Here is a 57,671-nt window from a genome sequence, read left to right on the forward strand (position 1 = left end):
GAACTGGTCGAAGTGATCCGCAAATACGTCAATATCGGTAACGATGACGTGCATGTCGCCCTGGAAAACGACGGCAGCTGCTCGATTCTGGAACTCAATATCACCCTGCCTGATCGTTGATCGACAAGGCGGTCGCCACGGCGGCTCGGTTACCCTGATCCCCTCGCGGGACCGGGGTGAGCGAGCCGCCGTTGGCGTTTGCCAAGGGGCTGTTTTTAGCTACGAGGCTGTTCAATGCCGCTGTCCAATGTTCACATTCTCCATCAGGACGACGCCGTGCTGGTGGTGAACAAGCCCACCCTGCTGCTCTCGGTGCCCGGTCGCGCCGATGACAACAAGGACTGCCTGATCACGCGCCTGCAGGAAAACGGCTACCCCGAGGCGCGAATCGTCCATCGGCTGGATTGGGAAACGTCCGGGATCATTCTGCTGGCCCGCGATGCCGATACCCACCGTGAGCTGTCCCGACAGTTTCATGACCGGGAAACCGAAAAAGCCTACACCGCCCTGGCCTGGGGCCAACCAATGCTGGACAGCGGCAGCATCGATCTGCCGTTGCGTTACGACCCGCCAACCAAACCCAGGCATGTGGTCGATCACGAGTTCGGCAAGCACGCGCTGACCTTCTGGAAAGTGCTGGAGCGCTACGACACCCATTGCCGGGTAGAGCTGACGCCGATCACCGGCCGATCGCATCAGTTGCGGGTGCATATGTTGTCGATTGGTCATCCGTTGCTGGGTGACGGGTTGTATGCGCATCCCGAGGCGCTGGCCGCTTATCCGCGATTGTGCCTGCATGCGAGCATGTTGGCGTTCACCCATCCGGTGACGGGTGAGCGGGTTCGGTTCGAGTGTCCGGCGCCGTTTTGATTGCGCTGTTTTGTTGGTGGCGCTGAGGTGGGGTGTATGTCCGGCATTTAGAGTGGCGCTGGTTTAGATTCTGCCTAACGGCAGAACTATTCCGCCTTCGGCGGGTTACTTTTGAAAAGCACCAAAAGTAACCAAAAGTGCTTGCTCCTGGTTGGGCCCGACTTCGTCGGGTTCCCTCACTCCGGCGACGCTCCGTGGGCCCGCCGCCATCCGCCATCCATGGCGGGGGGCGGCTCTCGCGGCATCCATGCCGCTCGGCCCACTGCGCGCCACCTGCGTTCAGCCTGCACCCAAGTCGCGATTTGTGGTGTCTGGACTATTGCGTTAGAAAAGCGACAGCACAGCAACAGCAACAGCAACAGCAACTGGCTGACGGTGTATCTGGGGGAAACGTCAGAGGTTAAGACGTCTCCCGCAGTGGAACGGTGTATCCCGTTGCGGTCCGGCTCGTCGGCGGTGGCAACCTCGCGATCGCTACTGTCGGCAAGACGGACTGCTAGGGACGGTGTAAACCCGGCTTTTGATTTGCTTCTACATACGCGATAGCCCAGACACCACACATCGCGACTTGAGTGCAGGCCAAACGCAGGCCACGCGCAGTGGGCTGCTGGGCATGGATGCCCAGCAAGCGCCGTCAGGACATGGATGTCCGTTCGGCGCGCGCCCACGGAGCGGCGCCGGAGTGCGGGTACCCGACGCAGGAGGGCCAAACCAGGAGCAGGGCCTTTTTGGTTACTTTTTCGGCTCTTGGAAAAAGTGACCCGCCGTAAGGGCGGAACCATCATCCGCGCCACCACTACAACGGATATACACACAAATCCAAAAGCCCCCGTAACCAGACTCGCCCCCACCTTAATACGGCTGTAAACTCGCGCCATTGCTGTCTGGAGTAACTTATGCGCGAAGAGTTGAACCAAGGCCTGATCGATTTTCTCAAGGCCTCTCCCACCCCGTTTCATGCCACCGCAAGCCTGGTGCAACGTCTGGAAGGCGCCGGTTATCAGCGTCTGGACGAACGTGAGCCCTGGCACACAGAGACTGGCGGGCGCTACTACGTCACCCGCAACGACTCCTCCATCGTCGCCTTCAAGCTGGGTCGCCTGTCACCGTTGATCGGCGGCATTCGCCTGGTCGGCGCGCACACCGACAGCCCGTGCCTGCGGGTCAAGCCGCAGCCTGAACTGCAGCGCCAGGGTTTCTGGCAGCTGGGCGTCGAAGTCTATGGCGGCGCCCTGCTCGCCCCCTGGTTCGACCGCGATCTGTCGCTGGCCGGCCGTGTCACCTTCCGCCGTGACGGCAAGGTCGAAAGCCAGCTGATCGACTTCAAACTGCCGATCGCGATCATCCCCAACCTGGCCATCCACCTCAACCGCACCGCCAACGAAGGCTGGCAGATCAATCCGCAGAACGAACTGCCGCCGATCCTGGCCCAGGTGGCCGGCGACGAGCGCGCCGATTTTCGCGCCTTGCTGACCGATCAACTGGCGCGCGAGCATGGCCTGAACGCTGATGTGGTGCTCGACTACGAGCTGAGCTTCTACGACACCCAGAGCGCTGCCGTGATTGGCCTCAATGGTGACTTCATTGCCGGCGCGCGGCTGGACAACCTGCTGTCGTGCTTCGCTGGCCTGCAAGCGCTGCTCAATGCCGAGGGCGACGAAACCTGCCTGTTGATCTGCACCGACCATGAAGAAGTCGGCTCGACTTCCGCGTGTGGCGCCGACGGCCCGATGCTGGAGCAAGTGTTGCAGCGTCTGTTGCCAGAAGGCGACGACTACGTACGCACAATCCAGAAATCGCTGCTGATCTCGGCCGACAACGCCCACGGCGTGCACCCCAACTACGCCGAGAAGCATGACGGCAACCACGGCCCGAAACTCAACGCAGGCCCGGTGATCAAGGTCAACAGTAATCAGCGCTACGCCACCAACAGTGAAACCGCCGGTTTCTTCCGTCATCTGTGCATGGCCGAAGAAGTGCCGGTGCAGAGCTTCGTGGTGCGCAGCGACATGGCCTGCGGCTCGACCATCGGCCCGATCACCGCCGGGCATCTGGGCGTGCGCACCGTGGACATCGGCCTGCCAACCTTCGCCATGCACTCGATCCGTGAACTGGCGGGCAGCCAGGACCTGGCACACCTGGTGAAGGTATTGACGGCGTTTTATGCCAGTGTCGAGTTGCCTTAAGCAGCACAGTTCCCTGTAGCCGTCCGGCTTGCCGGCGGTGGCGATCTCATGAGCGCTACCGCTGGCAAGCCGGACGGCTACAGGACCTGCGGCGAATTCAAGACCTCGATCATCCAGCCCACAAAATCCGGCCTAGACTCTTTGTATCTGTCCCCAACAGAGAGCCAGCCATCATGGACGAATACTTCTCCCTCCTGATCCCGGTCGTTGTCGGCATGCTGTTGTTGTGCATCGGTTTCAGCTACCGCGAGTACCGCAGCGGGGTGATGTCGATCACCCTGGGCATGGTGCTGATGCTCGGCACGGCAGCGTTCAAGATCCTCGAAAAACTGACCTGAGCCGAACAACCGCACTGCTTGCGTGTCGCGCCACAAAAAATGCTTCTCGCCAATGCCTGGCGCCACTCGTAAACTCACCCGTCCTGCCTGAACGCCCGGCTGGCTTCGCGTGGCTGCGTCGGGTGCCTGTCGATTCGAGGTTCATTGCCTGGTGATTGTTTCTGCCCGCCTGTCCGTCCTGCCGCGTCTGTTATTGATCTGTCTGCTGGCGTTGCTTCCTGTCGCGTTGACCCAGGCCGCCGGGCTGCCCAGTCTGCTGAGCAGCCAGAAGGCCCAGCCGCAAGCCCAGGAACCCCTGGGCCAGTCGCTGGATGAGGTGATCACCTCACTGGAAAACGACCAGCAGCGCAGCAAGCTGCTCGATGACCTGAAAAAACTTCGCGACGCCAGCAAAAAAGCCCAACCCACGGCCGAGCTTGGCGTGCTGGGGCTGATCGGCGGGACGCTGTCGGAGTTCGAAAAACAGTTCACCGGCGAGGACAGCCCCCTCAGCCGCTGGGGCGACGAGCTGGCGCTGGCCGAACAGGAACTGGTCGATCTGATGCTGCCGGCCAGTCAGTGGTGGCCGATCATCTTCAGTTTTGCCGTGGTGATTGCCTTGTGGAGCCTGCTGGCCGCCGCGCTGATCTGGCTCGGTCATCGGGTGCGCGTGCGGTTCGGCTTGTCCGAGGAGCTGCCGCAGCACCCACGTCCCTGGGACATGCTGCGCTTTGCCTTGCGCAAACTCGGACCCTGGCTGATAGCGCTGGTGATCACGGTCTACCTCAGTTATTCGCTGCCGCCTTCATTGGGCCGGGATCTGGCCATGGTGCTGGCCTATGCGCTGGTGGTCGGTACGCTGTTTTCGGCGATCTGCGTGATTGCCTTCTCGCTGCTCGACGGCCCGCACCGGCATCAGGCGTTGTACATCCTGCGCCATCAGGCGTTCCGGCCGTTGTGGTGGATCGGCAGCTTTGCCGCCTTCGGCGAGGCCTTGAGCGACCCACGCCTGGTCGCAAGCCTGGGCGTGCACCTGGCCCACACCGCTGCCACGCTGGCCAATGTCATGGCAGCGGCGTCCACCGGCCTGTTCATCATTCGTTTCCGCAGGCCCATTGCCCACCTGATCCGCAATCAGCCATTGAGCCGACGCCTCAAGCGCCGTGCGCTGAGCGACACCATCGAGGTGCTCGGCAGCTTCTGGTACCTGCCCGCCCTGGTGCTGGTCGGCGTGTCGCTGTTCGCCACGTTTTTCTCGGCCGGCGACACCAGCACCGCTTTACGCCAGTCGCTGATCTGCACCGTGCTGCTGGTGCTGTGCATGGTCATCAATGGGCTGGTGCGTCGTCATTCGCAAAAGCCGCACCATGGGCACAAGCGCCATGCACTGTACTCCGAGCGTCTGAAAAGCTTTTTCTACACGGTCGCTCACCTGGTGGTGTGGCTGCTGTTCATCGAGCTGGGGTTGCGCGTCTGGGGCCTGTCGCTGATCCGCTTTTCTGAAGGTGACGGCCACGACATCAGTGTGCGCATCATCGGCCTGGCCACTACCCTGATGTTCGCCTGGCTGGTGTGGATTCTGGCCGATACCGCGATTCATCATGCCCTCACCCGTTCGCGCAAGGGCCTGGCCAACGCCCGCGCGCAGACCATGATGCCGTTGATTCGCAACGTGCTGTTCGTGACGATTTTCATCATTGCGGTGATCGTCGCCCTGGCCAACATGGGCATGAACGTCACGCCGCTGCTGGCCGGTGCCGGTGTAATCGGTCTGGCGATCGGTTTCGGTGCGCAGTCGCTGGTGGCCGACCTGATCACCGGGCTGTTCATCATCATCGAGGACTCGCTGGCCATCGACGATTACGTGGACGTCGGCGGCCATCTGGGGACGGTCGAAGGGCTGACCATTCGTACGGTGCGCCTGCGCGACATCGACGGCATCGTTCACACCATCCCGTTCAGCGAGATCAAGAGTATTCAGAACTACTCGCGGGAGTTCGGTTACGCGATCTTTCGCATTGCCATTCCATCGAACATGAACATCGACGATGCCTTGAAGATGGTCCGTGACGTCGGCCAGAAAATGCGCACTGACCCGTTGCAGCGGCGCAATATCTGGTCGCCGCTGGAGATTCAGGGTGTGGAGAGTTTCGAGTCGGGCAACGCGATTCTGCGCGCGCGTTTCAAGACCGCGCCAATCAAACAGTGGGAAGTGTCACGGGCATTCAATCTGTCGCTCAAGCGCTACCTGGATGAAGCCGGGATGGACCTGGCAACGCCGCGTCTGAATGTCCAGGTCAGCACCGGTGGCGGGAGTGTGAGCGGGGTTCGCGGCAAGAAGGATGAGTCGGCGGGTTGAGCGGGTGCGGCTGGGCAACCAGTCTTTGTAGCAGCACGGCTTGCCGGCGCGGGCGTGCGTAAACTCGCCACCGCCGGCAAGCCGGGCTGCTACAGAGGTCCAGGATTTGCGCGTCAGCTTACGGTGCGGTCGCAGCGGTCTGGTTATCTTTGAACATGCCGGCAAAACGCGCCTTGTTGGCGGCGTAGTACGCGGCGACGACCTTATCCGGCGAGCTGCCTTTCTCCCGCGCTTCAGACATCATCGTCTGCAGGTCAGCTTGCGGGATCGAATAGTGGGAAAAGAACTGCGCCACCTGCGGATACTCCGCGCTGAAGCCTTTGCGCGCCACCGCGTGGATCTGCTCGACACCGCCGAACAGGTGCTCCGGATCATCCAGGTAGCGCAGCGGGTACTTGGCAAACATCCAGTGCGGACTCCAGGCGTTGACCAGTGACCACTTGCCGCGCTTGAGGTTGCGGTCCAGCTCGCTGAGCATGCCACTCTCCGAGGAGGCGACCATTTTGTAACCCACGATCTTTTTGTCGTTGAGGACTTTCTCGGTCAGCTTGTACTGCCCGTTGCCCACTTCGGAGGTGAGGATCCTGCCCTCGAATTTCTCCGCAATCCCCGGTTTGTTCAGGTCAGCCAGACTCGACACTTCACTGGCCGGAACGATGTCCGGGACCGCCATTCCGATGCGCCCTTCATACAGCACGCCCAAGTCTTCGAGCTTATCCTTGTACTTGTCGTAGAACGCCTTGTGGGTGCCCGGTAGCCAGACCATCGGGATCAAATCGATATTGCCGTTGGCCATGGCCTGAAACTGGATGCCGATGTCTGCCATGACCAGCTTGACCGGCTGTTTGAGCTGATCCTCCAGAACCAGGGTGGCCAGCTTGACCGCGATCTCCGTGTCCGACCAGTTGACCCAGCCGATGCGCACCGGCTGCTGATCGGCGGCATGGCTGAACAGACTGACGGTCGTCAATGCGACCCCTGCCAACCAACCAATACTTTTTTTCTTATACGGCGAATGAGCATCCATCGTGCATCTCCCCTTTCGTATTTGGGTGTTTCCGGGTGTGGCAGTGAATGTGGTGAATCGCGCCAATCTCAGGCCGGCTGTTACGCCGATGGTATCCACACAACCTGTAGGGAGCAAGCGAAATGTACACCTGCGTCGTCGATGATTGACACACGTGTACATTTCACCTATTTTCGCCTCAAACCACGCCTGATGTTCGCCTCCAGGAGCGCACCAAGATGTCCAGCGACCCGCTGCTGCAGCCCTATAAAATCAAGAACCTCACCTTCAGAAACCGCATCATCACCACCTCCCACGAGCCGGCTTATCCGGTGGACGGCATGCCCAAGGATCTGTATCGGGCCTACCACGTCGAGCGGGCCAAGGCCGGGGTGGCGTTGACGATGACGGCAGGTTCGGCAGCCGTCTCCCGCGACAGCCCCCCGGTGTTCAACAACGTGCTGGCGTACAAGGACGAAGTGGTCGGCTGGCTCAAGGACCTGACTGACGAATGCCACGAACATGGCGCGGCGGTGATGATCCAGTTGACCCATCTGGGGCGCCGTACCCGCTGGGACAAGGCCGACTGGCTGCCCGTGGTGTCGCCCTCGCACAAGCGCGAGGCCTCGCATCGCTCCTTCCCCAAGAAGATGGAGGACTGGGATATCCAGCGCATCATCAAGGACTACGTCGATGCCGCCGAGCGTATGAAAGCGGCGGGCATGGACGGTTTGGAGCTGCAGGCCTACGGGCACTTGATGGATCAGTTCTGGTCGCCGCTGACCAACGAGCTCGATAGCGAATACGGTGGCTCCGTGGAAAACCGCCTGCGTTTTACCTTCGATGTGCTGCGCGGCATTCGCAAACAATGCGGCGAGGATTTCCTGCTCGGCGTGCGATATACCGGCGATGAGGACCTGCCCGGTGGTTTTGGCGCCAGCGAGGGCATGGCGGTCTCGCACATGCTCAAGGACAGCGGCCTGGTGGATTTTCTCAACGTGGTGCGCGGACACATCGACACCGATGCAGGCCTGACCGACGTGATCCCGATCCAGGGCATGCGCAATTCGCCGCATCTGGATTTTGCCGGTGAGATCCGCGCCGCGACCGGCTTCCCGACGTTCCACGCGGCGAAGATCCCGGACGTGGCCACCGCTCGCCACGCCATCGCCTCGGGCAAGATCGACATGGTCGGCATGACCCGCGCGCACATGACCGACCCGCACATCGTGCGCAAGATCATCGAGAAGCGTGAAGAGGACATCCGTCCTTGCGTAGGTGCCAATTACTGCCTGGATCGCATCTACCAGGGCGGCGCCGCGTACTGCATTCACAACCCGGCGACCGGTCGCGAGACCACCATGCCCCATGAAATCCCCAAGGCGAGCGTCAAGCGCAAATTCGTGGTGATCGGCGCCGGCCCCGGCGGGCTGGAGGCGGCGCGGGTGGCCGCCGAGCGTGGGCATGAGGTGACGGTGCTGGAAGCGGCCGATCAGCCTGGCGGGCAAATTCGCCTGACCTCGTTGAGCGAACGGCGCCGGGAGATGATCAGCATCATCGACTGGCGCATGGCGCAGTGCGAGCGGCTGGGGGTAAAGTTCCAGTTCAATACCTGGGCAGAAGCGCAGACGGTATTGGAGCAGGAGGCGGACGTGGTGATCGTCGCCACCGGCGGCCTGCCCGACACCGAAGTGCTCAAGCAGGGCAACGAGCTGGTGGTGTCGGCCTGGGACATCATTTCCGGGGACGTCAAACCCGGCAGGAACGTACTGATCTTCGACGATGCAGGCGATCATGCCGCCCTGCAAGCGGCCGAAGTGATTGCCCAGAGCGGCGCACGGCTTGAGATCGTCACCCCGGACCGGGCCTTTTCCCCCGAAGTCATGGCGATGAATCTGGTGCCCTACATGCGCAGCCTGCAGGACCTGGATGTGGTCTTCACCGTGACCTATCGCGTGGAGTCGGTGCACAGGCGCGACGGCAAGCTGGTGGCGGTGTTCGGCAGCGATTACGGCAAGGTCAACAAGGAGCGGATCGTCGATCAGGTGGTGATCAATCACGGCACGCTGCCGCTCGATGAGCTGTATTTCGAACTGCGCCCGCACTCCAGCAATGGCGGCGCAGTCGAGCAGCATGACTTGATCGCCGGCAAGGTGCAGAGCCTGGTGACCCACCCGGACGGGCGCTTCCAGCTGTTCCGCATTGGCGATGCGGTGGCGGCGCGCAACACGCATGCGGCCATTTATGATGCGCTGCGGCTGGTGAAAGATCTCTAGGCACGTCTTGTGCGTGGTTCGATGTGGCAGCCATTACGGTAGGAGTGAGCTTGCTCGCGATAGCTTTGGGTCGGTGAAACTGTCGCTCCCTGGTACACCGCGATCGCGAGCAAGCTCACTCCTACCGTAGGCAATGTCGACTGTCCCACCGCATTCGCCAGCAAGCCGGCTCCCACGACCTTCGGCCAGAATCAAAAGCGGGCGGCGTAACAGAGGTCGACTGCTTCTGCCCGCAGGGCGTGGGAGTCCGGTTTGGACCGCTTACATCCCTCGCCGTGCGACCTGGGCACCTGCCTCAAGGGCATCGCCGATCCGGCGTTCAAAGCCAGCATCGAGCAGGCTCTGCAACGTCGCGGCCGTCACGCCTTGATAAGCGACCAGCGAATCGATCATCGCTTGCGGCTCATGGGTGGCGAGCAACTGGCTTGCGGACACCACCACGCCTCTGGCAGCGCGACAGGCGATGTCCTCGGGGATGCCCGCAGCCACGGCCTGACGCGCCAAGGCCGTCATCAACAGCGCCGGCAACGCAGGCCCGGTGCCCGACAACGCGCTCAGATAGTCGATGTTATCTTCGCTCGGCACGCGGCTGGCGCTGCCGACGCATTCGAGCAGGCGCTGGACAACATCCTGCTCGGCTGCCGACAGATTGTTCGCGCAATGCCACGGCGTGAAGGACTGGCGGATTTCGACGGCCGCGTTGGGCATCGCCCGGATGACGGTGGTGGCGCCAGTGGCGTCGCGGATGGCCTGCGAGGTGACACCGGCCATCAGGGAAATCACCCGCTTGCCCGATGCCTCGACGTGCAGCGCCTTGAATTGCTCCGGGCGCACGGCAATTACCAGCGTGTCACTGGCCTCCACCAGCGCCTGATTGTCCGTCAGCAGATGCGCACCGCTCGCGGCCAGCGGATGGTCGCCGCTGCGGTTGGACAGATACAGTCGATCCGCATCGATGAACCTGCTGTCCAGCACCGCCCGGGCCAGCGCCCCGCCCAGCCAGCCGCTGCCTCCGATGATGCCGAGGGTGTCAGCTGGCATCGGCTGCGGGCTCAAAGGTGTCTGCCAGCGGGACGAATTCACCGGGCTCTTTTTCGGCATAGCCAAACTTGCCGTAAAAGCGGTCCAGCTCGCGCTTTTTCGGCGCCTTGCCGGTAAATATCGCAACGTAGTGAGGGATGCGCCGGAAACGCTCGGTGATGTCTTCGCTGGTCTTCATCGAGATATAGCCGATCTGCGTCAGATAGATCGTCCGGGCCCGCGTGTCGGCACCGTCGTGCTCGTAGCCAAAGCGCCTGAACATGGCGGTCAGTGCACTGATGCGCGCCTCATCGGCGGCGGCGATTTCCACCGACACTTCCTCGGACTGCAGGGCCCAGCTGCGCACGGCAAACTCGAACTGCGAATCGAACAGATCCGGGTTCAGCCAGCACTCGAAAACATTGAGGATTGCCTCGGTGATGTTCTCCGCGTAGCTCTCGCATTGCCGGGTCATGCCGCCGCTGTTTTTGTCCTTCCACCTGGCCAGCAGCGCCGCCAGCAGTTGTTCGCGGTCCTGAAAAAACCAGTAGAAGCTGGTCCGCGATAGATTGAGACGCTTGGCCAGCGGCATGACACGGACGGCATCAACCCCGGACTCTTTCAGGGCATCGTACGCGGCTTCAAGCCATCCCTCCGGCGATCCGCGCCAGCCGGAGTCCTGGGTCTTGCCTCGTTCCTTGCCTGATACCGACATTGCCTGTTGCCTGCGTTCAAAAATAGTGAACGGACTGTACGCCGCTGATCTTTTGAAGTACATCCCTGTACATTCGATTGACGACCAACGTTGCACGAGGGTTTTCGCCTGCCAGCGGCGCTATCGGGCACCCCACCTTATCGCTCAGATATCCCCCACCACCGCGCTCACATGGATCGCGTCGTGGCGCCAATATTCCAGGTCGCAGTCAATCAGGCGGCCGCTCTGGTCGTGGTTGACCCTGGCGATACGCAGACCGGGGCTGCCGATGGACACCTTCAATGCGGCTGCGGCTTCCATCGGCAGGGCGGTGGGCACCATCTCGAAGCGAACCTGGCCGTAACGAATGGCGTAATGGCTGGCATACAGCTCGGTCAGCGACTGATTGAGGTCGAAATCGAGGATCTGCGGAAAAAATTCAGGGTTCAGATAATGCTCGACATACAGCACCAGGCGCTCGTCGATGCGCCGTGCGCGACAGATCTGGATCACGCTGGACAAGGCCGGCAGCTGCAGCAATCCGCAGATCGCCGCCGAAGCCGGTTGCAGTCGCGCCGAAAGGACCTGGGTGGCCGGCACGCGCCCTTGCGCCTGGACCATGGCATGGAAGTGGCTGCGGCGCATCAGGTCGTAGGCCAGCCTGGGCGGTGAGATGAACCAGCCGCGGCGCTCCTCGCGATAAATCAGACCCTGGGCTTCGAGCTGCACCAATGCTTCGCGCAAGGTAATGCGCGTGGTGTCGAATACTTCACTAAGCTTGCGTTCAGCGGGCAGTTTGCCACCAGGCGGTAACAGACCGTGCTCGATCTGCTCCTGCAGGGCATTGCAGATGGTCGTCACCGCTCGAGGCACTTCTTGGCGCATTACGTTACCTATCTGGACTAGACCAGCGCTATTGGGGGGCAAGGTCTACAGCTCAATGGCTCGCTTCAGTGCTCTGGAGCCTAGGCAGCCTAGATGACTGTTACGTGACAAGCCAGCGCCATCCACTTGATAAATCGGACGATAAAAAGACATTAGCCTTTTCATATCAGTTAGTTGGCCATGGTCTACGCTTACCCGACAGCACCGACCTGGAACCGGGATTCCCCCAGCAAAAGTCGGTCCAGACACGAAAGTGTCATAAGACTGGCCTAACTTGGCTCAGGTATTGCTGACCTAGACCAACCATCAGACCCACTCACCCGCAACGCGCATTTCCCACCACTTCCCACATAACGTCGAGAAGTGCACAAAGGAGCTTCGAATGAAACACCTTTTGCTGGCATCACTCCTGGGTTCGGCCATCGCGCTGAGCACATCGGCCATGGCCGCGGACACCGATCTCAAGACCCTGGAAGCCGCGGCCAAGGCCGAAGGCGCGGTCAACAGCGTGGGCATGCCCGACGACTGGGCGAACTGGAAAGGCACCTGGACTGACCTGACCGCCAAATACGGCTTGGTGCACATGGACACCGACATGAGCTCGGCGCAGGAAGTGTCCAAGTTCGACGCGGAAAAAGACAACGCCAGCGCCGACATCGGTGACGTCGGTGCCGCCTTCGGCCCGATCGCCACGGCCAAGGGCGTGACCCAGCCTTACAAACCGAGCACCTGGGATCAGGTCCCGAACTGGGCGAAGGACAAAGACGGTCACTGGGCACTGGCCTACACCGGCACCATCGCGTTCATCGTCAACAAGAAACTGCTGCACGGCTCTGACATACCGACCAAATGGGCTGATCTCAAAGACGGCAAATACAAGGTCACCATCGGTGACGTCAGCACCGCGGCGCAAGCGGCCAACGGCGTACTGGCAGCGGCGATCGCCATGAAGGGCGACGAAACCAACCTCGCACCGGGTCTTGCACTGTTTACCGAACTGGCCAAGCAGAAGCGTCTGGGCATCAACAACCCGACCATCCAGACCATGGAGAAGGGTGAAGTGGAAGTCGGCGTGGTCTGGGACTTCAACGGCCTGAGCTACAAAGCCAAGATGGTCAACCCCGACGACTACGTGGTGCTGATCCCCTCCGACGGCTCGGTCATCTCCGGATACACCACCATCATCAACAAATACGCCAAACACCCGAACGCCGCCAAGCTTGCGCGCGAATACATCTTCAGCGACGCCGGTCAAATCAACCTGGCCAACGGCAACGCCCGTCCGATCCGCGCCGATCACCTGAAACTGCCACCCGAAGTGCAAGCCAAGCTGCTGCCCAACGAGCAGTACAAGGGCGTGACGCCGATCCACGACGCAGCGGCATGGGAGAAGACCTCCAAGGCCCTGCCACAGCAATGGAACGAGCAAGTCATCGTCGAAATGCAGTAAACCCATGGCGCTTCAAGGATGAAGCACCATTTTTTGTGGGACGACCCGAACTACGGCTTCTGCCCGCAGGGCGTGGGAGTCCAGCTTGCTGACGATCTGCCGGGAACCGGCAGCCAAGCCTGAGCGCACCGTGTGTCCGTCACACGGAGTTATCAGAGCCCGCCGCCGGTTCCCGGCAGATCGCTGGCAAGCCGAGCTCCCACGCCTTCGGACAGAATCAAAAGCAGATCGAGTCGCACACCCGGAGAGGCCATGAAACACAACGTCATCCTGATCCTGCTGGACGGCCTGAGTTACAGCGTGGCGCAGCATGCGATGGGGCATCTGCTGGCTTACCGCAATGCTGGCCGGGCCGCGTTGTACAAGCTCGAATGCGAGCTGCCCGCGCTTTCCCGACCGCTGTACGAGTGCATCCTCACCGGTGTCGCACCGATCGACAGCGGTATCGTGCACAACCACGTGTCACGCCTTTCCAATCAACGCAGCGTGTTTCATTACGCCGCCCAAGCCGGCTTGAGCACCGCCGCCGCCGCGTACCACTGGGTCAGCGAGCTGTACAACCGCAGCCCGTTCATCGCTGCCCGCGACCGCCACACCGATGACGCTGACCTGCCGATCCAGCACGGTCATTTCTATTACGTCGACCACTACCCCGATTCCCATCTGTTCGACGATGCCGAGCATCTGCGCCTGGCTCATCAGCCGAATTTTTTGTTCATCCACCCGATGAACATCGACGACGCCGGCCACAAGCACGGCCTGGACACCCCGCAATACCGCAACAGTGCACGCTCGGCCGACATCATCCTGGCCGAATACCTGCAGCGCTGGCTGGACGCCGGGTATCAGGTGTTGGTGACCGCCGACCACGGCATGAACAACGACCGCTCGCACAACGGCATCCTGCCTGAAGAGCGCGAAGTGCCGCTGTTCGTCATCGGTGACGCCTTCAGCCTCGACCCCGGCGCACAACCGAAACAGACCCAGATCTGCGGCATCGTCTGCGAGCTGCTCGGCGTGCCCCACGACAAACCCGTCTGCCCAGAGGTGCTCAAGTGAATTCACAAAGTCGCGGCAAATGGCTGGGGCTGTTGTGCCTGGTGCCTTTTGCGGTTTTCTTCATCGCCTTCCAGATCGCGCCGCTGGCGTGGGTGGCGATCAACAGCCTGTACACCGATGCCGGCTGGGGCCTGGATAACTTCGTCAAGGCGTTCAACTCGCGCTTCTATCGCCAGGCCATGCAGTACAGCCTGGAGATCAGTTTCTGGTCGAGCCTGATCGGCATCGTCATCGCCATCCTGGGCAGCTACTCGTTGCGCAAGGTGCCGTCACGGTTGCGTGATTTCGTCAGCGCCTTCGCCAACATGACCAGCAACTTTTCCGGAGTGCCGCTGGCGTTTGCCTTCATTATCCTGCTGGGTTTCAACGGCGCGCTGACGCTGATTCTGAAACAGGCGGGCATCATCGATGACTTCAACCTGTATTCGAAAACCGGGCTGATCATCCTCTACACCTATTTTCAGATTCCCCTTGGCGTGCTGCTGCTCTACCCGGCCTTCGACGCCCTGCGCGAAGACTGGCGCGAATCGGCGTCGCTGCTGGGCGCCAGCACCTGGGATTTCTGGCGGCACATCGGCGTTCCGGTGCTGACCCCTGCCCTGCTCGGCACCTTCGTCATCCTGCTGGCCAACGCGCTGGGCGCCTACGCCACGGTGTATGCGCTGACTACCGGCAACTTCAACGTGCTGCCGATCCGCATCGCGGCCATGGTCGCCGGTGACATCACCCTGGACCCGAACCTGGCCAGCGCCCTGGCGATGATTCTGGTGGGCATGATGACCCTGGTGACCATCGTCCATCAGTGGCTGTTGAAGAGGAGCTACCATGTCTCGCGCTGAACGCGGCCCGGCCGGGCTCTACCACCGAACCGTGGTGTACATCCTGTTCCTGATTCTGCTGGCGCCGTTGCTGGGTACCTTCGTCTATTCGATCTCCACCAGTTGGTCGGCGACCATCCTGCCAAGCGGCCTGACCTACAAATGGTACGTGGCGCTGTGGAGCGATCCGCGTTTTCTGATCGCGTTCGGCCAGTCGCTGCTGGTGTGCGTGGGGGCACTGCTGCTGTCGGTGGTGCTGGTGCTGCCGCTGCTGTTCGTGGTGCATTACCACTTCCCCAAACTCGACGCGCTGATGAACATCCTGATCCTGCTGCCGTTCGCCGTGCCGCCGGTGGTGTCCTCGGTGGGCCTGTTGCAGCTGTACGGTTCCGGCCCGCTGGCGATGGTCGGCACGCCATGGATTCTGATCGGCTGCTACTTCACGGTCGCTTTGCCGTTCATGTACCGGGCCATTACCAACAACTTGCAGGCGATCAATCTGGTCGACCTGATGGACGCCGCCCAGCTGCTGGGCGCCAACACCTTTCAGGCCGCGTTTCTGATAGTCCTGCCCAACCTGCGCAAGGGCCTGATGATCGCCCTGCTGCTGTCGTTCTCCTTCCTGTTCGGCGAGTTCGTGTTCGCCAACCTGCTGGTGGGCACGCGCTACGAAACCCTGCAGGTGTACCTGAACAACATGCGCAACAGCAGCGGTCACTTCAACAGCGCGCTGGTGATCTCCTATTTCTTCTTCGTACTGCTGCTGACATGGGCGGCCAACCGACTGAACAAGGACAAAGACTGATATGAGCTTCGTCAGTGTCGAAAACCTGCAAAAAAACTACGGCAGCACCGCGGTCTTCAGCGACATCAATTGCGTGATCCACAAGGGCGAGTTCGTCACCCTGCTCGGCCCGTCCGGCTGCGGCAAGTCCACGCTGCTGCGCTGCATCGCCGGGTTGACCTCGGTCACCAGCGGCAGGATCTTTCTCGATGGCAAGGACCTGGTACCGGTGTCGCCGCAAAAACGCGGCATCGGCATGGTGTTCCAGAGTTACGCGCTGTTCCCCAACATGAACGTGGAGCAAAACGTCGCCTTTGGCCTGCGCATGCAGAAGGTCAGCGGTGACGAGTCGAAACAACGGGTGGCCGAGGTACTGAAGCTGGTGGAGCTGGGCGAACTGGCCAAGCGTTATCCGCACCAGATGTCCGGTGGTCAGTGCCAGCGCGTGGCGTTGGCTCGCTCGCTGGTGACCCGTCCGCGCCTGCTGTTGCTCGACGAACCGCTGTCGGCACTCGACGCGCGGATTCGCAAACACTTGCGTGAGCAGATCCGCGCGATTCAGCAGGAGCTGGGCCTGACCACGATTTTCGTGACCCACGATCAGGAAGAAGCGCTGACCATGTCCGACCGGATCTTCCTGATGAATCAGGGCCGGATCGTCCAGAGCGGCGACGCTGAAACCCTGTACACCGCCCCGGTGGACGCGTTTGCCGCAGGCTTCATCGGCAATTACAACCTGTTGGAAGCCGACGCCGCCAGCCGCCTGATGCAGCGCCCGATCAACAGCCGCGTGGCGATTCGTCCGGAAGCGATTCAACTGAGCCTGACCGGTTCCCTGGAAGGCGAAGTGCGCAGCCATAGCCTGTTGGGGAACGTGATTCGCTACCGGATCGAGGCGCGCGGGGTGGAACTGGTGGTCGATGTGCTCAACCGTTCGGCAAACGACTTGCACCCCAACGGCCGCCGCGTCACCCTGAACATCGAAGCGTCGGCACTCTGCGAAGTGGCTTGAAACCAACGCCACACACGGACTGCTACAGTATCGCGCGCTGGCAGAACACATTTTCAGAGGACAGCGGTAATGGCTTTAGCAATTTTCGACCTGGACGAAACCCTGATTCACGGCGACTGCGCCAGCCTCTGGAGCGAGCAAATGGGCCGTCTGGGCTGGGTCGATCACAAGTCGTTCATCACCAAAGACCATGAGCTGATGGAGGCCTACAGCAAAGGCGAGCTGGCGATGGAGGACTACATGGCCTTCAGCCTGGAGCCAATGATCGGCCGCACGCCCGAGGAACTGGATTTCCTCGTGGGTCCGTGGGTCGAGGACTTTATCGAGCCGATCATCTTCAGCGACGCCACCAAGGCGATTGCCGAACACCGAGCGGCAGGCGATCGCATCCTGATCATCTCTGCCTCCGGCGTGCATCTGGTCAAGGCCATTGCCGAGCGTATCGGCGTAGACGAAGTGCTGGCCATCGATCTGGACATCGCCCATGGCGTCTACAGCGGCAAGACCAGCGGTGTGCTGACCTACCGCGAAGGCAAGATCACCCGCCTGATGCAGTGGCTGGATCAGGAGGGCGAAAACCTCGAGGGCGCGAGCTTCTATTCGGATTCACGCAACGACCTGCCACTGCTGGAAAAGGTCGACTTCCCCCATGCAGTCAACCCGGATCCGGTGCTGCGGGCGGCCGCGGAAAAGGCCGGGTGGCCGATCCATAGCTGGAAATGAACCCTCAGGGCCGTCGCAGAATCAGCCTGACGGCCCGACCAACGGTGGGAATACCTGTCATTTTTGACAGTAGTCAACGCTCGCATTCCAGCGCCCAATGACTTCTGGATTAAACCGACAGGAGTCAACTCACATGCCCAACTCACACTGTGGATCTTCGTCTGCTGCCAAACTGCAAGACTCCCGCGCTGCGCTTGAAGTAGAGGTCCTTGATAACGGCACCTTCGTAGGCAAAGCGCTGATCGACAGCAATGGTCAATGGAGCTTGCCAATCAGCGGTCTGAATGTCGAAGACCATACCCTGATTGCACGAATACTCTCTGGGGATAATCCGGTTTCTGCTGAATGGCGTTTCACCATCAACGCACTGGCAGCGCCAACGCTTGTAAGCGTTCGCGACTCCCAAGGCGAGGTTGCAAACGCAGGCTCCACAACCGATACGGCTGTCACAGTGTCCGGCAAAGCTGCCTCGAACGAACAGGTAGAAGTGTTTGACGGAGCCACCTCAAGCGGCATTGCCGCTGTCGATGCCGCCGGAGACTGGAGCAAGCCGGTCAACGCATTGTCATTGGGCGCCCACTCCATAAAGGCCGTCGCCAAGTACGGCAATGAGGCGCCCTCGAACATTCGCACGTTTACCGTCGAATTGCCTGTGCCCGAGTTCGTTCTCGATCCATCGAGCGTGGCGCTCAACGGCAGGCTTTATGTTCCCGCCGGCAGACTAGACATTCTTCCAACCACCTGGCCCACGGGCACCACCGCAACCCGGACGCCGAGTAGCGGCGTGCCACCTTACGTGTACTCTTCCAGCAACACGGCAGTAGCGACCGTTGATACAAATGGGATGATCGCCGCCAGGCAGAACGGCAACGCCTCGATCACCGTTAGAGACAGCCAGGGACGCACAGGCAGTTATCCGGTGATCGTTACCGGGGTGACTGTCTGCGTCGGCTTCACAGCCAGTCGATATCCACAGGCGGTCACTGCCTTGAGCCGCGAAGGATGCAGAATGCCTAGCCTTGATGAGCTGCGGGCAATCTATGCCCAATACGGGTCTCGATGGCCGCAAGGCAACAACTATTACTGGTCTGTTAGCAGCTCTGGACTCAATCGCAATTGGGTAAAAAACCTGGTGACGGAAGCAGAAGGCACCGCAGGCAACACCACGATTGGTGGTTCACTTTGTCTATCAACAGGACTGCGGTAACTGAATAATTCGCCCCTGCCACTGCGCGGGGCCGGCTTGCGAGCGGTGGCGATCTCTAGGCCCTCACCGTTGGCAAGCCGGACTGCTACAGGTGTGTACAGCTTATCGACTGAAAGCTGGCCTCAGACCAGACGCTCATCAATCACCAGAACCACCTTGCCCGACAGCTGATTAATCGCCTGCTCCGCGTAGGCTTGTTCCGCTTGGCTGATCGCAAAGCCACCGCCGGGCACGGCATCGTAGTGCGACCTGATTACCTCAGCTTGCGGGTGCTCCCGGCTTCACCTTCTAACCTGCGCTGAGTCCGACCAACGGCAGCAAAACCTGTCATTTATGACAGTAGTCAACGCTCGCATTCCGGCGCTCAATGACTCCTGGATCAACGGACAGGATTCATTGATATGAAAATCGCCAAGGCCGGCCACAACCCTTCTGCGAATGCCGGGACGCCCCATGCGCTGCTCGAAGTGGAAATCTTTGATGGCCAGACGTTCAAGGAAAAAGTCCCGGTCAATGATGACGGGAGCTGGTCGGCGACTCTTTCATCATTGTCCCTGGGAAGCCATTCATTAACGGCCAGAAGCGCGTCGATCATCTCGACTCCTCCTCGAACCTTCGCAGTCGAAGCGCCCCTGCCGCCGCTGGTTCTGGATGAATCGCCGGTCAGCTTGCAAGAAACACTCTACATACTTGCGATGACAAACCAACCTGATGCATTGCCGACATTTCCCGCTAATTCGACCGTTACTCGCACTGCATCCGGTGGACGCCCGCCTTATACCTATACGTCCTCCAATAGCGCAATCGTCAACGTCACCAGCACGGGTCTTGCCAGTCCCCGTGCCAATGGTTCCGCCACAGTTACAGTCCGCGACAGCGCAGAGCAGGCGAAAAGTTATTCCATAACCGTGAGCAATGTCTGGACTGCTCATTACATGGGCGACTACTACCAGAGTGGTGTGGAGTACCAGCAGCCAGGGGGTATACCCGCTACCCGTGTACACCTGAGGGCTATAGGCGTGCAGCACAGGAACCACTGGCCGTCATACATACCGGATAACTATTACTGGACGAATGAATGGAGCCACAACACCATCATTGGGGCATGGTACTGGCGTGGATGGCCCACAGCCGGAGCTGGAGCGGAGGTCGCAAATTACATTAACGTCATCAGCTCGACTTTTTCGGTTTACCCGACGCGTCCACCAGCCGCCAAGCAGCAGTTCTCGCTGACCCAGCAGCTCATTGCAAAAGCCCGCGAGGTATGGCGAAACCTTTTCCGTTAGGCCAATCCAGCAACGAACGGCCCCACCAAGCCCACGCTTGCCTCGCGTTGACCTTATGTGAGTCCGGCAGCCGTCAGGTCTGGAGAGAAACAACCACCGAGCACAGGCTCGCCCCTGCTCCAGACCGAGACGGTCGCGCTGGGCAATATCCGTGTTTGCGACCGTTCGTCGGTTCAGGAGAGCGCACAGCAGGGTGAGACCGCTGCGTCGCGACCGCAGGGATCACGACGTAGCGAGGGGGATGAGAAACGCAGTGGACAGGCTCAGGCCAGGGTTGGATCAATCACCAGAACCACCTTGCCCGACACCTGATTAGTCGCCAGCTCCGCGTAGGCTTGTTCCGCTTCGCTGATCGCAAAGCTGCGCGCCAGCTGCGGTTTCAGGCGACCTTCGGTGAACAACGGCCAGACGTGCTGGCTCAGGTCGCTGAGCAGATCGGCCTTGAACTGATCGTCACGGCTGCGCAGGGTCGAACCCAGCAGCTGGATACGCTTGCCCAGGACCAGCGCCATGTCGATTTCGGCCTTGCGCCCGCCCATCAAACCGATCAGCACCAGACGCCCGTCGGTGCCCAGCACCTTGAGATTGAGGGCGGCATAGTTGGCGCCAACCGGGTCAAGAATGACGTCGAAAGGTGCGAAGTCGCTCAGCCCATCGAGGCTTTCGCTGCGGATGACTCCGCCTTGCGCACCCAGGGCCTGGCAATACTCAAGACGCTCGGCCGACCCGACACTGACCCAGCAGGGGCTGCCGAATGCCTTGCACAGCTGAATGGCGGCTGAACCAACTCCACTTGCACCGGCGTGCAGCAACACTTTTTCACCCGGTTTAAGCCCGGCCAGTTGAAACAGGTTGAGCCAGGCCGTCGCGTAGACTTCCGGAATGCCCGCTGCCTCATGCAGGCTCATGCCTTCGGGTACCGGCAGCACATGCCGCGCGTCGACCACCACTTCTTCGGCCATCGCCCCGCCTGCAACCAGCGCGCAGACACGATCTCCGACCTTCCAGGCGGTCCCGGAACCGACCTCGGCGATGAGGCCCGAGCACTCCATGCCGAGGATTTCAGTGACCCCTGGCGGTGGCGGATACAGCCCCGCCCGTTGCAGCAGATCGGCCCGGTTGAGTCCTGCCGCCGCGACCTTGATGCGAACTTGCCCGACATCTTTCGTCGGCGACGGCTGATCAACCCATTCCACGTGCCCTTCAACGCCTTGCAATGCTTTCACGGTGCCTCCATAGTGAGTCTTGACTGGGCCAGCGTGCGTAAAAGCGCTCTGGCTTTCTTGCATTATGCGACCGGCGCCTTGACAGGCTGTGTGCAAACCTAGCGAGCGATGACAAGACAAGGCAAAAACAGGCCGAGAAGCGCAATCCAAGTGTTCTGAATGAGCATTTTTCGCCTGTTTTCAACGCAGTATTGTCGAGCGCAGCAGTTTTCTCACCGCCCGCAGGAAACCGGCGATCTCATAGACGGCCTAATATGCGTTATCAATTGTCCCCGCGTCGAATCAGCATGAAGCAATTTTTGCCCAGCACCACCCTTGCATTACTCATTGGCCTGGCAGCCCTGCCAATGTCCGCCAGCTCTTTTGCAGCCAACAGCTGGGATAATCTTCAACCTGATCGCGATGAGGTCATCGCCAGCCTGAATGTCGTGGAGCTGCTCAAGCGCCACCACTACAGCAAGCCGCCGCTGGACGACAAGCGCTCGGAGATCATCTATCAGAGCTACCTGAAACTCCTCGATCCTGCGCGCAGTTATTTTCTGGCCAGTGACATCGCCGAGTTCGACAAATGGCGTTTTCAGTTCGACGACTTCCTCAAGAGCGGCGACTTGAATGCGGGATTCACTATCTACAAGCGTTATCTGGACCGCATCAAGTCGCGTCTGGATTTCGCCCTGGCCCAGCTGGACAAAGGCGTCGACAAGATCGATCTGACCACCAAGGAAACCTTGCTGGTCGATCGCAAGGACGCGCCATGGCCGAAGAACGAAGCCGAACTGGACGACCTGTGGCGCAAACGCGTCAAGGATGAAGTGCTGCGCTTGAAGATCGCCGGCAAAGACCCGGCGAAGATCCAGGAAACCCTGACCAAGCGCTACAAGAATCAGCTGGCACGCCTGGGGCAGACCCGCAGCGAAGACATCTTCCAGGCTTACCTGAACACCTTCGCCATGTCCTACGATCCGCACACCAACTACCTGTCGCCTGACAGCGCGGAAAACTTCGACATCAACATGAGTCTGTCGCTGGAAGGCATCGGCGCGGTCCTGCAAAGCGACAACGACAACGTCAAGATCGTCCGCCTGGTCCCGGCCGGCCCTGCCGCCAAGACCAAGCAAGTGGCGACCGCCGACAAGATCATCGGCGTCGCCCAGGGCGACAAGGAAATGGTCGACGTGATCGGCTGGCGCCTGGACGAAGTGGTCAAGCTGATCCGCGGTCCGAAAGGCTCGGTCGTGCGTCTGGAGATCGTTCCGGCCAGCAATGCGCCGAGCGATCAGACCACCAAGATCGTGTCGATCACCCGCGAAGCGGTGAAGCTCGAAGAGCAAGCGGCCAAGAAGTCGATCCTGCACCTCAATCAGGACGGCAAGGACTACAAGCTGGGTGTGATCGAGGTTCCTGCGTTCTACCTGGACTTCAAGGCGTACCGCGCTGGCGATCCTGAGTACAAGAGCACCACCCGCGACGTGAAGAAACTGCTGACTGAATTGCAGTCCGAGAAAGTTGACGGGGTGGTCATCGACCTGCGCAACAACGGCGGCGGCTCGTTGCAGGAAGCCACCGAACTGACCAGCCTGTTCATCGACAAGGGCCCAACCGTATTGGTGCGTAATGCAGACGGCAAGGTCGACGTGCTCGAAGACGAGAACAGCGGCGCGTTCTACAAAGGGCCGATGGCGCTGTTGGTCAACCGCCTGTCCGCCTCGGCCTCGGAGATTTTCGCCGGCGCCATGCAGGATTATCACCGCGCGCTGATCATCGGTGGCCAGACCTTCGGCAAAGGCACCGTGCAGACCATTCAGCCGCTCAACCACGGTGAGCTGAAACTGACCCTGGCCAAGTTCTACCGGGTTTCCGGCCAGAGCACCCAGCATCAGGGCGTACTGCCGGACATCGCCTACCCGTCGATCATCGACACCAAGGAAATCGGCGAAAGCGCGCTGCCTGAGGCAATGACCTACGACACCATCAAGCCTGCGATCAAGCCGGCGGTCGATCCGTTCAAACCGTTCCTGGCGCAGTTGCAGTCCCGTCATGACGTGCGTTCGGCCAAAGACGCCGAGTTCGTGTTCATCGAAGAGAAACTGGCGCTGGCCAAGAAGCTGATGAGCGAGAAAACCATCAGCCTCAACGAAGCCGATCGCCGCTCCGAACACGCCGACATCGAGAGCAAGCAGCTGGTGATGGAAAACGTGCGACGCAAGGCCAAGGGCGAAGAACCGCTCAAAGAGCTGAAGAAAGAAGACGAAGACGCACTGCCGGTAGATGACGACAAGACCAAACCCGAAGACGACGCTTACCTGTCGGAAACCGGGCGCATCCTGATCGATTACCTGGGGCTCAGTGGTTCCGTCGCGAAGAAGTAAATCGCTGATGCCACGCTCCTACAGGGTATGCGTGGCGATAGATGAAAGATGAAGACGTGATGGCAATTGGTCATCAAATAGTCATGAATCTGTCGTGAAATACAGGGGCTCGGCGCCAAAGCGTCGAGCCCCTTTTTTCTTGCCCCGAGATTGCCATGACCGTGACTGAACAGCTGAGCGCCTTGAGTGCAATCCTGACTCACCGCGACTTGCACAGCCTGTTCCAACCGATTGTGTCGCTGTCGGATCGCCGCATTCTGGGTTACGAAGCCCTGACCCGCGGCCCATCCAACAGCGCACTGCACTCCCCCGTCAGCCTGTTTGCGGTGGCACGTCAGGCTGGCCGCCTGAGCGAACTGGAACTGGCCTGCCGCGAATCGGCGTGCCGGCGTTTCAGCCAACAGAAACTGGAAGGCAAGCTGTTCCTCAACATCTCGCCCGAATCCCTGCTCGAACCCTCGCATCCGCCGGGGCGCACTTTGCAGCTGCTGCAGCGCTATGGCATCCCGCCAAGCCAGGTGGTCATCGAGCTGACCGAACAGACACCCACAGACGATTTCGAGCTGCTCTACAACGCGCTCTATCACTATCGCGACATGGGTTTCTCCATTGCCCTGGATGATCTGGGTGCCGGTTATTCCAGCCTGCGCCTGTGGTCAGAGCTGCGTCCGGACTACGTGAAGATCGACCGGCACTTCATCGACGGCATTCACCAGGATGCGGTCAAGCGAGAGTTCGTCGGCTCCATGCTGCAGATGGCCAAGGCCTCGCGTGCGCTGGTGATCGCCGAAGGTATCGAGCTGCAGGAAGAACTGGCGGTGCTGATCGACATGGGCGTCGAGCTGGTTCAGGGCTATCTGCTGTGTCGCCCACAGGAAAACCCGCCCCGGGACGCGCGCACGCTGTTGCCGAAGATCGATCCCGGCGCGCTGGCACTCAACGAAGAAGGCAGTGACCTGAGCGCGCTGCTCAACTCGCAGCCCGCGGTGCTGCAGACCACGCCGACCGCGACCGTGCTCGAGGCGTTTCGCAAGCAGGCCAATCTCAACTCGGTGGCGGTGCTCGATGAACAGCAGCAGCCGGTCGGCATCGTCCACCGGCATTCACTGTCGGACGTGCTGCTGCAACCCTTCGCCACTGAAATCTACGCACGCAAACCGATCAGCCGGTTGATGAGCGATGACTTCCTGGCCGTCGAATTGAGCCAGTCCCTGCAACAGGTCAGCCGGCTGATCACCAGTCGTGCCCGGCAGCGGATCGAAGAAGATTTCATCATCATGAACAACGGCGCCTACCTGGGGTTGGGCCGGGTCATCGATGTGCTCAAGCTGATCACCGAACTCAAGATCCAGCAGGCGCGCTACGCCAACCCGCTGACCTTGCTGCCAGGCAACGTACCGATCCAGCAATGCCTGACCCGCCTGCTGCAACAGGGCCGCGAGTCGATGATCTGCTACGTCGATATCGACAGCTTCAAGCCCTTTAACGACATCTATGGCTATGGCCGTGGTGACGAGGTGCTGCTGTGTCTGGCGCAATGCCTGAATGACCGCATCGATCCAAGCCGCGACTTCGTCGGCCACATCGGGGGTGATGATTTCCTGATGGTGCTGGGCTCCGAAGACTGGCGCAAACGCCTGAACATGCTGCTGGAGGACTTCCAGAATCAATGCCGACGGTTCTACCGGGCCGAGCATCTGGAGGCCGGTTGTTTTGTCGCCCTCAACCGCCAGGGGCAACGACAGGAATTCGCACTGCTGTCGCTCTCGGTCGGTGTGGTGCACCTGCACCCGCAAGTGTGCAGCACGCTGGACGCCAGCCAGCTGGCGGAGCTGGCCTCACAGGCCAAGCACCACGCCAAGGAAGTCACCGGCGCGAGCGTGCATGTGATCGATACGCTGTTGATTCTGGCCGAAGACCGTGGGCGTACAGCTTGCTGACGATGTGCTGCGCAGCAGTAGTAAAACCGCCTGCCTGGGCGGCAACAGAGGCACCGCGTTCGCAGGCTTAGCTGCCGGTGCCCGGCAGATCGCCGGCAAGCCTGGCTCCCCCGGGCTGCGGCCAGAATCAAAAGCCTGGCGAACGGGTGCCCTACTCCGGCTTCGCCTCTTGCGGATAGTCGAATTCGAACACGCGCACCACTTCCGAGGCATGCCATGAGGCCGCAGCGATGCCATCGGATGGCCCCGAGAAACGACCCAGGCGTTCGGCGCATTCGAAGAAGCCGGTGCGTGGCAGGCGACTGGCGCCCTGGCTGATGACCAGAGAACTGCGCAGCGGTTGTTCGGCGCGCGCGTCAATGGCGGCCAGGTGTTCGAGTGCGGCGGTCAGGGTCTGCATGGCCGGGCTAGGCAGCTGCAAGCGTTCAAGCAGCGCGCGGTAGGTCACCAGATGGCGTTGCCGGCGGGCCAGATCCAGTTCAGCCAACAGCGCTTCCCAGTGCTGACGGCTGATCCGCACGCTCATGGCTCACCTCGCCAGCCAGGTACACCCAGCTCCCAGGCCAGGCTTCGTCGTATGGCGGCGTCGGGCTGGCGGCTGCCGTTTTCGATCATCTCAAGGTAGGACGGGCTGATGCCGACAGCACGCGCCAACCTGGCAGCTTCCAGGCCCTTGGCCTGGCGCAACGGCCCCAGTTGATCGAACGATGGCCAATCGGCAGAAGCATCATTTTCAGGATCGGCAGCCTGAGCCACGGGCGCGGCGCTCTGCGGGCCGGAAACGCCGGCGGCATGCAACAGCGCCTGATACTGCGCCCATGGCAGCACTGCGTATTCTGGCTCTCCATCGCGGGAAATAACCTGAAGATCCATACCACCCCCTGTAGGACGAAATACTGTTTCGAGTAGTCTTTTTTTCTTTATGTTTGCGGCATCTTAACAGCGGATGGGTTGCACTTGCGTGCACCTAATCGACAGACCTTTCTCAGGAGCGACTTTTTTCCGGGGGATTTGCAGCGCTTGGCACACAAAGGCGGGATTTTCGGGCCGATTGCAGCGCGGGATAGGCGTGATGGTTTTATCGGGTCGGCAGAGCGACTTGCCTGGCAGCCTGGCCGGGTCGTGGAGGTAGGCGATTGTCCGGGAAGGGCGAGCTCAGGCCAACACCGCTGGCACGCCGGAATGCGACAGGTAGCAGCGCGCCGACCTCTTCAGGTCGGCGCGTCAGGAATTACCGTGCGCTTCAGTCTTTCTTCTCTTGCTCAAGCAACTTGGGCGTGGCAGGCAAGCGTTCTACCACGGCCAGTTTTTCCGGCTTCTGTCGTGCCCGCCATTCTTTGAAGGCATTGAGCTCGGATTCGAGGTTTTTCATGACGAAGGCCAGTACCGCGATGTCATCGAGCATGCCCAGCCCCGGTATCCAGTCGGGAATGGCATCCAGGGGGCTGAGGAAATACATCAGTCCCGCCACCACCGACAGGATCGCCTTGCCACTGATGGCCCGGTATTCGCCACGCCAGTACGCCAGGCACAACGCCTGCAACAGCTTGAGGTCTTCCTTGAGCTTGCCCAGGCGATTGCCTTCGCTGGCGGCCTTGCCGGCCACCGCGAACAGCAAGGCAGGCAGACGACCGGCTGCCATCAGCCGTTTGGCCATGGGGAGATAACGAATGAAGTTCCAGGGGGCTTTCATATTCACTCCAGCGATATCGATAAAAATCGACCAAATGGTCAATCGCCACTGCGGGAAGGCCCCGTGTATCAACGGCAAGCCATCAGCCACGAAATGTTATCCACACAAATTGTGGATAACCTTGTGAACAGAGCCGCTTTTCGGCGCTGGAACGCCCGTTCTATAGGGGCTTGGCTTAAATCGCGCGTTTTTTACTCACATAAATAAACGCAAAGAATCGTTGACTTGCAGCCACCGCGAGGCTACTCACGGGTCATTCCCGGCGATGGGCATCGTCCGACAATTCCCGACATTTGCCCAATTAGCTGACGGTATTGGGACTACAGCTGCTCTGCCCGGTTCGATCGGTTTTCGACAAAAATGAAAATGCCCCGTCAAGACGGGGCATTTTTTGTTCAATCAGCAATCGATGTATCGATTACTTCTTGGCTGCTGGTTTGGCAGGTTCGTCTGCCGGTGCAGTCTCTTCTTCTTCGTCCGCGCCTGCGGCTGCATCGTTGGCGCCTGCGGCTGCAGGGTCCTTGATGGCCAGCAGTTCCAGATCGAACACCAGTACCGAGTTGGCCGGGATCATCGGGCTAGGGCTCTGGGCGCCGTAGGCCAGTTCGCTAGGAATGTAGAGTTTGACCTTCTCGCCGACGTGCATCAGTTGCAGGCCTTCGACCCAGCCAGGGATCACACCGCTGACCGGCAGGTCAATCGGGCTGCCGCGTTCGACCGAGCTGTCGAAGACCTTGCCGTCAGTCAGCTTGCCTTCGTAGTGAACGGTCACGACGTCAGTCGGCTTGGGTACCGGACCATCAGCCTTCTTGACGATTTCGTATTGCAGGCCCGAAGCGGTGGTGGTGACTTCCTTGCGCTTGCCGTTTTCTTCGAGGAATTTCTTGCCAGCGGCTGCCGACTCTTCGCTCATCTTGGCCATGCGCGTTTCGGCACGTTTTTGCAGCTCGCCGAAGGCGGCTACCAGCTCATCGTCCTTGAGCTTCTGTTCTTTCTTGCCGACGGCGTCTTCGATACCCAGCGCTACGGCTTTGGAATCCAGATCGTCCATGCCTTCCTGAGCCAGGCTCTTGCCCATGTTCAGGCCAATGCCGTAAGAGGCTTTTTGTGCCGGGGTCTTCAGCTCAACGGTGCTGGCTTGCTTGTCGCAGCCCGCGAGTACCAGACCGACCAGGGCAATCGCCGCTGCCAACCGATGCTGTTTCATCCTGTTTCCTTGTTCATGCGCCAATAGGGCAAACGAGTAAAGCCGCGAGCTTATCAGGCCGCCGCGATCAATGGCTACCGGCATGAGAGGGGGAAAAGGCAGATAAGTTCAGGTATCCAAAGGTTTTCTTGTTTGATCGAGAAAGCCGTTCAGTTTTGGTTCAGGCGCTCGCAAGAAAATCCCCTGATCGTCGATCCACTGCAGGAGTGAGCTTGCTCGCGATCCTGCCGGTCAGACTCCGCACGACGGTGATCAGAACGCTGTCGCGAGCAAGCTCACTGCTACAGGTGCAGCGGTCATTCAATACACATCCCGCAGGTAGCGCTTGTGCTCGCTCAAAGAACGCAGGTACTCCGCCGCGTCCTCTTCGCTCAGGCCACCCTGCTCGGCGATCACCTGGCGCAACGCCTGGTCGACATCCCTGGCCATGCACGCCGCGTCACCGCAGATATAGATCTGCGCGCCCTCCTGCAGCCATCGCCACAACTGGGCACCTTGCTGGCGGACGCGATGCTGAACGTAGATCTTCTCTGCCTGATCGCGGGAAAACGCCAGGCTCAGATGGGTCAACAAACCATCGCGGTGCATGCCTTGCAGCTCCTCACGGTAGTAGAAATCCGTGGCCGCATGCTGCTCGCCGAAGAACAGCCAGTTGCGCCCGCGATCACCACGCATGCGCCGCTCTTGAAGGAAAGCGCGAAACGGCGCAACACCGGTGCCCGGACCGATCATGATCATCGGCACGTCGCCGTCGGCCGGCGGGCGGAAATCCCGGGTCGGTTGCAGGAAGATCGGTACTTGGCAGTCATCGGCACGATCGGCGAGAAAGGTCGATGACACCCCCTTGCGCTTGCCATAGCGGACCGCCGACACCGTCAGGTGCACCTCATCAGGATGCGCCTTGGCACTGGAGGCAATCGAATACAGGCGCGGCTGCAGCGGCGTGAGATTGTCCAGCAACTGCTGCGCCGAGCAAGTCAGCGGAAATTCGCGCAACACATCCGCCAGCTGCCGGCCCCACAGCCAATCCTTCAGCTCACTTTTGAAGGGTTCGCTGAGCAGGGTTTTCAGCTCGCTGCCGGCGCTGCGCTCGGCGATGAAACGCAGCACCTGCGCGTTAGGGCGGGCGATTTCGAAGCCCTCGCTCAAGGCATGGCGCAAAGACACTTCGCCGGTTGCGGCAGTGCTTACCGGCTGCTCGGCATTGAGCTGCGTCAGGCTGATCAGCTCATCGACCAGTTGCGCGCAATTGCGCGGCCACACCCCCAGCGCATCGCCCGCCTGGTACTGCATGCCCGAGTCGCCCAGGGCCAATGCAAACTGGCGCGTGTCCTTGGCTGCGCCCTCCCCGTTCAATCGACGATTGATCGATAGCCGGGCGCCATGGGGTCGCGTGCGAGTGGGCTGATTATCGATAGTGTCGTGGGCCCAAGGGCCATCCGGAATATCCAGCGCCAAGGCCTTTTTCAATGCCTTGAACCAGCCATCGGCATGCACCTGGAAATCGCCATCGCAATCGACACGGGGGATCAGCGCCGAGGCCCCGAGCATCAACAGGCGCTGATCCAGGTTCTTGCCATGCTGACAGAAGCGTTCGTAGCTGCGATCGCCCAGCGCCAGCACGGCATAGCGCAGTGACTCCAGACGCGCCTGTTGCGCGCTTAACCCCTGCCAGAACCGCTGCCCGTTATCAGGCGAGTCGCCGTCGCCAAAGGTACTGCTGATCAGCGCCAGATTGCCGACCTGGCTCAATCGCTCGATCGGAAAACTGTCCATTGCCGCCACGTTCACCGCAACGCCGGCGCTGCGCAAATGTCCGCCAAAACGCTTGGCCAGGAATTCGGCATTTCCCGTCTGCGAGGCCCAGAGCAGGGTCAGCAACGGCTCGCTTTGCGGCTCATCCAGCGGCTGTTCATGGGTGTGCGGCAGGTCAAGAAAGCGATGTCCGATCAACTCGACCTTGCGCAAGGCCACCGCGCAGAATTTGAATTCCGGCTGCAGGGATATCGGGTCAATGGCGTCGCTGGTCAGTGCGTTGATCGCCAGTTGCTCGCCGTACACATCGCTCCAGTGAAACGGCGCAAAGCAATTGCCCGGCCGCACCCTGTCAGTCACTACAGCAGGCAGCAGCGCCTGGCCTCTGGCCGAACGGATCTGCACGGTGTCCTTGTCGCGGATGTTCAACGCCGCCGCGTCATCCGGGTGGATTTCAACGAAGGGTCCCGGATTGAGCCTGTTCAGGGTCGGGACCTTGCCGGTCTTGGTCAGCGTATGCCACTGGTGCTGCAAACGGCCGGTGTTGAGCACCATGGGAAAGTCATCAGTGGGCATCTCGGCCGGGAGCATGTGCGCACGTGCCAGAAACACCGCCCTGCCGTTGTCGGTGGGAAACACGATCGCCGCAGGCTGCCCCTGATCATCCAGACGCAGCGCCTGACTGACGCCATCGTTGCGATAGCGGATCGGGTTTCGCGTGCCGCTATCGTCGGGCGCACAGGGCCATTGCAGCGACTGCTCACGTAACCGCGCGTAGCTGGCGCCGCGAATGTCGTAACCGGTGCCGGGATTGCAGGCCTGTTTGATTTCCTCGAAGACCTCTTCGGCCGATGCATAGGTGAAGCCATCGGCAAAGCCCATTTCACAGGCGACGCGGGCGATGATCTGCCAGTCCGGCAACGCGGCGCCGGGCGCATCGACGGCCTTTTGCGTGAGGTTCAGGTTGCGCTCGGAATTGATCATCACCCCCTCGGCCTCGGCCCACAGCGCGCCGGGCAGGAGGATGTCGGCGTAGCGATTGGTCTCGGTGTCGAGAAACGCATCCTGGGTGATCACCAGTTCAGCGGTTTGCAATGCCTGGATCACCGTGGCGCGGTTGGCGACACTGGCCACAGGGTTGGTGCAGATGATCCAGCAGGCCTTGATCGCGCCGTCACGCATCTGCTTGAACAGGTCGATGGTGCCGCCGCCGACCGTTTGCCGCAGGCTGCCTTGGGGAATGGCCCACAGCTGCTCTATGAAGCTGCGATCGGCTTCGACGAGTACTGAGCGCTGTCCGGGAAGTCCGGGGCCCATGTAGCCCATTTCCCGACCGCCCATGGCATTGGGCTGACCCGTGAGGGAAAACGGCCCGCTGCCTGGACGACAAATCGCGCCCGTGGCCAGATGCAAGTTGCACAGCGCATTGGTGTTCCAGGTGCCATGGGTGCTCTGGTTCAGGCCCATGGTCCAGCAACTCATCCACTCCGGCGCCTGGCCGATCATCTGCGCCGCCTGGCGGATGTCGGCTTCGGCGAGGCCGGTGATCCGCGCAACATTCTGCGGTGTGTAATGCGCGAGAAAATCAGGCATCGCCTCCCAGCCCTGGGTGAACGAGGCAATGAAGTCAGCGTCGGTGTCGCCGTTTTCCAGCAACAGGTGCAACAGGCCGTTGAGCAGCGCCAGATCGGTACCGGGCCTAATCTGCAGAAACACACTGGCCTTGTCCGCCGTGGCACTGCGCCTCGGATCGACAACGATCAACTTCGCCCCGGCCTTGACCCGGTCCATCATGCGCAGGAACAGGATCGGGTGACAGTCGGCCATGTTGGCGCCAATCACGAAAAACAGATCCGCCTTGTCGAAATCGTCATAGGACCCCGGCGGGCCATCACAACCGAGCGACAACTTGTAGCCGCTGCCTGCGCTGGCCATGCACAGCCGCGAGTTGGATTCGATGTTGTGGGTGCGCACAAAACCCTTGGCCAGCTTGTTCGCCAGGTACTGCGCTTCGAGCGACATCTGCCCGGACACATAAAAGGCCAATGCATCGGGGCCGTCACGCTCGAGGATTTCGCGCAGACGCCGGGCGGTTTCGCCGATGGCGGCATCCATGTCGCTGCGCACCGGGTCCTGATTGCGCTGGTGCCGCAGGTAGGCCGACTGCATGCGTCCCGAGTCGGCGATGGCCTGGCCGCAGGTGGTGCCCTTGGTGCACAGGCGGCCGAGGTTGGAGGGATGGGCCTTGTCACCGCTGACCTTGATCACGCGGTTGTTTTCGACCTGCATGACAATGCCGCAGCCCACACCACAATAAGGACACACACTCTTTACGCTGCTGCTCGCCATGACCATTTCCCGAAGCCAAAAAAAAGACGCCCTGTTCTCCTCCGTTCGAATAACGGGGAGCACACGGCGCCTTTGTCGTGAAGATGGCAATCGGCGTTGACTGCCTTTGAGCTGACCTTTGCAAACAACAGGCCAGCATTATAGACAGGCCGGATAGCGGTCCCCCCCGCCGCTCAGGGCGGATTTGACACGGCGACCGCCGGCAAGTCTGGCTGCTACAGGTTGGGGCGAGTGCAAGTAAATCGCACTGTTTGTGTGCCGTTGAAGAGAGACGCGAATCCGCTTCTGCCCGAAGGGCGTGGGAGGCTGACTTGCCAACGATCTGCCGGGGACCGGCCACAAACCCGGTGAATGCGGTGTGTCTGATGCAGCCCAAGGGTTTGATTTGCTGCTGCTTCGCACCAGATCGTCAGCAAGCTGGCCTCCTACGCCCTCCGGGCAGAATCAAGAGCTGAACCAGGCGCCGACGGCAATCTTCATCGGGCAATAACAGCGCTGGCACAGCCATTGCTTGATCCCTGTCAAGTCAGCCTGAATCCACGGTTGGCAGCCCTGGCCGGTCAACGATGATCGACCGCCGCACATGGCAACGGGCTCAGCAGGTTGTGCCGACAGTGTGGTCGAGTGGCAACCCATAAAAGAACAGGCAAAGGCGCCTGGAACCGAAAGGTTCCGGGCGCCTTTTTTTTGCTTTCAAAAAACCTGATTGGCTTTGCCAGGGACTCGATATGAACACCACATTTGCCCCGTGTAACGATGTGCAGACACTGATCGTCGTTGGCAACGGTATGGTCGGTCACCACTGTGTCGAGCAACTGATCGCTGCCGGTGCGCTTGAGCGTTATCGCATTCATGTGTTCGGTGAGGAAGGTCAGCGCGCCTATGACCGTGTGCATCTGTCCGAATACTTCGGCGGGCGCGATGCCGAGTCGCTGGCCTTGAGTGATGCCGCTTTATATGAGCAGGCCGGCCTGACCCTGCACCTGGGCGTGCCAGTGTTGCAGATCGACCGGGCCGGTCGCCAGGTCATCACCGCCAGCGGCTGCTTTGCCTACGACAAGCTGGTGCTGGCCACCGGTTCCTATCCGTTCGTGCCGCCCATCGAGGGTGCCGAAGGCCACTCGCGGCTGGTCTACCGCACGCTGGACGACCTGGACAGCATCCGCGCTGCGGCCAGCAAGGCAACCCGCGGCGTGGTGGTCGGCGGCGGGCTGCTGGGACTTGAAGCGGCAAACGCCCTTAAATCATTGGGCCTTGAGGCTCACGTGGTGGAATTCGCCCCGCGCCTGATGCCGGTCCAGCTGGACGATCACGGCGGCGCCGCATTGAAGGCGCGCATCGAGGCCCTGGGCGTCGGCGTGCATCTGTCCCGCGCCACCCAGTCGATCACTCAGGGCGAGCAGTACCGCTATCGGATGAATTTTGCCGGTGACGATTTTCTCGAAACCGACCTGATCGTGTTTTCCGCTGGCATCCGCCCGCAAGACGCCCTCGCCCGCCAGTGCGAGCTTGAGCTGGGCCCTCGCGGCGGCATCGCCATTGACGAACATTGCCGCACCAGCGATGCCGAGATCTTCGCCATTGGCGAATGCGCGGCCTGGAACGGCAGCGTCTTCGGGCTGGTCGCACCGGGTTACCAGATGGCGCGCAACGTCGCCGCGCAGTTGTGCGAGCTGGACGTCGAGCCGTTCTTCGGCGCCGACATGTCGACCAAACTCAAACTGCTGGGTGTGGATGTTGGCTCCATCGGCGATGCCCACGGCGCACTGACGGGCGCACGCAGCTACCGGTTCATCGATGAAGCCAGCGGCAGCTACCGGCGCCTGGTGGTCTCCGCCGACGGCAAACAGGTGCTCGGTGCGGTGCTGGTCGGCGACAACAGCTACTACGACACCCTGCTGCAATACGCGCAGAACGGCATCGCGCTGCCCGCCGATCCGTCGAGCCTGATCCTGCCCCACAACGAAGGTGCGCCCACCCTGGGCGCCGACGCCCTGCCCGCCAGCGCGACTATCTGTTCCTGCCACAACGTCAACAAAGGGGCGATCTGTTCGGCCATCGACGGCGGCTGCACGGACCTGGCCGGTATCAAGGCTTGCACCAAGGCAGCAACAGGTTGCGGAGGCTGCTCGGCGCTGCTCAAAAGCGTGTTCGAGCACGAACTGACCGCCCGTGGCGTGGCGGTGGACAAGAGCCTGTGCGAGCACTTCGCCTTCACCCGCCAGGAGCTATACGCCTTTGCCCGGGTAGAGCAGATCGAAAGCTTCGAAGACATGCTGGCGCGCCACGGCAAGGGCCACATCGGCTGCGATATCTGCAAACCGGTTGTCGGCTCGATCCTTGCGTCATGCTGGAACAAGCCGATCATGGACCCATCGCTGGTACCGCTGCAGGACACCAACGACACCTTCATGGCCAACATGCAGAAGAACGGCACCTATTCGATCGTGCCGAGAATCCCGGCAGGGGAAATCACTCCGGACGGCCTGATCGCCATCGGTGCAGTGGCCAAGAAATACGATTTGTACACCAAGATCACCGGTGGCCAGCGCATCGACCTGTTCGGCGCGCAGTTGCATGAACTGCCGGATATCTGGGCCGAATTGATCGCCGCCGGGTTCGAGACCGGCCACGCCTACGGCAAGTCGACGCGCACGGTGAAATCCTGCGTCGGCAGTACCTGGTGTCGTTATGGCGTGCAGGACAGCGTGCAGATGGCGCTCAACATCGAGGATCGCTACAAGGGCTTGCGTTCGCCGCACAAGCTCAAATTCGCGGTTTCCGGTTGCACCCGTGAATGCGCCGAGGCGCAGAGCAAGGACATCGGCGTGATCGCCACCGAGAACGGCTGGAACCTGTATGTGTGCGGCAATGGCGGCATGCGTCCGCGCCACGCCGAATTATTCGCCACCGATCTGGATGACCAGACGCTGATTCGCTACATCGACCGGGTGCTGATGCTTTACATCCGCACCGCCGACAAGCTGCAACGCACCTCGGTCTGGCGCGAGTCGCTGGAAGGCGGCCTGGATTACCTCAAGGCGGTGGTCATCGACGACAGCCTGGGACTGGCCGCGGAACTGGAGGCACAGATGCAACTGGTGGTCGACCGTTATGAATGCGAATGGGCCAACGCCCTGAAGAGCCCGGAAAAGCTCAAGCGCTTTCGCACCTTCGTCAACGACAAGGGCGCCGACCCGGACATTCATTTCGTCAAGGAACGCAGCCAGCGCCGCCCGGCGCGGGCCCATGAACTCAATCTGATTGCTACCCGGGAGATCGCACGATGAGCCAGGCCAATGCAGTGATGATGGAGGCATCGCACACCCAAGCCTGGCGCGCGGTGTGCGCGCGCCAGGACCTGGTGCTCAACTCCGGCGTGGTGGCGCTGGTGGGCAACACCCAGGTGGCACTGTTCTATGTGGCCTCGATCAGCGGCACCCCCCAACTGTTTGCCGTGGACAATCGCGACCCGGTGTCGGGCGTCAATGTGATCGGACGCGGCTTGATCGGCAGCCTTGCCGGGGATCTGGTAATCGCCTCGCCTCTATATAAGCAGCATTACCGGCTGGAAGATGGCACTTGCCTTGAGGACCCGGCCTTGCGCCTGCGCACCTGGCCGGTGCGGCTGACGGGGGATGTGGTGGAGATTGATGTGGGGTGAGTCAGTCTTGACCCAGATCTTGTAGGAGGAGCTTGCTCGCGATTGCGGTTTGTCTGATACATCAGGATGGCCTGACACACCGTCATCGCGAGCAAGCTCACTCCTACAGGGGGCTGCCCATAGCCAAATCCCAGGCACAAAAAAAGCGACCCTAAGGTCGCTTTCTCTGTCGTTACGAGGAGTTCAAGGGCCTCGTAACTCAATATGGCGCAGCGGACGGGACTCGAACCCGCGACCCCCGGCGTGACAGGCCGGTATTCTAACCGACTGAACTACCGCTGCGCGTAACACTTGAAACGAATGGTGGGTGATGACGGGATCGAACCGCCGACATTCTGCTTGTAAGGCAGACGCTCTCCCAGCTGAGCTAATCACCCTTCGCTTCGGTGTGGCGCGCATTCTACGGAGCGATCAAAACTCTGGCAAGCACTTTTTTAAATAATTTTTATAATCCTGCCAAAGGGTTACATCAGGGTTGGCCGCAGGGTCGCGGCAGCGAATAATGCCCCCCTTTGTATAAAGGAGAGATGTACCCCATGTGGTTCAAAAACCTGCTTGTCTATCGCCTGACCCAGGACCTGCCATTTGACGCCGAGGCGCTGGAAACCGCATTGGCGACCAAGCCTGCACGTGCATGTGCCAGCCAGGAGTTGACCACTTACGGTTTCATCGCCCCGTTCGGCAAGGGCGAAGACGCTCCGCTGGTGCATGTCAGTGGTGACTTCATGCTGGTCTCGGCGCGCAAGGAAGAACGTATCCTGCCGGGCAGCGTGGTCAACGACGCACTTAAAGAGAAGATAGAAGAGATCGAGACCGAGCAGATGCGCAAGGTCTATAAGAAGGAACGCGACCAGCTCAAGGATGAAATCATCCAGGCGTTCCTGCCACGCGCGTTCATCCGTCGCTCCATGACCTTTGCCGCCATCGCGCCCAAGCAAGGCGTCATCGTGGTCAACGCCTCCAGCCCGAAACGCGCCGAAGACCTGCTGTCCACCCTGCGTGAAGTAGTCGGTTCGCTGCCAGTGCGTCCGGTGACCGTGAAAACCGCGCCGACCGCCGTCATGACCGAGTGGGTCAAGACTGGCCAGACCGCCGAGAGCTTCTTCGTTCTCGACGAATGCGAACTGCGCGACACCCACGAAGACGGCGGCATCGTCAAATGCAAGCGTCAGGACCTGACCAGCGACGAAATCCAGCTGCACCTGAGCACCGGCAAAGTCGTCACGCAACTGTCGCTGGCCTGGCAAGACAAGCTGTCGTTCGTGCTCGACGACAAACTGGGGGTCAAGCGCCTGAAGTTCGAAGACCTGCTGCAAGATCAAGCCGAGCAGGATGGCGGCGACGATGCGCTGGGCCAGCAGGACGCCAGCTTCACCCTGATGATGCTGACCTTCGGCGAGTTCCTGCCGCAGCTGTTCGACGCCCTGGGCGGTGAAGAGATTCCGCAAGGGATCTGAGCCCGAACGCAAATCTGTCTGGCTACAAGACCTGTAGCAGTCCGGCCGGACTGCTACAGGTTCGAGGTCCGCCGGGCTTTCATTCGATAAGCCCGTTAACCGTTCAGCAAAACAATAAAAGGAGCAAGTCATGCGTGCCCTGGCTGCATTGAGTCGTTTTGTCGGTAATACCTTCGCGTACTGGGTGCTGCTGTTCGCCGTATTGGCGTTCCTGTTCCCGACCTGGTTCATTGGCCTGAAGACCCTGATCGTGCCGCTGCTGGGCCTGGTCATGTTCGGCATGGGCCTGACCCTCAAGCTCGACGATTTTTCCGAAGTCGTGCGTCATCCGTGGCGCGTGGCCCTGGGCGTGGTTGCGCATTTCGTGATCATGCCCGGCGTGGCCTGGTTGCTGTGCCAGTTGTTTCACCTGCCAGCGGAAATCGCCGTCGGCGTGATCCTGGTCGGTTGCTGCCCAAGCGGCACTTCATCCAATGTGATGACTTGGCTCGCCAAGGGCGATCTGGCGCTGTCGGTGGCCATCGCCGCCGTCACCACCCTGCTCGCCCCGCTGCTGACCCCGGCGCTGATCTGGCTGTTGGCGTCGGCCTGGTTGCCGGTGTCCTTCATGGAGATGTTCTGGTCGATCCTGCAACTGGTGATGCTGCCCATCGTGCTGGGCGTCGTCGCGCAACGCCTGCTCGGGGCTCGGGTGCAATTTGCCGTGGACGTCCTGCCGCTGATCTCGGTGGTCAGCATCGTGATGATCGTCTGTGCGGTGGTGGCGGCCAGTCAGGCCAAAATCGCTGAGTCGGGCCTGCTGATCATGGCCGTGGTCATCCTGCACAACAGCTTCGGCTTTCTGCTGGGTTACTTCACCGGCAAGCTGTTCAAGCTGCCATTGGCCCAGCGCAAGTCGCTGTCACTGGAAGTCGGCATGCAGAACTCAGGGCTGGGCGCGGCCCTGGCCAGCGCCCACTTCTCGCCACTGGCGGCGGTGCCCAGCGCGCTGTTCAGCGTCTGGCACAACATCTCCGGGGCGTTGCTGTCGACGTACTTCAGGAAGATGCAGCCGGATGCAGTGGTCACGCAAGACAAGCCGGTGGTTGGCTGAAATCCTTTCGCGAGCAAGCTCGCTCCCACGGCCTTCGGCCAGAATCAGGTTTTGTATTCGCTACAAAACCTGTAGGAGTGAGCTTGCTCGCGAAGGCGGCACATCGGTTATCGCACTCCCCCACGCAACTCCGCCACCCTCTCACGCACCAATGCCGGTGCTGACTCTCCTGGCGCGATCACTGGCCCTGCCACCAACGTCACCTTCGACCACAACCTGCGAAACACGCCCTTGTCCGGATCGCGGCTGAAGAAGCTGCCCCACAACCCTTGCAATGCCAGCGGGATCACCGGCACGTCGGTGTGCTCCAGCACGCGAGTCATGCCGCCTTTGAATTCGTCGATTTCCCCCGTGGTGGTCAGCTTGCCTTCCGGGAAGATGCACACCAGCTCGCCATCATTCAGATACTCGGCAATGCGCTTGAACGCCTGATCGTAAATCAACAGGTCTTCACCGCGGCCGGCAATCGGGATCGCCCCTGCGGTGCGGAAGATGAAGTTGAGCACCGGCAGGTTGAAGATCTTGTAGTACATGACGAAGCGGATCGGCCTGCGCACGGAACCGGCGATCAGCAGCGCGTCGACAAACGACACATGATTGCAGACCAGCAACGCCGCACCTTCGTCAGGAATCTGCTCAAGATCGCGATGCTCAACGCGGTACATGGAATGGCTGAGCAGCCAGATCATGAAACGCATGGTGAATTCCGGGACGATCTTGAAGATGTAGGTGTTGACCGCGATGTTCATCAGCGACACCACCAGGAACAATTGCGGGATCGACAACTTCACAACGCTGAGGAAGATGATCGACACGATCGCCGAGACCACCATGAACAGCGCATTGAGAATGTTGTTGGAGGCGATCACCCGGGAGCGTTCTTTCTCCGCCGTGCGCGACTGGATCAGTGCGTACAGCGGCACGATATAAAAACCGCCGAACACGCCGATGCCGAGGATATCCAGCAGCACCCACCAGGCCTTGGCATAGCCCAATATCGCCAGCCAGTTGTTGGCCTGCACGTTTTGCGGGAAATCGCCCGAGTGCCACCACAGCAACAGGCCGAACACGGTCAGCCCCATGGAGCCGAACGGCACCAGGCCGATCTCCACCTTGCGCCCCGAAAGACGCTCGCAGAGCATGGAGCCTGCGGCGATGCCGATGGAGAACACGGTGAGGATCAGGGTGACCACGGTTTCGTCGCCGTACAGAAACTCCTTGGCATAGGCCGGAATCTGCGTCAGGTAGATCGCGCCGACGAACCAGAACCACGAGTTGCCGACAATCGAGCGCGACACTGCCTTGGTCTGGCCCAGGCCCAGTTTCAGGGTGGCCCAGGATTCGCTGAAGATGTTCCAGTTCAGGCGCAGTTGCGGGCTGGCCGCCGCAGCCGGAGGAATGCCACGGCTGGCCAGATACCCCAGGCACGCCACCAGCACCATGGCGGTGGACACGATCGGTGCGTAGTGGGTCGCCGACATCATGATCCCGGCGCCGATAGTGCCGGCCAGGATCGCCAGAAAGGTGCCCATCTCAACCAGGCCGTTGCCGCCCACCAGTTCGTTTTCGTGCAGATGCTGCGGCAGGATCGAGTATTTCACCGGCCCGAACAGCGCCGAATGCGTGCCCATGGCGAACAGCGCGGCCAGCATCAACGACAGGTGATTGAACATAAACCCCGTCGCGCCGACCAGCATGATGCCGATCTCCAGCACCTTGATCATGCGGATCAGCCGGTCTTTGGGATACTTCTCGCCGAACTGCCCGGCCAGCGCCGAGAACAGAAAGAACGGCAGGATGAACAGCAACGCGCACAGGTTGACGTAGATCGAGCGATCACCCTCGATAGCCAGCTTGTACAGAATGGCCAGGATCAGCGATTGCTTGAAGATGTTGTCGTTGAAAGCCCCGAGGGACTGGGTCACGAAAAACGGCAGGAAACGCCGCTTGCCCAACAGACTGAACTGCGACTGACTCATCCCTCTTCATCCTGAATAGCGCCGGTACCGGCTTTGAGATTGGAAGACCGGTGTGCGATCCGAGCCACATTGAAGACGTTGAACGGGCATCTGTCGATCATTTCGTGGCGAACGTGTGCGCCAGGTTTGCGGCGTTGAAGATCTTGCAGGCCGATCTGGATCCCCTGTAGCAGCACGGCTTGCCGGCGGTGGCGGACGTCAAATCGCTACCGCCGGCAAGCCGGACTGCTACAGGGAATTTCTAACCTCACCCATCGATCAACGCTTCAACCCCGCAATGCACGGCGAAACGAACAGATCACCTTTGTAAGCCCCCACCACCGTGCGTTTCATGATCACCAGCCACAGCGCCGCAAGACCCGCCACCAGCAGGCTGCCCGATACCTCAAAGAAACCCAGGTGCAGCACCGCCCCAAGCTTGAGTGTGGTCAGGGCAAACACGCCCAGGGGGAAGGTGAAGCCCCACCAGCCCAGATTGAACGGGATGCCGTTGCGCAGATAACGCGCAGTGATCAGCACCGCCATCAGCAGCCACCACACGCCGACGCCCCAGAGCAGCAAGCCGACGATCAGGCCCAGGCCCGAGGCGATCTCACCGACACCTGGCAAACCATTGGCGGCAAAAATGGCAGGTGAATCGGCGCCCAGCACCATCAGGCCGAACGCACCGGTGCTGATCGGCCCGAGCGCCAGCCAGCTCGACGCAGCCATGCTTTCGTGGGGCAGTTTGTGCAACGCCATGCGCAGCAACAGGATGGTCAGGATGCTGAACGCCACCGGCACCGACAGCGCCCACAGCACGTAGCTTGTGATGAGCACAGCGAACTGGCTGTGGCTGTCGGCCAGGTGTGGCGCCAGCAGCCCGCCGCTGACCGCCGCCACTTCCGCCGCCACGACAGGCAGCAGCCACACGGCGGTCATCTGGTCGATGCGATGTTCCTGGCGGGTGAACATCATGAACGGGATCAGCACGCCGCACGCCAGCGCCATTGCCACATCCAGCCACCATAAGGCTTCGGCCAGTGGCAGCACGGCATCGCCCCAGCGCGGCAGGCCGAACGTGAGCAGGCCGTTGATGAGGGTCGCCAGGCCCATGGGAATGGTGCCGAAGAACATCGACACGGTTGAATGGCCAAACACCCGCCGCGCTTCATCGAAGAACATCACCCAACGCGCGGCATACAGAAAACTGAAAGTCAGGAACATGACGATGTTCAGCATCCACAACCCTTCGGCCAACCGAAACAGGCCGGGGATGGGCATCGGCAGTTGTGTCAGCACGGCGGACAGAATGCCCGTGCCCATGGTCGCGGCAAACCAGTTGGGCGTGAATTGACGAATGACTTCGCGCGGATGGCTCAATTGGCTCAACGGTTTGCGGGGAATGAAAATGGCATGGCTCATGGGGTCGCTCCTGTCCTCGTGTGAGGTGGTCCCCATGTTACGGCGGGATCTGTTATCTATTAAGCGGGTAGTTTCGTTATGGGTCATAGATTTAACAGATATGGACAGTCCCCTGTAGGCGTGAGCTTGCTCGCGATTGCCATTTGTCATCCGCGAAAAATGTAGCGGATGTAACACCACTTTCGCGAGCAAGCTCATTCCTACAGGTTGTTCGTCGACCGATAGACCTGCGACACCACGCCGCTCAGACCTTGGTCGAAACAGACGAACGCCATTGGCCGTGCGAGACTGTTCCACCTGCAACGGATCGCCACCCCAATCGTTGCCTGCTTGAGTCTGGAGTTTCCATGTCGCTGTCCAGCGGACTGATCGCTGCCGTCGCCCTGGCCTATATGGCCATCATGTTCGCCATCGCCTTTTATGGCGATCGTCGGCGTGGCGCCCTGCCGCCTCGATTGCGCGCATGGGTGTACAGCCTGTCGCTGGCGGTCTACTGCACCAGCTGGACATTCTTTGGCGCAGTGGGTCAGGCCGCTGAACAGCTCTGGTCGTTCCTGCCGATCTATCTGGGGCCCATCGTGATGATGGTGCTGGCGCCTTGGGTGCTGCAGAAAATGGTGCTCATCAGCAAGCAGGAGAACATCACCTCCATCGCCGACTTCATCGCCGCGCGCTATGGCAAATCGCAGTCGCTGGCGGTCGTCGTGGCGCTGATCTGCCTGATCGGCGTGCTGCCCTACATCGCCCTGCAGCTCAAGGGCATCGTGCTGGGGGTGAACATTCTCATCGGTGCCGGTGCCGACGCCGCTGGCACCCGTGCCCAGGACACTGCGCTGATCGTGTCGCTGGTGCTCGCACTGTTCACCATCGTCTTCGGTACCCGCAACCTGGACGCCACCGAGCACCACCGCGGCATGGTGCTGGCGATCGCTTTCGAGGCGCTGGTCAAGCTGTTCGCGTTCATGGCCGTGGGCGTGTTCGTGACCTTCGGTCTGTACGACGGGGTCGATGATCTGTTCAATCAGGCGATGCTCGCGCCGCGCCTTGAGGAGTACTGGAAGGAGACGATCAACTGGCCGTCGATGGTGGTGCAGACCGGCGTCGCGATGATGGCGATCGTGTGTCTGCCCCGGCAATTTCACGTGACCGTGGTGGAGAACATCGAGCCGCAGGATCTGCGCCTGGCCAAATGGGTGTTTCCGACCTACCTGCTGCTGGCCGGGCTGTTCGTGGTGCCGATCGCCCTGGCCGGCCAGATGCTGCTGCCAGGCTCGGTATTGCCGGACTCGTTCGTGATCAGCGTACCGCTGGCCCATGCCCATCCAGCACTGGCTTTGCTGGCCTTCATCGGTGGTGCTTCGGCGGCCACCGGCATGGTCATCGTCGCCAGCGTCGCCCTGTCGACCATGGTCTCCAACGACATGCTGCTGCCGTGGCTGCTGCGGCGCAAAACCGCCGAGCGACCGTTCGAGGTGTTCCGCTACTGGATGCTCTCGGTGCGCAGGGTCAGCATCGTGGTCATTCTGCTGCTGGCTTATGTCAGCTACCGATTGCTTGGTTCGACGGCGAGCCTGGCCACCATCGGCCAGATTGCCTTCGCCGCCATCACCCAGCTGACGCCGGCCATGATCGGCGCGTTGTATTGGAAACAGGCCAATCGTCGCGGTGTGTTCGCCGGTCTGGCCGCCGGCGTGTTCATCTGGTTCTACACCCTGGTGCTGCCGCTGACCGCTCACAGCATGGGCTGGGCGCTGAGCAGCTTTCCGCTGCTGGCCTGGCTGCACGGCAATCCGCTGAACCTGCCGATCAGCCCGCTGACCCAAGGCGTGGTGCTGTCGATGGCCGGCAATTTCATCCTGTTCGCCTGGGTCTCGGTGCTGTCGCGTACCCGGGTCTCGGAACACTGGCAGGCTGGGCGTTTCATCGGTCAGGAGTTGCAGGCGCGGCCCAATAACCGGTCGTTGCTGGCGGTGCAGATCGAAGACTTGCTCAAGCTCTCGGCGCGTTTTGTCGGCGAGGAGCGCGCCCAGCAGAGCTTCATCCGCTTCGCCTATCGCCAGGGCAAGGGTTTCAATCCGAACCAGAATGCCGATGGCGAGTGGATCGCCCACACCGAGCGCCTGCTGACCGGCGTACTCGGCACCTCTTCGACCCGCGCAGTGGTCAAGGCGGCCATCGAAGGTCGCGACATGCAGCTTGAGGATGTGGTGCGGATCGCCGATGAAGCCTCCGAAGTGCTGCAGTTCAACCGCGCGTTGTTGCAGGGCGCCATCGAGAACATCACCCAGGGCATCAGCGTGGTCGACCAGTCGTTGAAACTGGTGGCCTGGAATGACCGTTATCTGGAGTTGTTCGACTACCCGGACGGGCTGATCAGCGTCGGCCGCCCGATTGCCGACATCATTCGCTACAACGCCGAACGCGGCCTGCTGGGGCCTGGGGAAGCGCAAGTGCATGTCGCCCGACGCCTGCACTGGATGCGCCAGGGACGTGCACACACCTCCGAGCGGCTGTTTCCCAATGGCCAGGTGATCGAGCTGATCGGCAACCCGATGCCGGGTGGCGGATTCGTCATGAGCTTCACCGACATCACCGCCTTCCGCGAGGCCGAGCAGGCGCTCAAGGGCGTCAATGAAAGCCTGGAGCAGCGGGTTGCCGAACGTACCCGCGAGTTGTCGCAGCTGAACCTGGCACTGACCGAAGCCAAGGCCCACGCCGAAGCCGCCAACCAATCCAAGACCCGCTTCCTCGCAGCGGTCAGCCATGACCTGATGCAGCCGATGAACGCGGCGCGACTGTTCTCGGCAGCCTTGCTCCACGTCGACGACAACATTCCCGACGAGGCGCAAAAACTGATCCAGCACCTGGACAGTTCGTTGCGTTCGGCGGAAGACCTGATCAGCGATCTGCTGGATATTTCGCGCCTGGAAAACGGCAAGTTCACCCCGACCATCGCGCCGTTTCCCTTGAGCAATCTGTTCGACACCCTGGGCGCCGAGTTCAAGGCACTGGCGCAGGAGCAGGGCCTGAGTTTCCGCATGCGCGGCAGCCGATTGCGCGTGGCCAGTGATGTGAAGTTGCTGCGTCGGGTTTTGCAGAACTTCCTGACCAATGCGTTCCGTTACGCCAAGGGGCCGATTCTGCTAGGAGTGCGACGCAAGGGCGGGCAGTTGAGCCTGGAGGTCTGGGACCGTGGCCCGGGGATCCCGGAAGACAAGCGCCAGGTCATTTTCGAAGAATTCAAACGCCTGGACAGCCATCAGACCCGCGCCGAAAAAGGCCTGGGGCTGGGGTTGGCGATTGCCGATGGCCTGTGCAGGGTACTGGGCCATACCCTCCAGGTACGCTCATGGCCGGGCAAAGGCAGCGTGTTCAGCGTCACCGTGCCGCTTGCCCGTTCGCAAACGCTGCCGCCGCCGGTGCCTGCGCAAGCCAAAGGGACGGCGCTCAACGGTACTCAAGTGCTGTGCATTGATAACGAGGACAGCATTCTGATTGGCATGAACAGCCTGCTCAGCCGCTGGGGCTGTCAGGTCTGGACCGCGCGCAATCGCGAGGAGTGTCAGGCCCTGCTCGACGAAGGCATTCGCCCGCACCTGGCGCTGGTGGACTATCACCTGGATCACGGCGAAACCGGCACCGAACTGATGGCCTGGCTGCGCACGCAACTGGGCGAGCCTGTGCCAGGGGTGTTGATCAGCGCCGACGGCCGACCCGAACTGGTGGCGCAGGTGCATGCGGCGGGGCTTGAGTACCTGGCCAAACCGGTGAAACCCGCCGCATTGCGCGCGCTGTTGAGTCGGCATGTGAGCCTGAGCTGAGATCGCGATACCGGCTGACACACAGCAATCGCGAGCACGTTCACTCCTGCAGCGTTTGACCAAACCGCAGGTTTTCAAGCCTGCGGTTTGCGTCGATACGGAAACACATCAATCACCTTCCCCGCCCGAATCGCCTCCTGCAACCCTTTCCAGTAATCAGCGTCGTACAGCTCGCCATGCAGTCGGTTGAAAAGTCGGCGCTGATCCATGTCGGCAAACAGAAACGGTGGAAACTCTTCGGGAAACACGTCCAGCGGACCGATCGAATACCAGGGTTCGCAGGCCATCTCATCCTCCGGCGTGCGCGGCTCGGGGATGCGCCGGAAGTTGGCCTCGGTGAGGAGACAGATCTCGTCGTAGTCGTAGAACACCACACGGCCGTGGCGTGTGACGCCGAAGTTCTTCAGCAGCATGTCGCCGGGAAAGATATTCGCTGCCGCCAGTTGCTTGATCGCCAGGCCGTAGTCCTCCAGCGCTTCATGCACCTGCGCCTGGCTGGCATTCTCCAGATAGAGATTGAGCGGGGTCATGCGCCGTTCGGTCCAGCAGTGACGAATCAACACCGTCTCGCCCTCCAGCACCACGGTCGAGGGCGCCACATCCAGCAATTCCGCCAGGCACTGCGGATCGAATTTTTCGACCGGGAAGCGGAAATCGGCAAACTCCTGGGTGTCGGCCATGCGCCCTACCCGATCGACGTTTTTCACCAACCGGTACTTCTCGATCACGGTCGCGCGGTTGACGTTCTTGGACGGCGAGAAGCGATCCTTGATGATCTTGAACACCGTGTTGAAACCCGGCAACGTGAACACGCTCATGACCATGCCGCGCACCCCCGGCGCCATGATGAAGCGGTCATCGGTGTCGGCCAGGTGACGAATCAATGCCCGGTAGAACTCGGATTTGCCGTGCTTGTAGAAACCGATCGAGGTGTACAGTTCGGCGATGTGCTTGCCCGGCAGGATGCTCTCGAGAAAGCCGACGAACTCGGCTGGCACCGGCACATCGACCATGAAATAGGAGCGCGTGAAGGAAAAGATGATCGAGACCTCGGCCTCGTCGGTGATCAGCGTGTCGATCTGCACGCCTTGCCCTTCACGGTGCAGCAGGGCAATGACCAGCGGCCATTGCTCATCGAGGGTGTGAATGCGCCCGACCAGATAGGCCCCCTTGTTGCGAAACAGCACCGAGGCAAACAGCTCCACGGTCAGCGCCGAATCGCGGCACACCCAATCGGGCAGACTCTCACGCAACACCGCTTGCAGCCGAAGCAGATCACCTGGCAGATCGGCATAGACCAGATTGAAGCGGTAGTCATCGAACACCTGCGCGAGCATTGCGGCAAGGTCGCCATGGGGCTGGTACATGCGCGTTTGCGCAACGCGTTGCCGATGACGAACGGCAGGCCGCGTGGTGTGGATGAACATGCAGCCGTCGCTGATCAGGTCATGACTGAACAGGCTGCAGAAGATCGAGTTGTACCAGGTCTCGGCCAGTTCATCGTCCAGGCGTGGGTCAATCAGTTCGATGTACGCGCTTTTGACCTGCGGCCAGCAAGCGGCGTCCAGGAGAATATCCGCCGCGAAAGCCTCGCGCAGCCAGCCCGTGACCTCGCCGACCTTTTCCTCGTACAGGCTGATCCGCGCCGCTGAGGCGGCCTGGGCCTGCTGCCACAGCGCCTGTTCGAAGCGCAACTGCGCGCCATCGGCAATCTGCTTGAAGTGTCGACGGTAGTCATCGAAGCCATCGAGGATCAAGCGGGCGATGGGCGCAGCAGGCCATGAGGAAGACATCGGGCTATCTCGCAATTGTTCCTGGCCCGAGCTTAGCAGCGGATGGGCTGTATCACCCCCATCCGCCAGCAAGCGGCGCTATTTCACCTTGCGAAATACAAACACCAGCCCCACCACGATCAGCACCATGCCCAGCATGCTCAGCAACGCCAGGCGGTTGCCGAAGATCAGGTAATCCATGATCGCGGTCACGGCGGGCACCAGATAGAACAGGCTGGTGACGTTGACCAGATTGCCTTGGGCGATCAACCGATACAGCAGAAAGGTCGCCAGCACCGAGACCACCAGCCCCATGTACAGCACCGGCACGTAGAAGCCGATGCTGTGCTCGAAGTGAAACGGTTGGAACGGCACGAACACTGCGCACACCAGCGTACCGGCCAGGTACTGGACCGGCAGCGTACCCAGCGGATTATCAGTGATGCGCTTTTGCATGATGGAGCCGCAGGTCATGCTCAACATGCCCAGCACGCCGAACGCCATGCCGGCCAGCGATCCACCGTCGCCGATGCCCTGAAACACCACCAGCACCAGCCCGGCGAGGCCCAGCGACAAGCCGAACATCCGCGAAAACGAGCGACTGCGCTCCACCAGCACAGCGGTCAGGATCGGCTGCACCCCCATGATGGTGGCCATGACGCCGGGTGCGACTTTCATGTCCAGCGCCAACAGATAGCAGATCTGGTAGGCGCCCAGCAGGACCACGCCGGTGACCAGCGCATAGCGCATCGACTGACGGGTAGCGGGCAGTTTGTAGCCCAGGGTCGGGATCAGAATCGCCAGCGCGACCAGCGCCAGCAGGAAGCGAAACAGCAGAAACGCAAAGGGCGATGCATGGGTCAGCCCCCACTTGGAGACAATCGCCCCGCTGCTCCAGAGCAGGACAAACAGCGTGGTCGTGGCCATCGAGGCCAAAGCTTTGTTCGCAAACATGGTGTCACCTGTGATTCAGACAAAATCGGACCCGGCAAAACCGGATTCACTGATGTTTTGTTGGCGTGTGCAGGCGTGGATCGACAGCGTTGCAGCCGTGGATCAGCCGAGCACGACGACGCCTGGCGGTGCGACGACGCACACGACCGGGCTGCTCACAGGAGAAGGTGGGGGGTAACGCGTGATGAAAGCGACTTGCATGCACCCGCACGGTTCGGCAACAGCGAGGGCTGTGGCGTGGAACGCGAAATGTGGGCTGGATGCAGGCATCGTGATCGTCTTCTGAAGAGGGAGTGATCAGGTGTTGCCAAGGTTGCAACACCGGGGCCGACTATAACCAGCCCGCGATGGGTTGTGCAATATCGTTTTACGACGCCAGAAACTCCGTTGGCGACCGCCAGTACCAGGCGGCGCTTACCAGGACATCTTCAGTTCCACGCCCAGATAGTTGCTGTCATGCCCCCCGGCGTCACGCACCGATTGGCCAACGTCATAGTGCACGGCCTCGATGGCGCCGGTCAGATTGCTGGTGAAGGCATAGTCGGTGCGCACCTGGCCGTAAGCGCCGGTCCAGCGGCTGCCCTGCCCGGCCGTCCCCGCCACCGCTATGTTGGGCTGAACATACACCGCATCCTCGGTGGTTTCGCGCCACTGCAGGCCGATGGCGGTCTGCACGCTCAGTTTGGCAATCGGCTTGACGGTGATCGACGGCTTCACATGCAGGATGTTGGCGTAACCGGTGTAGCCGCCCAGCGAGAAGTAATAGCCGTTGGGGAACAGCGGATTGAACGTGCCCAGCGTGCCGTCGCCACTGTGGCGGTCACCGGATGCCGCATCCATTTGCAGACCCAGGCGCGGCGTCCAGCCGATATCGGCAAAGGTGTAGCCGACACGGCTACCGGCGGCCCAGGCACGAATGCTCTTCGCACCCACCGAGCCGGTCTGGCCCATCGCTTCCAGATCCCAGTCATAGCCCTGGGCTGCGCCGCCAAGCCGGGCATCGAAGAGGTTGCGGTGTTCCGCGCCACTGGCATCCAGGTAGTTGGCGTCGTCGCGCTCGTATAGCCCGACGTAGGCCGACAACTCGTTGCTGCCGCCCACCAGACGCTCGGCGCGCAGCATGTGGAAGCGAAATTCATGGTTGGAGCGGTCGTCGAAATGACGTTCGTCCTGATACTGCACCGGCCGGCTGGCGATGGCGATAAACCGCCACAGCCCGGTTTCCCAGTCGGCCCACAGGGCATCGAAGGATTGCCGCACGTTGGGGCCGTCACGCGAAGAAATGAAGCGCTGCAGGTCGAAGGCAAAATCCTGACGACCGACCCGCGCCTTGAAGGTGTTGTCGCCCAGTTTGCGGGTGTACTCCAGAAATGCCAGGCGCAGGTCGGTGCGGTTCTGGTCCGCGCCGCCAATGGTGGTCTTGTCGTAGGCGCGGACGTCTTCGAGCTGGGTGAACAGCCGCCAGTTTTCGTTGAAGTGCAGGTCCGCGTGCACCTGGAAACGCTGCAGCAGATAAGCGTCACGGGCCACGTTGCGGGTGCCGAACGCACTGGCGTCGTTCATCTCGAAACGCTCGCGCAGGGTGCTGCCCAATGACAGGTAGGCCTGCGGATCATCGGCCGACAGCGAGAGGTATTTAAGGCTGTCCAGTGGTTCGGTTCGCAGCGTCGGGTCGGCCAGCACCGACCAATCCTCCTGCCAGCGATTGGTCTTGATGTTCGGCCTCGACGGGCTGCTGTCGGCGAAGGCCAGAGGGGTGACCAGCGGCAGGCTCATGGCCAGCCAGACACCACCCAGACCGGAGACGAATCGTCCGCGTGCCATCGGTCAGCCAGCTGCGACGAGCTGATGGATTTCGGCGACGTAGCCGCCCGGAAACTCAACCATGGCGGCACTGCGACCCTGGCTGTTGTACGTCTGGACGATGACCTTGACCCCGGCGGCCTTGGCTTTGCTCAGCGTGTCTTGCAAGTCGCTGACTTCGTAACCGGTGGTGTCGTGGCCGAACGGATAAGGCAGGTGGCCGTCGGTGACCAGCACTACCATCTTGCCGAATGCCGACTCGATGCGAATGCGCTGGTAGGCGCCATCGGCGCGGCCGATTTCGACACCCGGGGCGTTTTTGACATCGCTCACGACCTTGCCGTGGGAGAAGGCAACGAAGGATTTGACGAAGGCCGCTGCACGGTCAGCCGACACGTACACGCGGTTTTCCGGAACGCTCTGGAACGCTGCGTAATCGGGCACCTTGGTGTGCCAGTACAGCTGCATATTGATGCCCCCCGGCCATTGCACCACGACGTCTCGACCAATCGGGTCGGGGAAATCGGAAACGATCACGTCGGCGCCAGCCTGGCGCGCCTGCTTGACGGCCAGGTCCATGTCCTTGACCAGATATCCATTACGCTCCTGACCGAACGGATGCGGAATCGGCGTGGTGAAACCGAACAGGGAAACCGTGCCCACCGGTGTCTGAATCAACTGCGAGGTGGTGCTGCTCGGGACCGGCAGCACATTGACGACCACTTGGGGCGTGCTCTTGCCGCCGAAGGTCGCGGTGAAGCTCGCCACGAAACGCTCGACGTCAGCCGGCGCGACGTACACATGACTGGTGTCGTATTGAGGGGCGACGGCCACCGCCGTCGATGCGGCCTGCGCGAAAGCTGCGGTCGGGGCAACCACTGCAGCCAGCGGCCCGGCAAGGCCGAACAGCGTGGCTGAAATCATCAGTAATCTGGTGCGCATGCACGTCATCTCCGGGAACAAGGAATGTGCCCATGCTCGGCGCTCGGCCCCGAAGATGATTGAATGGACGTGCTATTTGCCGGCCAACTGCGGCCACCAGAAACGACAAAGCGCCGCTACACAGGGTGCAGCGGCGCTCGTTGGCGAGGGCTCAGCCGAACAGCCAGTAACCCAGAAGCGTCAGCACGATCACCGCCAGCACCGGACGCAGGATACGGTAGGCCTTGGGGTTGGCGCGCTTGAATGTCTTGACCTTGCCACTGAAGGCATTGCTGAAGCGCTTGCTGAAGGCGTAGGCCTGGTTGATCCCGCCCACGCGCTCGTCATCAGTGTTCTGCGGCGCGGTCGCGCGCCCCAGGAATGCACTGACGCTGCGGTTGACCGAGGTCATGAAGCGATTGCTCAACGGCCGCTCGATGTCGCAGAACAAAATCACGCGGGTGACGTCGGTTTCGTTCTTGACCCAGTGCACGTAGGTCTCGTCGAACATCACGTCTTCGCCATCGCGCCAGGCGTAGACGTTGCCATCGACGAAGATCCGGCAGTCGTCGGAGTTGGGCGTGGAGAGGCCCAGGTGATAGCGCAGGGAACCGGCGAACGGATCGCGGTGCGGGTTGAGGTGACTGCCCCCCGGCAACAACGCGAACATGGCGCCTTTGACATTGGGAATACGGCTGACCAGTTCGACGGTTTTGGGGCACAGGGCCTCGGCCGACGGCAGCGGTTTGTCATACCACTTGAGGTAAAAACGCTTCCAGCCCTTCTTGAAGAACGAACCGAAACCGGCGTCGTTGTCCTTGGCGGCGGCGCGGATATAGCCCTCATCGAACAGGTGCATCGCTTCGTCGCGAATGATCTCCCAGTTGTCCTTGAGCACGTCGAGTTCCGGAAACTTGCTGCGGTCCAGATAAGGCTTGGAAGGCACGCTGGAGAACAGGTACATCAACGCGTTGTAAGGGGCGAACAGCGCGGAGTGGTTCACGAACTGGCGCAGTACCGGCAAGCGCGCCTTGCCGCGCAGGTGCACGTACAGCGTGCTGCCGATGAACAGCAGCAGGATTGCCGCCTTGGCAGCAAACGAAAGGGTCATGAAACTCTCCTTGGAACAGGCAAATTGCTAACTCTCGTTGTCACCGCATCCGCTTCTGCCCAAGGGGCGTGAGAGCGTGGCTGGCCCGCGATCTGGCGCGCAGCGGCAGTAACTTTGACATCCGGGTGTATCTGACAGAATCGAACGCACTGATTTTACTGCCGGCACCCGGCAGATCGCGGGACAAGCCACGCTGCTGCGGGCTGCGCCGAGAATCAGGAGCAGACGAGCCAACCATTCTAATCACTGCCAGACAACGCCCGATGACCTGAAGCAAGCTTCGGGCGGATCTGGATGGCGGCCATCATAAGCCTTAGCGGGCTCAGTAAAAAGCCGCAGCGTCGAGCTGTAGGGCTATTGAGTCAGCTCCTGTTCAGTAAACAGATCGCTGAACAGCATGCTCGACAGATAACGCTCGCCCGAGTCGGGCAGGATCACGACTATGGTCTTGCCCTGCATTTCCGGCTTCTCCGCCAGCCGCACCGCCGCGTGCATCGCCGCGCCACAGGAGATACCACACAAAATCCCCTCCTCCTGCATCAAGCGCAGCGCCATGGCCTTGGCTTCTTCGTCGCTGACCAGCTCCACACGGTCGACAATCGACAGGTCGAGGTTTTTGGGAATGAAACCGGCGCCGATGCCCTGGATCTTGTGCGGGCTGGGGGTGATTTCCTGGCCGGCCATTGCCTGGGTAATGATCGGCGAAATCAGCGGCTCCACGGCCACCGAAACGATGGGTTTGCCCATGGTGTTCTTGATATAGCGCGACACCCCGGTGATGGTGCCGCCGGTACCGACGCCGGCGACCAGCACATCGATGGCACCATCGGTGTCGTTCCAGATTTCCGGGCCAGTGGTTTTTTCGTGGATCGCAGGGTTGGCAGGGTTTTCGAACTGCGCAGGCATGAAGTACTTGCCCGGCTCACTGGCGACCAGTTCTTCGGCCTTGGCGATGGCACCCTTCATGCCCTTGGCAGGTTCGGTCAGCACCAGCTCGGCGCCCAATGCCTTGAGCACCTTGCGCCGCTCGATGCTCATGGACGCCGGCATGGTCAGCATCAGCTTGTAGCCCCGGGCGGCTGCGACGAAGGCAAGACCGATCCCGGTGTTGCCGGAGGTCGGCTCGACAATGGTCATGCCGGTCTTCAGCGCGCCACGGCTTTCGGCGTCCCAGATCATGTTGGCGCCAATCCGGCATTTGACCGAATACCCAGGATTGCGCCCTTCGATCTTGGCCAGGATCGTGACCCCGCGCGGCGCGATGCGATTGATCTGCACCAATGGCGTGTTGCCGATGGAATGGGCGTTGTCTGCGTAAATACGGCTCATGACCGGGTCCTTGTGCAGGTGGGAAAAGCCCAAAGCCTATGCCTTGGGCACATATTGCGTCCAGTCATGGCGAACCGATGACGCCGCCGGGAGTCAACCACTCTAGGAAACCGGAGAGCGTTGCCATGAAACGTCGCTATAGCTGGCCTCTGTGGACAGTCGTGGGCCTCGTCGTCTTGTTGATCGCCGTACACATCGCGCTGCCCTACGTGGTGCGCAATTATCTGAATCAGAAGCTTGCCGACATGGGCGAGTATCGCGGTCAAGTGACCGACGTCGACCTGGCCCTGTGGCGCGGAGCCTACAAGATCAACGGCCTGAACATCGTCAAGGTCGATGGCAAGGTCCCGGTGCCGCTGCTCAACGTGCCGGTAATCGATATCGCGGTCAGCTGGCACTCACTCTGGTACGACCACGCCGTGGTAGCACAGGTTGCGTTCGTCAGCCCCGAACTCAACTTCGTCGACGGCGGCGCCAACAAGCAGCAGTCACAGACCGGTGCCGGCACCGACTGGCGCGCCCAATTGAATAAATTGCTGCCCATTACCCTCAACGAGGTGCGCGTGGAGGACGGCAAGATCACCTTCAGTAATTTCAACTCCACGCCCAAGGTCAAGATTTCCGCGGACAAGGTCAACGCCAGCCTCTACAACCTGACCAACGTGGCCGATACCGCTGGCAAGCGCGATGCCCGTTTCGAAGGCAAGGCGCTGTTGCAGGGCCAATCGCCGCTGGACACCAACGCGACGTTCGACCCGTTCAGCAATTTCGAGGACTTCGACTTCAAGCTGCGTGCCACCGACGTACAACTCAAAAGCCTGAACGACTTCGCCTCGGCCTACGGCAAGTTCGACTTCAATGCCGGCAGCGGCGATATCGTGATCGAAGCGCAGGCCAAGAAAGGTCAGCTCAGCGGCTATATCAAGCCACTGCTGCGTGACGTGGATATCTTCAACTGGCAGCAAGACGTGGAAAACCAGAACAAGGGTTTCTTCCGTTCGATCTGGGAGGCCATGGTCGGGGCCAGCGAAACCGTGCTCAAGAACCAGCGCAAAAACCAGTTCGCCACTCGCGTGGAGCTCAGCGGCAGCGTGCACAAACAGGACGTCAGTGCATTCCAGGCGTTTCTGCAAATTCTGCGCAACGCCTTTGTCCAGGCCTTCAACACGCGCTATGACAGCGGCAAGGCTGCGCCCTGAGCCGAGCCGACCGCTGTATGACCGTCAGTGCCGTGGCGCCTACAACAAAGGCGCCACGGTCGGTTCATTGCGCGGCCAGGCATCCAGTACGGCCTTGAACAGGGTCGCCAGCGGAATGGCGAAGAATATCCCCCAGAACCCCCACAGCCCGCCAAACAACAGCACCGCACAGATAATTGCCACCGGGTGCAGGCTCACCGTCTGCGAGAACAACAACGGCACCAGCACGTTGCCATCGAGTGTCTGGATGATTCCGTACACCGCCATCAGGTAGATGAACTGATCGCTCCAGCCCCACTGGAACAAAGCGATGAAGGCGACTGGCACCGTGACCACGACCGCCCCCACATACGGCACGACCACGGAAATCCCCACCAGCATCGCCAACAGCGCCGAGTAATTGAGGCCCATGGTCACGAAAGCGATGTAGGTCACCGCCCCGCAGATGAAAATCTCGATGACCTTGCCACGAATATAGTTGGCGATCTGCCGGTTCATTTCTTCGGCAACGCGGGTGATCAGCGTACGCTCGCGCGGCAGGTAGCCCCTGACCCAACGGCTGATCATCCGACGATCCTTGAGAAAGAAGAACACCAGGATCGGCACCAACACCAGGTAGATCATCATCGCCACCAGCAACGGCAGGCTCGACAGCGAGAAGGTCAGTGCCCACTGGCCGAACTTGCCGATTTCGCCACGGGCCGCCTCGATCGCCTGCAGCACCTGCTCGTCGGAGACCAGATGCGGGTAGCGTTCCGGCAGCAGCAACAGCAGCGATTGCCACTTGGCCAGCATTCCCGGCAGTTCGTTGAACAGGGTGATCAGCTGATGCCAGAGCAAAGGCACGAGCACCAGCAGGAAGATGCCCAGCGCGCCCATGAACAGGGCGAATACCACCCCGACAGCAGCGCCTTCGGGCATGCGCAAGCGCTCCAGCTGCACGACCATGCCCTGCATCAGGAACGCCAGCACCAGACCCGCGAGCACCGGAGCCAGCATGCCGCCCAGGGTCAGGACGATGGTGAACGCCAGAAACAGCAGCACCGCCAGCACCACCGCCTCTTCATCCGAGAAGTAGCGCTGCATCCAGTCGCGAAGCACTTTGAACATCAATGATCCTTTGGGTGGAAGGGGTAAGAGGCGAAGGGATAAAAACCGGTCAGGCCTTGCGTAGCCAGTAGCGATAAATGCCGTTGGCGGCTTCCTCATGCAACAGCGCGTGGCCAGCCAGCCTTGCAAAGGTGCGGAAATCACGTTGCGAACCGGCGTCGGTGGCAGTGACCATGAGCACCGAGCCGCTGGCCAGGCGATTGAGCTCCATCTTGGCCTTGAGCAAGGGCAAGGGGCAATTCAGGCCACTGGCGTCCAGCTCGGCGTCGCACGTCGCGGGGCGCCCTACAGCGTCAGACATCGTTTCTCTCCGGGTAGACACATCCAATTACACAGAAACTTTGAACAGAACGATCAAGAAAATTCGTACAAGCTTGCAAGAATACCGCACTCTGGTCAGCAAGCCATTGAGCCAGCTACAGTAACGACTTTCTGCCTCAGAGTTTCGTGCATGAATTTTCTGCGCCCCACACTGCTGACGCTTGCATGCCTGCTGGCACCTCCGACTTTTGCGGACGACCTGCCGTCGCTTGGCGATGCCAGCTCTTCGATCGTTTCACCACAACAGGAACATGACCTGGGGCGTGCCTGGCTGGGCCTGCTGCGAGCCCAAGTGCCGCAGTTGTCAGATCCACAGCTCAAGGATTTCGTCGAAACGACGGTCTATCGTCTGGCCGAGACCAGTCAGGTGCAGGATCGGCGACTGGAATTCATCCTGATCAACACCCCGGAAATCAACGCCTTTGCCGCGCCTGGCGGGATCATCGGGGTCAACGGCGGGCTGTTCCTTCACGCCGAGACCGAGGGCGAATACGCAGCGGTACTGGCCCACGAACTGGCTCACTTGTCGCAACGCCACTTTGCCCGCGGTGTTCAGGCACAGCAACGCATGCAAGTGCCGGTGATGGCGGCAATGCTCGCCGGCATCGTCATGGCGGTCGCCGGCGCAGGCGATGCCGGGATTGCGACCATCGCCGGCACGCAGGCCGCCGCTATCCAGGAGCAGGCGCGTTTTTCCAGGCAGAACGAGGCCGAAGCCGACCGCATCGGCATTCTCAACCTGGAAAAGGCCGGCTACGACCCGCGCAACATGCCGACCATGTTCGAGCGCCTGGCGCGTCAGTATCGTTATGACGCCAAGCCGCCGGAATTCCTCATGAGTCACCCGGTGACCGAATCGCGTATCGCCGATACCCGCAACCGCGCCGAACAATCCAAAATCGGCGGCAAGGAAGACAGCCCCACCTATCAGCTGATGCGTTCCCGGGTGGTCCTGATCTACGAAGAAACCCCCGGCATGGCGGCCAAGCGTTTTCGCGCGCAATTGGCCGAAAACCCGAAAAACGACGCCGCTCGCTACGGCCTGGCATTGGCGCAGACCAAGGCCGGCCAGCTCAATGAGTCGCGCGAGACTCTCAAGCCGCTGCTGGACAAGGCGCCAGACGACATCACCTACAACCTGGCGGCAATCAATCTGGACATTGCCAACAATCGATTGCCCGACGCGCAGCAGCGAGTCAACCGGCTGTTGAGCATCTATCCGAATGATTACCCGCTCAATCA

43 protein-coding genes and 2 tRNA genes (1 of these 45 only partly in view) are annotated in these 57,671 nt (G+C 60.9%); 23 read left to right on the forward strand and 22 right to left on the reverse strand.

Annotated elements, in window-relative coordinates; all coding sequences use genetic code 11:
- The 5 genes from ACI2KS_RS01600 to ACI2KS_RS01620 all read left to right on the forward strand — a co-directional run.
- A partial coding sequence (locus tag ACI2KS_RS01600) for a cell division topological specificity factor MinE (protein ID WP_404617237.1) occupies positions 1-120 on the forward strand: 120 nt, incomplete at its 5' end.
- Positions 121-234: 114 nt separating this feature from the next.
- Complete coding sequence (locus ACI2KS_RS01605) at positions 235-870, forward strand: RluA family pseudouridine synthase (RefSeq protein ID WP_404616645.1); 636 nt, start codon at positions 235-237, stop codon at positions 868-870.
- An 896-nt stretch (positions 871-1,766) separates the two neighbouring features.
- Positions 1,767-3,056: a M18 family aminopeptidase gene (locus ACI2KS_RS01610; RefSeq protein ID WP_404616646.1), complete on the forward strand. Its 1,290-nt coding sequence runs from the start codon at positions 1,767-1,769 to the stop codon at positions 3,054-3,056.
- A 173-nt stretch (positions 3,057-3,229) separates the two neighbouring features.
- Entirely contained in the window at positions 3,230-3,394 is a 165-nt protein-coding gene (locus ACI2KS_RS01615; protein WP_404616647.1) for a hypothetical protein, read from the forward strand.
- Between the two features lie 151 nt (positions 3,395-3,545).
- Positions 3,546-5,732: a mechanosensitive ion channel family protein gene (locus tag ACI2KS_RS01620; protein WP_404616648.1), complete on the forward strand. Its 2,187-nt coding sequence runs from the start codon at positions 3,546-3,548 to the stop codon at positions 5,730-5,732.
- A 118-nt stretch (positions 5,733-5,850) separates the two neighbouring features.
- On the opposite strand, the gene ACI2KS_RS01625 is transcribed toward ACI2KS_RS01620, so the two are convergent.
- Positions 5,851-6,759 (reverse strand): glycine betaine ABC transporter substrate-binding protein, encoded by a 909-nt coding sequence (locus ACI2KS_RS01625; protein ID WP_404616649.1) that lies wholly within the window; start codon positions 6,757-6,759, stop codon positions 5,851-5,853.
- 218 nt (positions 6,760-6,977) lie between these two features.
- Between ACI2KS_RS01625 and ACI2KS_RS01630 the strand changes: the two genes are divergently transcribed.
- Positions 6,978-9,014, forward strand: a complete 2,037-nt coding sequence (locus tag ACI2KS_RS01630; protein ID WP_404616650.1) for an FAD-dependent oxidoreductase — start codon at positions 6,978-6,980, stop codon at positions 9,012-9,014.
- A 261-nt stretch (positions 9,015-9,275) separates the two neighbouring features.
- On the opposite strand, the gene ACI2KS_RS01635 is transcribed toward ACI2KS_RS01630, so the two are convergent.
- From ACI2KS_RS01635 to ACI2KS_RS01645, 3 genes are all read right to left on the reverse strand, one after another.
- The gene (locus ACI2KS_RS01635; protein ID WP_404616651.1) at positions 9,276-10,055 is read right to left on the reverse strand and encodes a pyrroline-5-carboxylate reductase family protein; all 780 of its coding nucleotides are present in this window, start codon (positions 10,053-10,055) and stop codon (positions 9,276-9,278) included.
- The gene (locus tag ACI2KS_RS01640; protein ID WP_404616652.1) at positions 10,045-10,749 is read right to left on the reverse strand and encodes a TetR/AcrR family transcriptional regulator; all 705 of its coding nucleotides are present in this window, start codon (positions 10,747-10,749) and stop codon (positions 10,045-10,047) included. The genes ACI2KS_RS01635 and ACI2KS_RS01640 overlap by 11 nt, the downstream gene beginning before the upstream one ends.
- A 144-nt stretch (positions 10,750-10,893) precedes the next feature.
- Entirely contained in the window at positions 10,894-11,613 is a 720-nt protein-coding gene (locus tag ACI2KS_RS01645; RefSeq protein ID WP_404616653.1) for a UTRA domain-containing protein, read from the reverse strand.
- Between the two features lie 382 nt (positions 11,614-11,995).
- Between ACI2KS_RS01645 and ACI2KS_RS01650 the strand changes: the two genes are divergently transcribed.
- The 8 genes from ACI2KS_RS01650 to ACI2KS_RS01685 all read left to right on the forward strand — a co-directional run bounded on the left by ACI2KS_RS01650 (position 11,996) and on the right by ACI2KS_RS01685 (position 19,952).
- A complete protein-coding gene (locus tag ACI2KS_RS01650; protein ID WP_404616654.1) occupies positions 11,996-13,063 on the forward strand; it encodes an ABC transporter substrate-binding protein in 1,068 nt (355 codons plus the stop codon).
- 252 nt (positions 13,064-13,315) lie between these two features.
- Entirely contained in the window at positions 13,316-14,122 is an 807-nt protein-coding gene (locus tag ACI2KS_RS01655) for an alkaline phosphatase family protein (protein ID WP_404616655.1), read from the forward strand.
- Positions 14,119-14,961, forward strand: a complete 843-nt coding sequence (locus ACI2KS_RS01660) for an ABC transporter permease (protein ID WP_404616656.1) — start codon at positions 14,119-14,121, stop codon at positions 14,959-14,961. The genes ACI2KS_RS01655 and ACI2KS_RS01660 overlap by 4 nt, the downstream gene beginning before the upstream one ends.
- On the forward strand, positions 14,948-15,745 hold the full coding sequence (locus ACI2KS_RS01665) for an ABC transporter permease (RefSeq protein WP_404616657.1): 798 nt from the start codon (positions 14,948-14,950) through the stop codon (positions 15,743-15,745). The genes ACI2KS_RS01660 and ACI2KS_RS01665 overlap by 14 nt, the downstream gene beginning before the upstream one ends.
- A 1-nt stretch (position 15,746) precedes the next feature.
- Positions 15,747-16,736, forward strand: a complete 990-nt coding sequence (locus ACI2KS_RS01670) for an ABC transporter ATP-binding protein (RefSeq protein ID WP_404616658.1) — start codon at positions 15,747-15,749, stop codon at positions 16,734-16,736.
- A gap of 69 nt (positions 16,737-16,805) precedes the next feature.
- Complete coding sequence (locus ACI2KS_RS01675; RefSeq protein ID WP_404616659.1) at positions 16,806-17,459, forward strand: HAD family hydrolase; 654 nt, start codon at positions 16,806-16,808, stop codon at positions 17,457-17,459.
- 133 nt (positions 17,460-17,592) lie between these two features.
- Positions 17,593-18,666, forward strand: coding sequence for an Ig-like domain-containing protein (locus ACI2KS_RS01680; RefSeq protein WP_404616660.1), 1,074 nt, complete (start codon positions 17,593-17,595; stop codon positions 18,664-18,666).
- A gap of 401 nt (positions 18,667-19,067) precedes the next feature.
- Positions 19,068-19,952 (forward strand): hypothetical protein, encoded by an 885-nt coding sequence (locus tag ACI2KS_RS01685; protein WP_404616661.1) that lies wholly within the window; start codon positions 19,068-19,070, stop codon positions 19,950-19,952.
- Positions 19,953-20,215: 263 nt separating this feature from the next.
- Here the strand turns inward: ACI2KS_RS01685 and ACI2KS_RS01690 are convergent, their stop codons facing one another.
- Positions 20,216-21,178 carry an NAD(P)H-quinone oxidoreductase gene (locus ACI2KS_RS01690; protein WP_404616662.1) on the reverse strand — a complete coding sequence of 321 codons (963 nt, stop codon included), beginning with the start codon at positions 21,176-21,178 and terminating at the stop codon, positions 20,216-20,218.
- Positions 21,179-21,465: 287 nt separating this feature from the next.
- Here ACI2KS_RS01690 and ACI2KS_RS01695 point away from each other — a divergent pair, with 287 nt between their 5' ends.
- Complete coding sequence (locus ACI2KS_RS01695; protein WP_404616663.1) at positions 21,466-23,547, forward strand: carboxy terminal-processing peptidase; 2,082 nt, start codon at positions 21,466-21,468, stop codon at positions 23,545-23,547.
- Between the two features lie 155 nt (positions 23,548-23,702).
- Positions 23,703-25,487: a bifunctional diguanylate cyclase/phosphodiesterase gene (locus ACI2KS_RS01700; RefSeq protein ID WP_404616664.1), complete on the forward strand. Its 1,785-nt coding sequence runs from the start codon at positions 23,703-23,705 to the stop codon at positions 25,485-25,487.
- Between the two features lie 151 nt (positions 25,488-25,638).
- On the opposite strand, the gene ACI2KS_RS01705 is transcribed toward ACI2KS_RS01700, so the two are convergent.
- The 5 genes from ACI2KS_RS01705 to ACI2KS_RS01725 form a co-directional block, all read right to left on the reverse strand.
- Positions 25,639-26,013, reverse strand: a complete 375-nt coding sequence (locus tag ACI2KS_RS01705; protein WP_404616665.1) for a hypothetical protein — start codon at positions 26,011-26,013, stop codon at positions 25,639-25,641.
- Complete coding sequence (locus tag ACI2KS_RS01710) at positions 26,010-26,360, reverse strand: helix-turn-helix domain-containing protein (protein WP_404616666.1); 351 nt, start codon at positions 26,358-26,360, stop codon at positions 26,010-26,012. The genes ACI2KS_RS01705 and ACI2KS_RS01710 overlap by 4 nt, the downstream gene beginning before the upstream one ends.
- A 370-nt stretch (positions 26,361-26,730) precedes the next feature.
- A complete protein-coding gene (locus ACI2KS_RS01715; RefSeq protein ID WP_404616667.1) occupies positions 26,731-27,180 on the reverse strand; it encodes a YkvA family protein in 450 nt (149 codons plus the stop codon).
- A gap of 418 nt (positions 27,181-27,598) precedes the next feature.
- Positions 27,599-28,387, reverse strand: a complete 789-nt coding sequence (locus ACI2KS_RS01720) for an FKBP-type peptidyl-prolyl cis-trans isomerase (RefSeq protein WP_404616668.1) — start codon at positions 28,385-28,387, stop codon at positions 27,599-27,601.
- A 300-nt stretch (positions 28,388-28,687) separates the two neighbouring features.
- Positions 28,688-32,491 carry a molybdopterin-dependent oxidoreductase gene (locus tag ACI2KS_RS01725; protein ID WP_404616669.1) on the reverse strand — a complete coding sequence of 1,268 codons (3,804 nt, stop codon included), beginning with the start codon at positions 32,489-32,491 and terminating at the stop codon, positions 28,688-28,690.
- Between the two features lie 728 nt (positions 32,492-33,219).
- On the opposite strand from ACI2KS_RS01725, the gene nirB reads away from it, so the two are divergent.
- Both nirB and nirD read left to right on the forward strand, forming a co-directional pair.
- The gene (gene nirB / locus ACI2KS_RS01730) at positions 33,220-35,781 is read left to right on the forward strand and encodes a nitrite reductase large subunit NirB (protein ID WP_404616670.1); all 2,562 of its coding nucleotides are present in this window, start codon (positions 33,220-33,222) and stop codon (positions 35,779-35,781) included.
- Positions 35,778-36,155 (forward strand): nitrite reductase small subunit NirD, encoded by a 378-nt coding sequence (gene nirD / locus ACI2KS_RS01735; protein WP_404616671.1) that lies wholly within the window; start codon positions 35,778-35,780, stop codon positions 36,153-36,155. The genes nirB and nirD overlap by 4 nt, the downstream gene beginning before the upstream one ends.
- Before the next feature lie 205 nt (positions 36,156-36,360).
- On the opposite strand, the gene ACI2KS_RS01740 is transcribed toward nirD, so the two are convergent.
- Positions 36,361-36,437: transfer RNA gene (locus ACI2KS_RS01740), tRNA-Asp, on the reverse strand.
- A gap of 19 nt (positions 36,438-36,456) precedes the next feature.
- Positions 36,457-36,532: transfer RNA gene (locus tag ACI2KS_RS01745), tRNA-Val, on the reverse strand.
- A 159-nt stretch (positions 36,533-36,691) separates the two neighbouring features.
- Here ACI2KS_RS01745 and rdgC point away from each other — a divergent pair.
- Both rdgC and ACI2KS_RS01755 read left to right on the forward strand, forming a co-directional pair.
- Positions 36,692-37,612 (forward strand): recombination-associated protein RdgC, encoded by a 921-nt coding sequence (gene rdgC / locus ACI2KS_RS01750; protein ID WP_404616672.1) that lies wholly within the window; start codon positions 36,692-36,694, stop codon positions 37,610-37,612.
- A gap of 130 nt (positions 37,613-37,742) precedes the next feature.
- The gene (locus tag ACI2KS_RS01755; protein ID WP_404616673.1) at positions 37,743-38,705 is read left to right on the forward strand and encodes a bile acid:sodium symporter family protein; all 963 of its coding nucleotides are present in this window, start codon (positions 37,743-37,745) and stop codon (positions 38,703-38,705) included.
- Positions 38,706-38,812: 107 nt separating this feature from the next.
- On the opposite strand, the gene ACI2KS_RS01760 is transcribed toward ACI2KS_RS01755, so the two are convergent.
- Together ACI2KS_RS01760 and ACI2KS_RS01765 are read right to left on the reverse strand one after the other, a co-directional pair.
- Positions 38,813-40,684, reverse strand: coding sequence for an MFS transporter (locus tag ACI2KS_RS01760; protein ID WP_404616674.1), 1,872 nt, complete (start codon positions 40,682-40,684; stop codon positions 38,813-38,815).
- A 258-nt stretch (positions 40,685-40,942) separates the two neighbouring features.
- The gene (locus tag ACI2KS_RS01765) at positions 40,943-42,088 is read right to left on the reverse strand and encodes a TDT family transporter (protein WP_404616675.1); all 1,146 of its coding nucleotides are present in this window, start codon (positions 42,086-42,088) and stop codon (positions 40,943-40,945) included.
- A gap of 347 nt (positions 42,089-42,435) precedes the next feature.
- On the opposite strand from ACI2KS_RS01765, the gene ACI2KS_RS01770 reads away from it, so the two are divergent.
- Positions 42,436-45,909, forward strand: a complete 3,474-nt coding sequence (locus tag ACI2KS_RS01770; protein ID WP_404616676.1) for a NahK/ErcS family hybrid sensor histidine kinase/response regulator — start codon at positions 42,436-42,438, stop codon at positions 45,907-45,909.
- A gap of 74 nt (positions 45,910-45,983) precedes the next feature.
- Here ACI2KS_RS01770 and aceK read toward each other — a convergent pair whose 3' ends face one another.
- The 6 genes from aceK to cysK form a co-directional block, all read right to left on the reverse strand.
- A complete protein-coding gene (gene aceK / locus ACI2KS_RS01775; protein ID WP_404616677.1) occupies positions 45,984-47,702 on the reverse strand; it encodes a bifunctional isocitrate dehydrogenase kinase/phosphatase in 1,719 nt (572 codons plus the stop codon).
- A 78-nt stretch (positions 47,703-47,780) separates the two neighbouring features.
- Entirely contained in the window at positions 47,781-48,635 is an 855-nt protein-coding gene (locus tag ACI2KS_RS01780; protein WP_404616678.1) for a DMT family transporter, read from the reverse strand.
- Between the two features lie 414 nt (positions 48,636-49,049).
- Positions 49,050-50,459, reverse strand: coding sequence for an alginate export family protein (locus ACI2KS_RS01785; protein ID WP_404616679.1), 1,410 nt, complete (start codon positions 50,457-50,459; stop codon positions 49,050-49,052).
- Between the two features lie 3 nt (positions 50,460-50,462).
- Positions 50,463-51,380, reverse strand: coding sequence for a glyoxalase (locus ACI2KS_RS01790; RefSeq protein WP_404616680.1), 918 nt, complete (start codon positions 51,378-51,380; stop codon positions 50,463-50,465).
- A gap of 151 nt (positions 51,381-51,531) precedes the next feature.
- A complete protein-coding gene (locus ACI2KS_RS01795; RefSeq protein ID WP_404616681.1) occupies positions 51,532-52,470 on the reverse strand; it encodes an aspartyl/asparaginyl beta-hydroxylase domain-containing protein in 939 nt (312 codons plus the stop codon).
- Between the two features lie 354 nt (positions 52,471-52,824).
- Positions 52,825-53,799, reverse strand: a complete 975-nt coding sequence (gene cysK, locus ACI2KS_RS01800; RefSeq protein ID WP_404616682.1) for a cysteine synthase A — start codon at positions 53,797-53,799, stop codon at positions 52,825-52,827.
- Positions 53,800-53,924: 125 nt separating this feature from the next.
- Between cysK and ACI2KS_RS01805 the strand changes: the two genes are divergently transcribed.
- A complete protein-coding gene (locus ACI2KS_RS01805) occupies positions 53,925-54,998 on the forward strand; it encodes a DUF748 domain-containing protein (RefSeq protein ID WP_404616683.1) in 1,074 nt (357 codons plus the stop codon).
- Positions 54,999-55,037: 39 nt separating this feature from the next.
- Here ACI2KS_RS01805 and ACI2KS_RS01810 read toward each other — a convergent pair whose 3' ends face one another.
- A complete protein-coding gene (locus ACI2KS_RS01810) occupies positions 55,038-56,108 on the reverse strand; it encodes an AI-2E family transporter (protein WP_404616684.1) in 1,071 nt (356 codons plus the stop codon).
- A gap of 49 nt (positions 56,109-56,157) precedes the next feature.
- Positions 56,158-56,409: a sulfurtransferase TusA family protein gene (locus tag ACI2KS_RS01815; protein WP_404616685.1), complete on the reverse strand. Its 252-nt coding sequence runs from the start codon at positions 56,407-56,409 to the stop codon at positions 56,158-56,160.
- A 150-nt stretch (positions 56,410-56,559) separates the two neighbouring features.
- Here ACI2KS_RS01815 and ACI2KS_RS01820 point away from each other — a divergent pair, with 150 nt between their 5' ends.
- On the forward strand, positions 56,560-57,671 hold the 5' portion of the coding sequence (locus tag ACI2KS_RS01820; protein ID WP_404616686.1) for a M48 family metalloprotease. 322 nt of this gene lie beyond the right edge of the window; 1,112 of the gene's 1,434 nt are visible here — the first part of the coding sequence; it begins with the start codon at positions 56,560-56,562; the stop codon falls past the right edge of the window.

Source organism: Pseudomonas sp. NPDC087358 (assembly GCF_044900785.1).
GTDB lineage: Bacteria > Pseudomonadota > Gammaproteobacteria > Pseudomonadales > Pseudomonadaceae > Aquipseudomonas.

Excerpts from the sequence above, each read along its gene's own strand:
- ACI2KS_RS01605 (WP_404616645.1), top strand. The coding sequence starts at position 235 with ATGCCGCTGTCCAATGTTCACATTCTCCATCAGGACGACGCCGTGCTG.
- ACI2KS_RS01610 (WP_404616646.1), top strand. The coding sequence starts at position 1,767 with ATGCGCGAAGAGTTGAACCAAGGCCTGATCGATTTTCTCAAGGCCTCT.
- ACI2KS_RS01615 (WP_404616647.1), top strand. The coding sequence starts at position 3,230 with ATGGACGAATACTTCTCCCTCCTGATCCCGGTCGTTGTCGGCATGCTG.
- ACI2KS_RS01625 (WP_404616649.1), bottom strand. The coding sequence starts at position 6,759 with ATGGATGCTCATTCGCCGTATAAGAAAAAAAGTATTGGTTGGTTGGCA.
- ACI2KS_RS01630 (WP_404616650.1), top strand. The coding sequence starts at position 6,978 with ATGTCCAGCGACCCGCTGCTGCAGCCCTATAAAATCAAGAACCTCACC.
- ACI2KS_RS01635 (WP_404616651.1), bottom strand. The coding sequence starts at position 10,055 with ATGCCAGCTGACACCCTCGGCATCATCGGAGGCAGCGGCTGGCTGGGC.
- ACI2KS_RS01640 (WP_404616652.1), bottom strand. The coding sequence starts at position 10,749 with ATGTCGGTATCAGGCAAGGAACGAGGCAAGACCCAGGACTCCGGCTGG.
- ACI2KS_RS01645 (WP_404616653.1), bottom strand. The coding sequence starts at position 11,613 with ATGCGCCAAGAAGTGCCTCGAGCGGTGACGACCATCTGCAATGCCCTG.
- ACI2KS_RS01650 (WP_404616654.1), top strand. The coding sequence starts at position 11,996 with ATGAAACACCTTTTGCTGGCATCACTCCTGGGTTCGGCCATCGCGCTG.
- ACI2KS_RS01655 (WP_404616655.1), top strand. The coding sequence starts at position 13,316 with ATGAAACACAACGTCATCCTGATCCTGCTGGACGGCCTGAGTTACAGC.
- ACI2KS_RS01665 (WP_404616657.1), top strand. The coding sequence starts at position 14,948 with ATGTCTCGCGCTGAACGCGGCCCGGCCGGGCTCTACCACCGAACCGTG.
- ACI2KS_RS01670 (WP_404616658.1), top strand. The coding sequence starts at position 15,747 with ATGAGCTTCGTCAGTGTCGAAAACCTGCAAAAAAACTACGGCAGCACC.
- ACI2KS_RS01675 (WP_404616659.1), top strand. The coding sequence starts at position 16,806 with ATGGCTTTAGCAATTTTCGACCTGGACGAAACCCTGATTCACGGCGAC.
- ACI2KS_RS01680 (WP_404616660.1), top strand. The coding sequence starts at position 17,593 with ATGCCCAACTCACACTGTGGATCTTCGTCTGCTGCCAAACTGCAAGAC.
- ACI2KS_RS01685 (WP_404616661.1), top strand. The coding sequence starts at position 19,068 with ATGAAAATCGCCAAGGCCGGCCACAACCCTTCTGCGAATGCCGGGACG.
- ACI2KS_RS01695 (WP_404616663.1), top strand. The coding sequence starts at position 21,466 with ATGAAGCAATTTTTGCCCAGCACCACCCTTGCATTACTCATTGGCCTG.
- ACI2KS_RS01700 (WP_404616664.1), top strand. The coding sequence starts at position 23,703 with ATGACCGTGACTGAACAGCTGAGCGCCTTGAGTGCAATCCTGACTCAC.
- ACI2KS_RS01705 (WP_404616665.1), bottom strand. The coding sequence starts at position 26,013 with ATGAGCGTGCGGATCAGCCGTCAGCACTGGGAAGCGCTGTTGGCTGAA.
- ACI2KS_RS01710 (WP_404616666.1), bottom strand. The coding sequence starts at position 26,360 with ATGGATCTTCAGGTTATTTCCCGCGATGGAGAGCCAGAATACGCAGTG.
- ACI2KS_RS01715 (WP_404616667.1), bottom strand. The coding sequence starts at position 27,180 with ATGAAAGCCCCCTGGAACTTCATTCGTTATCTCCCCATGGCCAAACGG.
- ACI2KS_RS01720 (WP_404616668.1), bottom strand. The coding sequence starts at position 28,387 with ATGAAACAGCATCGGTTGGCAGCGGCGATTGCCCTGGTCGGTCTGGTA.
- ACI2KS_RS01725 (WP_404616669.1), bottom strand. The coding sequence starts at position 32,491 with ATGGCGAGCAGCAGCGTAAAGAGTGTGTGTCCTTATTGTGGTGTGGGC.
- nirB (WP_404616670.1), top strand. The coding sequence starts at position 33,220 with ATGAACACCACATTTGCCCCGTGTAACGATGTGCAGACACTGATCGTC.
- nirD (WP_404616671.1), top strand. The coding sequence starts at position 35,778 with ATGAGCCAGGCCAATGCAGTGATGATGGAGGCATCGCACACCCAAGCC.
- rdgC (WP_404616672.1), top strand. The coding sequence starts at position 36,692 with ATGTGGTTCAAAAACCTGCTTGTCTATCGCCTGACCCAGGACCTGCCA.
- ACI2KS_RS01755 (WP_404616673.1), top strand. The coding sequence starts at position 37,743 with ATGCGTGCCCTGGCTGCATTGAGTCGTTTTGTCGGTAATACCTTCGCG.
- ACI2KS_RS01760 (WP_404616674.1), bottom strand. The coding sequence starts at position 40,684 with ATGAGTCAGTCGCAGTTCAGTCTGTTGGGCAAGCGGCGTTTCCTGCCG.
- ACI2KS_RS01765 (WP_404616675.1), bottom strand. The coding sequence starts at position 42,088 with ATGAGCCATGCCATTTTCATTCCCCGCAAACCGTTGAGCCAATTGAGC.
- ACI2KS_RS01770 (WP_404616676.1), top strand. The coding sequence starts at position 42,436 with ATGTCGCTGTCCAGCGGACTGATCGCTGCCGTCGCCCTGGCCTATATG.
- aceK (WP_404616677.1), bottom strand. The coding sequence starts at position 47,702 with ATGTCTTCCTCATGGCCTGCTGCGCCCATCGCCCGCTTGATCCTCGAT.
- ACI2KS_RS01780 (WP_404616678.1), bottom strand. The coding sequence starts at position 48,635 with ATGTTTGCGAACAAAGCTTTGGCCTCGATGGCCACGACCACGCTGTTT.
- ACI2KS_RS01785 (WP_404616679.1), bottom strand. The coding sequence starts at position 50,459 with ATGGCACGCGGACGATTCGTCTCCGGTCTGGGTGGTGTCTGGCTGGCC.
- ACI2KS_RS01790 (WP_404616680.1), bottom strand. The coding sequence starts at position 51,380 with ATGCGCACCAGATTACTGATGATTTCAGCCACGCTGTTCGGCCTTGCC.
- ACI2KS_RS01795 (WP_404616681.1), bottom strand. The coding sequence starts at position 52,470 with ATGACCCTTTCGTTTGCTGCCAAGGCGGCAATCCTGCTGCTGTTCATC.
- cysK (WP_404616682.1), bottom strand. The coding sequence starts at position 53,799 with ATGAGCCGTATTTACGCAGACAACGCCCATTCCATCGGCAACACGCCA.
- ACI2KS_RS01805 (WP_404616683.1), top strand. The coding sequence starts at position 53,925 with ATGAAACGTCGCTATAGCTGGCCTCTGTGGACAGTCGTGGGCCTCGTC.
- ACI2KS_RS01810 (WP_404616684.1), bottom strand. The coding sequence starts at position 56,108 with ATGTTCAAAGTGCTTCGCGACTGGATGCAGCGCTACTTCTCGGATGAA.
- ACI2KS_RS01815 (WP_404616685.1), bottom strand. The coding sequence starts at position 56,409 with ATGTCTGACGCTGTAGGGCGCCCCGCGACGTGCGACGCCGAGCTGGAC.